Genomic DNA, 51,741 nt, shown 5'->3' on the forward strand with positions numbered 1-51,741 from the left:
TCGGGTACGGCTTGCGCTCGCTCACCCGGTCATCTCAGCACACGCGCACCCGCCGATAGGTGGTAACGCTACAAATCCACTCGATCACACTACGACATCGCGGGCATCAGCTCGCGGAACGCCCTCTGAGGTAAGACTTTCATGTTTGTCCACCCGCGTATGGAGGTGTGAGTGAACTTCTTAGTCAACTTACCCAGGGGCGGTAGGAGAACGCGCCGGACACTTGCTGCGGCGACCGCGTTGTTTGCAGCGACCTCGCTCTTCCTGATTGCCCTACCGACCGAGGCGCAAGTCGATCCGAAAGTCAACAAGTCCGCGCCATCCTTGACGACATTTCCAAAGCCGGATGACCCGGACGCCGCGCTGCGAGAGGCCGTTCAGCAGGCGAGGCGTCAAGGAGCCGCCATCGAGGTGCTCGCCGTCGCATCGCCAACCAGCAGGACATGGGCGCACGCCAACGGTCAGATAACCGTGGACACCTATGCGGCCCCCGCCAGGGCAAAGCAGGATGACGGATCCTGGAAGTGGATCGACCCCTCACTCACTGAACGGGATGGCACACTCACTCCCGTCGTCCCCAGTCCGAAGCTGAAGGTCGAGTTCTCCACAGGCGGCAAGGACAAGCCCTTCGCAGCCGTGGACGTCGCCGGAAAGGGCAAGCTCGCTCTCGACTGGCCCACGGCGTTGCCTCGCCCCGCCGTCAGCGGCAACTCCGCTGTGTACGCCAACGCCGCAGGCCCGGGCGCAGATCTCGTCGTCACCGCGTTCGCGTCCGGCTTCAGGTTCAACGTCAAGCTCCGTCAGCGGCCCAGCGGCCCTCTGGAGATCAGGATGCCGGTCCAGTCGGACGGGCTAGCGCTGGGTACCGATTCCGACGGTGCTCTCGTCCTGAAGGACAGCAAGGGCAAGGAACTGGGTGTCGGCAACAAGCCGCGTATGTGGGACCGCGACACCGCCCGGCGGACTGCGCAAGCCCGCGAGGCCGAGGTCCGTACGGCGGTCGAAGGCAAGGGCGACGACGCCGCGGTCGTTCTCAAGCCCAGCATGTCGTTCCTCAACGACCCCTCGACGCGTTTCCCCGTCACGGTCGACCCGGACGTGACACTCGGCCTGCAGGACGACACGTGGATTGAGAACTCCGCCACCTACGGCCAATCCCAGCACAGTGACATCCAGCTGTGGGCGGGTGGTTATCAGGATCCCTTCGAGGACACCTACCGCATCGACAGAACGTTCTTGAAATTTGACGCCACCGGCCTCGCCGGTCGCACGGTCTACAGCGCCAGCCTTCGGCTTCGGCAGCACTTCCTGACCGGATGCGGCGACGTCCAGTCCGGCTTGAAGGCCCAGCGTGTCACGTCGAGCTGGGATCCACTGATCCTAGAGTGGAACGCCCAGCCTGCCACCACCCAAGAAGGCGAGGCGGTCGCCAGAGACGCAGCGGGCTGCACCGAAGGCCAGGACATGACCTGGTCCATACCCGGTATCGCTCAGGCATGGGCGAACGGCGCGCCCAACTACGGCGTTCTGCTTCGTGGCGTGGACGAGTCCGCCACGCGGCCCGACTACAGCCGTGTCTTCGACTCCGCCGAATGGGGCGGTGCCGGAACGCCCAAGCTGTCGGTGACCTACTGGCTGGCTCCGGAGGCTCCCACCATCTCGCTCGGCAAGGTGGACGTCCTGCGCGGGAATGACGCCGTCGTCCGGGACAGCACGGTCGGGCTGACGTACACCTCCAGCTCCGCGGGCGGCGAGGACCTCGAGTACTCGATGGCGGTCGACGAGTACGTCAACCCAGTCTCCCTACCCGCGCCCCACGTCGGCGGGTCGGGCCAGCAGGTCACCCGCGACGTCGCCCTGGGCAACGCGAACAGCGTCAAGCTCGCTGTCAAGGCCTGCCTGTCCGGCGTCACGCCGCCGGTGTGCAACACCACCCCGGCGTACCGAATCACCTCCGACGCGCCCGACAGCCCGGCGACGGTCGGCACCGACCTCAGCGATCCGGGCAATCCCGTGCTCATGGGACTGATCGCCAGGCCCTCGGGCAAGCAGGTCACCGGCAGGTTCTTCCTCTACGACAGCACCGGCGCCCCCGCAGGGCCGAGCCCGATCGGGGAGGGCACGGTGGCCGACGCCTACCAGATCGCCCTACGCCTGCCTGACGGCGTGGTCCAGGCGGGACAGACGTACACCTGGAAACTCCAGGCATGTGCGAGTGAGACCTGCACCCCGCAGAGCGCGGGACGAAGTTTTACGGTGCCCACCCAGTCGTCGCCCCCGCCCATGGGAACCCACCGGCTCACCATCGACAAGGACGCTCTCACGATCAGAACGGCGAAGAGCGCCGCGGACGCCTGCGCGGGCCAGGCCTGCCCGCTGGAGCCGAGCTCTACCATCGTCGTGGGAGGGGACGCCGCCGACCGGCGGATCACCTGGCTGTCCGCCGACGTGGGCGCGCTCCCCGGCGGAGCCCAGATCACCTCCGCGGTCCTGAACCTGGGCACGCCCGCCTGCGATGCCGCTCCCTGCGTCAACGACAGGAAGATCTCCGCGACCGCCACGGCCGAGGACGTGACCGACGCGACGACAGGCGCGGGCCTGGCCGAGCTCGTCGATGGACAGCCGCCGGTCCAGGCCACCGTCGGGCAGCCCGCGATCGACGTCACGGAAATAGCGAAGGTGTGGGACCAGCAGCCCGGGGCCGGCCAGGGGATAGCGCTGCAGGCCGAGCCGGGAAGCCCGGTCGCGACGTTCGGCGCGTCCGGCGTGTCCGCTCCGGTGCAGTTGGTCATCGACTACCTCCCCGCCGCCGCCCCCGCCGCCGTCGGGGCCGTCAGCGCGAGGGGCGGAGACGGAGGCGTGCACCTGTCGTGGGCGGCCCCCGCCGACGAGGGTTCCTCGGCCGGGATCTCCCAGTACGACATCCAGGTGATCAACAGCAGCAGCGCCGTAGTCCACAGCCTGAGCACGAAGGAGACCCACGCGGTCGTCACCGGCCTGTCCAACGGGACGGCGTACCGAGCCCAGGTCCGGGCGGTGAACGCCACGGCGGCCGGCTCCTGGACGACCTCGGCCGCCTTCACGCCAAGTCCCGTCCCCGGCGGCGGCCAGCAGTACATCGAGGCGGTCCGCCAGTACCAGCAGGCCAGGAACGAGCTGGCGCAGGGCGACAGCACGACGGTGGACCAGGCTCTCACTGGCAAGACGCGGGCGACGCTGATCCGCGCGAGCCTCCACGCGGAGGGCGCCGACCTGATCGACTGGGCCGCGCAGTCCGCCGAACAGCGATTCGACCGGACCAGCGTGGCTCAGACACTGGACGACGTGCTCGTCTCCCACCGCGCCGACACCGGTCAGGTCACCGTTCACGCGGAGGTCAAGGAGACCGTCCGCACCACCATCGAGGCCGGCACCGCGAACGAGGAGATTAGCGAGGACCCCAGCTTGCTGGCGCGGGCCTTCGTGTTCAACGCAGCGACGGACAAGATCGGGCTCGTACGGTCGCAGGCGGCCGGCGCGGACCATCCCGACGGCCGGGCGGGGGAGCTCAACGCCCTGCCCGCGGGCACCCCGGTGCCGCCGCTGCCCGACGACGCGGCGCCCCTGCCCGTCGACCAGAATGGCTACCCGGTCGAAACGGCTCGTACCCGGCAGAGCGTCGCCACGGCGGCCGTGAACCGCCAGGCCATCGCCACGTGGGCGGTCAACAACGCACACACCGAGCCGTACGACTTCGACAACGACTGCGCGAACTTCGCCTCCAAGGCCCTCTACCGCGGAGGCGGGGTGAAGATGGCCGTGCCGCCGAGCGCGCTCGGCGCGCTGAGCCAGCGCAAGGACCCCCGCTGGTGGTACCAGTCGTGGCCCAGGCGGTTCCTGAGCTCCTACTCCTGGTCCGCCGCGCACAACTTCTACCTCCACTTCATCAAGACGCGGGGCCGGGCCAGCTGGGTCCGCTCGTGGGCGGACGTCGGAGTCGGCGACCTCCTCCTGATCGACTGGCACGGCAACAACGTCTTCGGCCACGTGTCCGTTGTCAGCAAGAAGTCGTCGAAATCCTGGAAGGGCGTGTATTACGCACAACATCAACCGACGTACCAGTGGCGATCGCTCGTTGATGGAATGACCGCGGGGAAGAAGAAGTACCCGAACATGAAGGTCTACGCGATTCGCGTCAACTGGTGAGCACGCGCGCGAGGGCACCCACGCCCTCGCGCACCGCTCTCCGCCGACGGGAAAGGACACCCACGTGAGCGGAAATCCGATCCGGCGCAGGATCGGCGTCGTCCTGGGCGCCGTGGTACTCGCGTCCGCGCTCGGGGTCGCCGTGACCGTGGTCTGCGCCTCCTGTCAGGTGTACGCATGCCAGCTGTTGGCCGGGCCGGAGCGGCGGGTCGCCCTGCCCGGCCCGGACGCCGCACCGGAGGCGGTCGTCCGCGCCTACCTGGAGACGCTGGTCGCTCGCGACGTCGACACGATGGAGAAGCTGGCCGTCCCCGCGTTCACCGAACGCGAACGATCCGTGGTCGGGGCACCCTACTGCAATTGGCAGCGCATCGACGGCCTGGTTCTCCAACGAGCCGCTGCCGAAGGCCTGGAACGTCGTGAGTTTCGCGAGGTCGCCGCAGTGTGGGTGAAGTTCCGTCTCACGTCCCGCACGGAGAGTGGCCTGCCCCGAGACCCGGAAGGGAAGGTGGACTGGGGTTATCTGATCGGCAGGAACGCCCCAGGCGAAAGGTGGCGCGTCTTCGATTCCGGAGCCGCCCTTTGAGCCTCAAAAGCTCTCAGCCCTCACCTCCAGCTGAGGCGCGGGCCGGTGCGCCCGGCAGGCCGTCACCGGCTGCTTGGCGCTGAACAGGTAGTTGCGATGCCCGGGTGACACGTGGCGGGCCTTGTGCCAGGAGCCGCGGCGCCACTGTCCGTATCCCTCCCCCTCCGACCGTCTACAAGGCCGGTACCGTCGCGACCTTGACGACGCCTTTCCCCGTCAGTTTTGATCCTGCCGAGCTGCGCGTGCGCCGATGACCTGGACCCCGGTCCTGCCGGCCCCCTCCTGCCGGTAGGCCCGAGGCCCAGGAGCTTTCATCCCTGGTCAGGGGGCGTCTTGGCGGCCAGGGACGTGTAGATGGTGACCTCGTCGGGCTGGATGAGCCCGTCCTGGATGGCGCAGATCAGGAGTTTCTCCTTGGTGGGGGCGGGTCGGCCGGCTGCGGCGTACTTGACGCGGGCCCGGTCGATGTACTGGCGCACGGTCCGCTCCTTGATCCCCATCCGCGCCGCCACCGACGCCTTCGACATCGACTGGAACCAGAACAGCAACGCCGCCCGCTCCTTGTCCGACAGCTGCGGCCGGTGCGGCCGCTCGTCCGTCGCGATCGCCTGCGCCATCGGCGGCGTCACGCTGGGCCGGTCGGCGGCCACCTCCAGGATGGTCTCGACGCAGGTTTCGCGGGTGGCCCGGCCCTTGCCGATGAACGCCGAAGCGCCCGAGTCCAGCACGGCGCGTACCGTCTCCGGCTCCTCATGCTCGGAGAAGACGATGACCCGCTGCCCGCCCTGGCACAGCTCGGCCACCCGGTCGATGACCATGGTGCCGTTGAGGTTGAGGTCGAGCAGCAGCACGTCGGCGTCGGCGCCGAGGACCGACTCGATCGTGGGCCCCTGGGCGACCAGCTCGACCGGGCTCGGCGAGAGGTCCGTGGGCCCGGAGCTCGCGAACCAGGACCGCACCCCGTCCACCACGACCTGGTGATCCTCCACCAGGGCGACCGTCACGGGCCTTGCCAGATGCTGTTGACCCATACCTCCCCTCCCTGCCGCTGATAGGTGACGACGACGCCGCTCGGCTCCTGGACGGGTGCGGCGCTGATGGGCAGGTCGTCGTTGTCGGCCACGACGGCCACGCTCACCATGGTGGACATCGCGGACACAGTGACCCGCGCCCGCGACCTGGCGCCGTCGAGCGCCCGGATGGGCGCCCTGAGGAGATCCTCGCGCACGCCGTCGGGGAGGCCGGGCAGGTAATCGCCGAACGGCGGCGCGGTCACCATGACCTTGCGCCGCTCGGCCGCCTCGATGCGCTCGCGCAGCGCGGACACCAGCTCGTCGGGTACGTCCTCCCGTTCGGTGATGAGCCGGCGCAGCCGCATGGCCCCGGCCGTGCAGTCCTCGCGCACGCGCGGGTCGCCGGGGTCGGCGCCGTCGCCGAGCTGGTGGAGCAGTGACTCGGCCACGTCGCGGATGGCGGCATACCTGCGCAGCCGGTCGGCGTGGATGCGCTGGGCGGACTGGCGCAGGGCGTCGTCGGCGGCGAGCCGGCGGGCCAGCACCACGGCGTCCTCGGCGCGGGCCAGCAGCATGCGGCAGCCCCACGCGTAGCCGAGCTGCATGGTGACGCCGCCGGCGATGACCACCAGGTATTTGGAGATGGACACGCGGTCGAGTGTCCCGGTCAGGATCATGGCCGACAGCATGATGCCGGCGTTGGCGGCTAGGAAGGCGATCAGCTCGGCCCGCCAGCGGGGCCGCCCCCACACCAGCATGACGGCGATCCAGCCGACGGAGCCCCACGCCCAGTCGCTGATGCCGAGCAATTCGCCGGGGCGGAGCGACAGGATCACCGCGACGTCGATGGCCAGCGTGGCGAGGGCGAGCTCGCCGATCCTGGCAGGGCCGCGCGAGGTGCCCGTCAGCGACCGCAGGGCGACCACGAAGATCGCGGAGTAGGCGATCCAGGCGGCCAAGGCCAGCCAGGGCCAGCGGAAGGCGGACCAGCCGGTGATCGTGACGGTGAGGTCGTACCCCAGGTGCCACACGGCCGCGATGACCGCGGCGCCCAGTGCGGTGAAGCGGGCGTATCGCTGCGCTACCTGCTCGATCTCTTCCGTCATGGCCGCCACCACAGGCTCACGCGGGTGCCCTGCGCGCCGGAGGAGATCTCAGCGCCGCCGTTCGGCAGGGAGCGCATCATGTCGAGGATCGATCCGCGCACGCCGAACCGGTCGGGTGGCAGCTGGTCCTGGTCGAATCCGCGGCCCGCGTCGGCGACCTCCACCAGGATCTCGCCGTCGCGCCTGCGGGAGATCAGCTCGGCCTCGCGGACGCCGGCGTGCAGGGCGATGTTCGCCAGGGCCTCGGTGACGGCGCGGGCGAAGCGCTCGGCGACGGTGCCCGGCACCGTCTCCGGCGTGAGATCCCGGCGCACCTCCAGGCCGGTGGCCCGCCCGGCGACCTCGTCCAGCAGCGTGTCCAGGGCGATGAGGGCCGAGTCGGCACGCGGGGTGTCCCGCAGCTTCTCCAGCGCCGCCAGATCGGTCCTGACCTGGGCTTTGAGCGTGGGCGACGGCTCGTCGTAGGTGCCCAGGCCGACCATCGTGAGCGTGTGCAGCGCGGTCTCGTGGATGCTGCCGACCTGCTTCAGCTCGTCCTCGCGGCGCAGCCGCTCCACCATGCGCGAGATGTCGGTGCGTACGCTCCGCTCCAGGAAGGCGTCGGTCGCGGCGGCCGAGCGGCGCAGCAGCGTCATCAGCATCACGATGGCGAGCAACTGCACGAGGTGGATCCCCAGGGTGCCGGCCATGTCCTGGGAGGGAGAGGCGATGCGTACGCCCGCCGCGAAGGCCCCCGCCACGACCAGCCCCACGGGGACGACCACCTTCGGTTTCCAGGTGATCCCGGCGATGACGATGGTCATCGTGACCGTCCCCGCGACCCAGCTCGACCCCGTGACGAGCGCCTCGCCGGCGACGAGATGACGTTGCGCGAAGCACAACGCGACCGTGATGACGACATCACCGGCCACCAGCCAGTGGGGCAGCGGCACATTGCGCCACCACACGCGCACGAACAACGCCGTCCACACCAGGTGGACCGCCAGCATGGGCGCCAGCCACGACAAGGAAACCGGCGCGACGGCGCCGAACGCCGCCGAAATGACCGCCACCACGCCCACCGCACTGCGTGCGCCGGCACCGGTGCGCGCGGTGGCCTTTTCCAATTGCCTGGTCGCCGAGTCGTACCTCGTGGAACCGGGGTGAGCCATGGGCCGTCCGCACACGCTGGGAGCACAAGACGGGTCTCACGATAACGCAGCGCAGGGTGGGTAAAAAGAAACAGGAATGGGTTTCTCCGATGAATCCGAAGGTGCGTGCCGCGGTCGTGACGAGGGATGAGGTCATGGGTCGCATGGCTCTTTTCCTAGGCCCGGCTTTCCTGCGGCGTGCACCGCACCTCACACCCTGGTGCACCGTCCCCCGGGGCGGCACGACGGCTGATCGGCCGTCATGGAGCGCTACGACGGCCGAACGGCCGTCAGTCGTTTCGCCGCGCATGGGCGTCTACTAGGCGCGGGCCGCGACAACCGCGGTGGGAGGGGACCCATGACGCTCTTCGTGATCTCGTTTATGATCGGCTGCCTGTCCGTGATGACCGGCCGCGGCAAGCGCGGGCAGTGGCCGGCCGGCATGCCGGTGACCCGCCCGCGGCTGGTGGCGGTGGGCGGCACGTACGAGGGCACGCACGACCGGGCATCGGACGCGTACGTCGTGCAGGAGCGGCTCGTCGCGGTGGCCGACGGCGCGGCCGGCGCGGAGCCGGGTCACACGGCCGCCGCCGTGGCTCTGGGCGCCGTGGTCGCAGCCCGGCCCCCCGGGAGGCGGGAGGAGGACCTGGACGAGTGCGCGCAGACGGCGCACCGTGCGGTGCGTACGGCGGCCCTGCGCGAACCGGCCGGGCGCGACCTGGTCAGCACCCTGGATGTGATCGTCCTCGATCCCGGCGAGAGCCCGCGCCTGCGCTTCGCCCACGTCGGCAACGGTGCGATCTGGCACTGCGTGAAAGGCGCCGCGCCCGTGCCGCTCACCACGGCGCACTCCTTCGGCGACGGCCCGCTGCTGCGCGGTCTCGGCCTGCCGTCGGCGCTCAATCCCGAGGTGGGCGCGGTGTCCATCCACCCCGGCGACCGGGTGGTCATCGTGACGGACGGCGTCGTCCGGGCCCTCGGGCCCCAGCGCATGGCGGAGCTCTTCACCGCGGGCTCGTCCCCGGCGGCGTGTCTGGACCGGATGTACGACGAGCTCGCCGCCGCCGAGCCGAAGGAGGATGCCACGGTCATCATCGCGGATGTGGCGTTCTGATGACCTAGGATTCTGATCGTGAGCGCACCAAACGGGATCAATCCGAACATCCCCCACTCGGCCCGCGTCTACGACTACTGGCTGGGCGGCAAGGACAACTTCGAGGCTGATCGCCGGGTGGCCGAGGCGACCATGGCCGCGGTGCCGGGGGTCCGCGAGAGCGCCAGGAACAACCGGGCCTTCCTCGGCCGGGCCGTGCGCCACCTCACGCAGCTCGGCGTCCGGCAGTTCCTCGACCTCGGCACGGGCATCCCGACTCAGGGCAATGTGCACGAGATCGCGCAGGCCGAGGCGCCGGACGCGCGCGTGGTCTACGTCGACAACGACCCCATCGTGATGGCCCACGCCCGGGCCCTGCTGAGCGGCACGCCCCAGGGCAGGACCGCGTACATCGAAGCCGATGCCAGGAACCCGCGCGCCGTCCTCGACCACCCCGAGGTACGCCAGACGCTGGACTTCAGCCGGCCGATCGGGCTCGTGATGGTCGCGATCCTCATGCACATCCCGGATCAGGACGACCCGGCCGGCATCGTCAAGGCGTTCACCGACGCCGTGCCCGCCGGCAGCTATCTGGTGCTGAGCCACCTGACGCTCGACCTCGTGTCCCAGCAGACCGCCGACGACTACCTGGCGGCGACCCGGAGCCAGGCGATGCACCGCACGCCGCGCACCGGCGAGCAGATCGCCCGCTACTTCGACGGGTTCGACCTGATCGAGCCGGGCCTCGTCGGGGTCTCCCAATGGCGCGACACCCCGCTCTTCCCCGACACCGCGACCTGGATGTACGGCGGAGTGGGCCGTAAGCGCTGACCACCGCGCCGGGCACTGGATCCGTTTAAGCTTCAAGTCGTGATGCCAATCGGGGACAGGACGGCGGAGTGAGCACGACGGTCGGGACCGAGCAGGCCGCGGCGGAGGAGCCGGCGCCGAAACGCCGGCGACGCAGGCGATGGTTGTCCTGGACGATCGTCGTGCTGCTGGCGCTGTGGGCGGCGATCAGGGCCGGGGGGTTGGAGCAGGGCTCGTTCGTCACGCAACTGATGACCGTGACGCCGTACGGCGCGGTGCTGGCGGCGCTGACCGCGCTCCTGCTGATCAGGCGTAACCGGCCGGCCGCGCTCATGGCCGCGCTCGCCTGCGTGGTCATGGTCGCCTGCGTGGCGCCACGGCTGACCAGCGCGGAGCAGCCCGCGGCCGACGGCGCGCCGCTGCGCGTGCTGACGGTCAACCTGTTCGGCCGCGGCGACGCCCAGACCGTGGTCGACCTGGTGCGGCGGCACGACGTCGACGTCTTCACCGCGCTGGAGCTGACCCCGGACGCGGTGGAGCGGCTGGACACGGCCGGGCTGAAGCAGCTGCTGCCGCACCGGGTGCTGCAGGAGGAGTTCGGTGCGACCGGCAGCGGCATCTACGCCAAGCACCCGGTGAGCGAGCTGACCGGGCTGTTCACCCCGATCGGGCACAACATGCCCGCCGCCACTATGGCGTTGCCCGGCGGGAGCAAGGTCGAGATCGTGGCCATTCACCCCAACCCGCCGCTGGGCCGCATGGAGGAGGAGTGGAACGCCGCGTTGGGCGGCCTGCCTGCCGCCACTCCCTCCGCGATCCGGGTGCTGGCCGGCGACTTCAACGCGAGCCTCGACCACCGCGCCTTCCGCGACCTGCTGAGCCGCGGTTATGTGGACGCGGCCGACCAGGTGGGCAAGGGCCTGGTCCCGACGTGGCCGACCGGCCGGGCGATCCCGCCCATCATCGCCATCGACCACGTCGTGGCCGACCGGCGGGTGAGCGTGCGCCGGGTCGAGGTCGCGGACGTGCCCGGCACCGATCACCGTGGCGTGTTCGCCGAGCTCCGCCTCCCGTAGCCCTGCGCAATGGCGGCGCCCGCTCTCCTGCGCTGAGAGCGGGCGCCCTTTGTGCGGCTGGGAAAAGTGGTCAGGCCACGTTCTCCTCGGCGTCGCGCTCCAGCGTTCTGAGATCGAACGCGCCCGACTTGACCGCCGTGGTGAACGCCTCCCAGTCGTGGCGGGGGACCTCGAACACCACGTCGGGGTTGTCAACGTGGACGAGCTCCACGTGGTCGTTGATCCGCTTGGCCGCGACGCGGCCGGCGTCATGCGTCATGCCGGATTCCTTCCGTGAACACTGCGAAGGTCCCGCCCCAGACAACCAGGGCGGATGCGGGCAGCCTGCCATCCCGGCGGTGCCTCCGGCCACCGGTTCACGAACGCCGGTGGATAGAACTTCCTCCACACGGCGATGGGTTGCTTACCCTTCGGAGCAAGAAACCCACGTCTTGTAAGGGCGTTTTAAGTCAGAAATTAGGGCACACACGTAACTTCACTCCGCGTGAGCTCCACGCCCCACCTGTCCATCTCGCTCTCTCCTCATCTGACCGCCCTCGCCCTGATCGCCGATGCCCTCGCGGGCCGCCGCCGTGGCCTGCCCGAGGTCTGGCGCAGGGCGCTCAGCTCGGGCGTCGGAGGGCTCGGGCACGAGGCCGTGCGCCCACTGGCCGCACCCGGCCGCTCGATCGCGCCCGACAGCCTCGTGCCGCTCTCCCCCGTCAACGGGGACGTCTCCGTCCAGGAGCAGCTCAGCGCCCTGCGCGACCTCCCGCCCGACGGCCTGATCGCGGACCTGGAGCGGACGTTCGGCCGTGGGCTGCCGCCCGTCCGCTGGCGGCCGGCCGCCGAGCGGCCCGCCCGTTGGCTGCACGGCTACGCCGGCGCCGTCGCCGACGTCTGGAAGAGCGCCGAGCCGCTGTGGAGGCGTGCCCGCCCGCTGCTGGACAGGGAGGTCGAGCGGGTCGGGGTGGCCACCGTGCGCGGCGGGCCTGAGCTGCTGCTGGCCTCGCTGACCAGCCGCATCGTGTACGGCGAGCGCGGCTTGCTCATCCACGGCACGGAGCGGGACAGGCACGAGCTCGGCAACCGCAAGATCGTCCTGGTGCCGCTGCTGATCGGCCCGGTCCGCGCGGACCTGCTCTGCGCGCTCGACCAGCCGATGACCATGTCCATGCTGGCGACCGACATGATGATCGCGCCGAGCGGGCTCACGTACCACTGCGACCGGCTACGAGCCGGACGGCTGATCACCCGGGAGCGCCGCGGCCGCGAGGTGTGGATCGCCCGCACGGGACGGGCGGAGGAGTTGCTGGAGTTGTTCCGGCGCTAGCGCCCGGCTCTGACGGCACACGCCGCCGACCTGGGCACGTACGGCGACTATTCGCGGAGCAACGTCTCCTCCATCAGGTGGGGCGACCCCGCCAAGTGGCCGCCGGCCAATTACGAGAAGTTCGAGCGCGTCGGCGACTGCCAGAACATGAAGCCGCTGCCGTCGCTCGACGGCCGCCAGCATTACGTGAAGTGGAACATCCACAGTTCGAGATCTGGAAGGACAACAACCGCGGCAACGGCGACGTGGGCGGGCCGCTGGAGCTGCGGCACAAGCGTGGCAGGCCGAGCTGCGTTACACCTGGACGTACTGAGCGACGAAGCGGTGGGAGGTCGCGCGTAGGGGGCGGCCGTCCTCCATGTCGGTGTGCAGCGCGCGCAGCCGGGCGCCGTACCTGTCCACGTCGAAGCCCGGGACCTGCCAGGAGACGACCCGCAAGAACAGCACAAGCGCGCCGATGTCGTGGAACGTGGTGGTGAAGCACCCCTCCTGGCTCCAAGTGACGTCCAGTCCGGACAGTCCGGCGGTCGCGGTGGCGAGGTCCCAGGCGCGGCTCCGGTGCGGCGGGGCGCCCAGCGCCTCGTTGATCTCTTCGAGGTCGCGGCCGGCGACCTGCTGGGTGACGAACGTGCCGCCGCCGGCCAGGAGGCGGCGGATCTCGCACGGCTCGTACGCCTCGTGGCGGTTGATGATCAGGTCGAACGAGCCGTCAGGCAACGGCCCGATGGTCTCCGTCACCTCGACGCCCAGCGGCTCCAGGCGGCGGCGGGCGACCGGGACGTTCGGCGCATAGCCTTCGGTGGCCACGGTGCGGGGTGGGAGCGGGGCGAAGGAAGCCAGGAGCTCGCCGCCTCCGGTGCCGAGGTCGAGCAGCGCCGACGCCTTGGGGAGCCGGTCGCGGACCAGCTGCTCGTAGTCCCAGGGCAGCGTGCCGTCGTAGGTGACGCGGCCGCGGAACACGGTGAAGTCCCAGCCCTCGAACGATGTCGTCAGCGCCTCGTCGATCAGCTCCTCATAACCCATGGGTGTGATCATGCCGTGCGCGTCCGCCCGCCCGCGCCTATTTTCGGTCGCGGGGCCGTGGGCGGCCGGGCACGGGCGAGTGGGGTCCGCGACCGCGGACGGCATCACGCCGGCAGGCGGGGCGGGGTGCTTTCGCGTAGGACGACGTCGGCCGGGAGGCAGATGTCGGTCCTGTCCTCACCGGACAGCGCGAGCCGCATCGCGGCGAGGCCCGCCTCGCGCAGGGGCACCGCCACCGACGTCAGCGCGGGCACCACGTCCACCGCCGAGCCGATGTCGTCGAACCCCGCCACCCCGATGTCCGCCCCGGGTACCACCCCGGCGTCGCGGAAGGCCGTCATGGCGCCGATGGCCATGACGTCGTTGACCGCGAAGACCGCCTCCACATCCGCCAACCCCCGCTCCACCAGCCGGCGAGCGGCGTCGTAGCCGCCCGCCCTGGTGAAGCCAGTCTGGATCGCGACCGGGTCGGAGGCCCCGGCCTCACGCAGGGCGGCCAGGAAACCGGCGTGGCGGTCGCTGGACGTGCGGATCTCGGCAGGCGCGTGGAAGACGGCGAAGCGCCGGTAGCCGGCGCCGAGCAGGGCCCGCGCGAGGCGTCCCGCACCGCCGTGGTTGTCGATGGAGACGGTGCTGAACGGCAGATCCCGCTGGCTGATCACGACGACCCGCCCGCCGGCCGTCTGGTATTCCTCCAGCTCCTCCACCAGCGCGTCCCTCGTGGCCGTGCCCTCGATGCGGCTGCCCGCGACGATGATGACGCGGGGCCGCTGCCCCCGCAGCGTCTTGACGATCTCCAGCTCCCGCTCGGGCGACCCGTCCGCCACCGCCATGGTGACGATGAGCTGGGCGGACTCCGCCGCCTGGGTGACCCCGGCGGCGATGGAGGAGAAGTAGGGGTCGGCCACGTCCCGGACCACCAGCGCGACGGTCCTGGTGGAGCCTCTGGCGATGGCCTGCGCCGACAGGTGCGGCTCGTAACCGAGCTTGGCCGCCGCCGCGCGGACCCGGGTGGCGTTCTCCGATCTGACGTTGCGCACGCTGCCGTTGAGCGCGCGCGACGCCGTGGCGATGGAGACGCCGGCCTCCCTGGCGACGTCGTGCAGGGTCGGCGGGGAGGAAAGAGTCTTCCACCCGTCATCCATACCGGTCATCTTGTCACCAGCGTCAATGGTTCGCTCCTGGTGACGCCTGCCGCGTTCTCCAGCTCGGCCACGTACGTGTGCGTGCCGACCGGCCGATCTTGGAGCACAGTGGCGGCGCTCTGGGCGGCTGGGGTTGCGGCGTCGAGCCGCTGGGTGTCGATGAGCACGCCGTCCTCGTAGAGGCGGTAGGTGGTGGCGTTCGTGCCCCACCACATGTTCATGCGGATCGTGTAGTCGCCGTCGCCGTCCCAGTTGTCGGAGCTCAGCACGGGCTCGCCGGGGTTGGCGTCGCTCACCTCGACCTTCACGGACGTGGTGGCGGTGCGGCCCGCCTGGTTGAGCAGCTCGCCGGTGTAGAGGTACGTGCCGTTCTTCCTGCCGCTGATCGGGATCGTGGACTGCTGTGCCGACGGGGTCTTCGGGGTCAGGTCGCGCCTGGCGAGCTCCTTGCCGTTCTCGTACAGGATGAAGACGCTGCCGTTGACGCCGTACCAGAGGTTCATGGTCACGTCGTACGTGCCGTCGTGGAGGCCGTGCCGCCTGCCGCTCGTGGTGGAGAGCGCGGCGCGGGCGGGCGGCGCGGTGGCGCCGTCCTGGGGCAGCCCAGGGCCGGTGACCTTGACCTTGTACGTCGTGTCCGCCGTCCCGTCCTCCGAGACCACCTTGATGGCGATCTCGGCGGGAACGGTGATCGCCGGCGACTTCGTCCCGCTGGTGACCGCAAGGTCCTGGACCGTGATGGCCGAGCGGGGGTTGAGCGCGGTGGGGGTGAAGGCGACGCGGTCCCCGGGGATGGCGAGCTCGTACGCATGGACGTCCGGGTCGAAGGCCGGGTCGAGGGTGCCCGCGTCGGGGACGAGGGCGGACAACGTGGTGTCCTGGGCCAGTGACCGCCGCTTGATCCGCAGGGTGTGGGCGCCCTCCGTGCCGTCCTCGGCGGTGACCACGATGCGGACGTCCGCGCCGGTGTCGCCGAGCGTGATCCGCCGCGTGGCCTGGGCGCCCGCGGTGCGCTCGCCGTCGATGGCGACCGACGTGGCGAACGGGCTGCGGGCCACGGCGGTCACCTCGACCTCGCCGACCCGCGCGGGCACGTCGAGCACCAGGTCGCCGTCGGGCGCGCCCTGGCTGGTGTCGACGCTGAGCAGGGCGGTGTCGTCGCGGGCCAGTCCCACGCCTTGGGAGACCCGGATGTCGTCGAGGTCGATGCTGCCGTAGTTGGTGCTGTTGGCGTAGTAGTCGATCTGCGCGACGGAGTCCATCGGGTTTCTGAACGCGGCGCCCTCCAGGACGCGGCGGCCGTCGAGCAGCAGGTCGAAGCGCTGGTTGACGGTGTCGATCACTGCGGCGACGTGATACCAGCGGCCGGGCTCGTACGTGCCGACCGTCCGGGTCGTGGCCCCCGCGTAGGCGACGATCGTGTTCTTGGTGAAGGCCACGCTGACGGCGTTCTGGCCGTTGGTGTTCCTGATGTAGGGAACGGCCCACCAGTGGTTGCCGGAGGTGTAGGCCTGCCGGCTCATGACGTTCGCCTCCACGGTCACGATGCCCTTCAGCGCGAACGTGCGGGACACGCTGGTGCTGCCGCTGTTCGCCGTGCGCGTGAGCAGCACGCCCTTGTCGTCCGTGACCTCGGCGCTCCCGCCGGCGGCGCTCACGGTGAGGCCGTTGCCGCTGGTCAGAGGCCCGGTGGGCAGGTCGTTGAAGTCGTGGACGGCCACGTAGGACGGGATCGGGCGGACCAGGAGGAGGGAGCCCGCGTCGGTCGCCGTGGCGGCCTCCACGCGCAGCCCGGACCGGGTCACTGCGACGTACCCGCCGGCCTCGGCGCGGAGCGTGTAGCCCTCCCCCACCGGCACGTTCTCCACGGTGAAGCCGCCGTCGGCGCCGCTGGTGGCGGTGCCGAGGGTCTGGTCGCCGTCCTTGACGGTGACGCTCGCGCCGGGCAGCGGCTGGGCGGCCTGGTCCAGCACCCGGCCGGTGATCGTGCCGACCACGCTGGTCGAGGCCATGGTGAGGTGGACGGTGGTGGTGTTGCCGAAGCGCACGTTCACCGTCTCGGAGACGCTTTGGTAGCCGTTCCTGGTGGCGGTGACCTCGACGCCGTCGGCGAACGGGATGCTCGCCAGCGTGAATCTTCCGTCGGATCCGGTGGTGGCCGTCACGCCGGCCGCGGTGACGCTCGCGCCGCTGATCGGGGCGCCGGACGGGGTGCGTACGGTGCCGATGACGGCCTCGGCCGTCGCGCCCTCGGCGGTGGCGTACTCGAAGGCGCCGACGTCCGGGCCGCCGTTGTAGAGGGTGGCGCCGGCATAGTCGCGGCCGCCGTTCCCGGTGATCTCGGCGCCCGAGTCGATCGCCGGCGATCCCGAGGTGACGCGCAGGCCGTGCGCGGTCTCCAGCCGGGGCCCGGTCTCCGGCGTGCCGGAGGGGCCGTCGAGCGGGGCGGCGGCGAACTTCGGATCCGCGACCACCGCGTCCTTGTCGCGGGCCGGGACCGCGAGGTCCGCGCCGCCGTAGAGGTTGTGGCTGTAGGTGATGGTCGGGCTGGTCGTCAGGGTCGCCGCGGCTCGCGTCGAGTACAGGACGTTGTTGGTGATGGTGTAGCGGGCGTCGAGGTAGCTGCCGTACCCGTAGATCAGATATGCGGATCTGTCGTTGTAGATCGTGTTGTTGTAGATCTGCGCGGTGGCGGCCCGGTCCGAGTGAAGGTAGATCTGGTAGCGGGAGTTGCCGGCGATCACGTTGTTCCTGACGATCGCGTCCCCGAAGGCGAACTGGCACAGCAGCACGCCGTCGCCGTTGCCGTGCAGGTAGTTGTACTGGACGACCTGCCGCGTGGTGCCCTTGTCCGGGTCGATGCCGTTGGAGTCGGCGCCGCCTGCCTTCTGCTGCGTCTCGTACACCTCGTTGAACTGGAACGTGACGTCGTCGGCGTAGTACGTCTCGATGCCGGAGGTGCCGGTGCGGTAGACGACGTTGCGCTCGATCAGCGCGCCGCGCACGTTGGTGACGTACATGCCGTTGCAGCCGTACGCCGTGTCGGCCTGGGTGACGTAGTTGTTCCTGATGACGATGTTCGTGTGCGGCGTGAATTTCGGATCGTCGGGGCTCTGCCGGGTGCCCCAGCCCGTGGGCGTGGCGATCGTCTGGCCGGCGTCGTTCTTGCCGTCCCCGGTGTACTGCTTGACGACGATGCCGGCGAACGACGTGTTACGCACCGTGGAGTTCTGGATCACCACGTCGTTGAGCACGGTGGCCCGGTCCGGGGGGTTGTGGATGTCGGGCACGGTGGTGTCGAAGACGATGCCGCCGGTCTTCTTCGAGCCGTCCCAGCCGGTCTGGAACCGCACGCCGGGCGCGTTGTTCTCGATGCTGCCGCCGATCCAGTTGACCTGGCCCGTCACGTCGTGCACGTCGACGCCGTCGATGACGAAGCCGTCGAGGGTCTGGCTGTTGTCGCCGGAGACGTGCACGCCGCGCAGGTCGCGCAGGTTGTCACCCGGGGTGCCGGTGGGCGGGACCTCGTTGGTGACCTCCAGGTTGCGGATCGTCCAGTGCTCCTGGTTGAACAGCCGGACGGCGTCGCCGACCTGGCCGGCGCCGTCGACGCGCGGCTTGCCGCCCTCGCCGTACCGGTCGACGGTGATGGGCGCGCCGCTCTCGCCCGAGCCCTTGGGCCACAGCTGGCCGGTCCACCGCTGTCCCGCGCGCAGCAGGATGCGGTCGCCGGGGGCGAACGTGGTGGCGTTCACCTTGTCCAGGCTCTTCCAGGCGTGCGCCTCGTCCTGGCCGCCGGCCGCGTCGTCGCCGCCGGCCGCGTCGACGTAGTACGTCGTGCCCGCCTGTGCGGCGGCGGGCTGGGCGGGAAGGGCGAGCGCGGCGACCATGGCGGCGGCCGTCATCATGCGCAAGAGGGTACGGACCAAGGCAGCGTCACGTGGCATCGCCGCGCTCCTAGCGGGGGGTGTTGTCCGGGATGGGGATGTTCAGTGCACGATCGGGTTGGCGACGTCGTGGGCGCGCAGGTGGCCGCACATGCCCCACCGCTGTTGCGGCGGGCTCTCCATCAGCGCGGAGCGCAGCAGGTGCGAGCCGTCGCCGCCGGCGAGGGCATCGAGGATCTCGCCGGTGCGGCGGGTCTCCTGGGCCACCGTGCGCTCCCAGATGTCCCGCCACCCCGCCACCTTGGGCCGGACGAGGGCGACGGCGCTGTCGTAGAAGCGCCGCAGCTCCTCCGGGCCGCCGTCGACGAGCCGCAGGAACCCCTCGACGGCCAGCTCGCGCCGCCGGGCGACGGCCTCCTCGACGTTGTCGGCAGGCAGGGTGGCGGCCTCGCGGTAGCGGTCCGGGTCGGCCACGATCTCGGGCGGGAACGTCATGACCGCGTCGCCGGCCTCGGGCAGGCCGGCGTTCGACATGACGACCAGCACCTCGAGGCCGCCCCGGTTGATCGCCCGGTGGATGGTGCCCGGCGTGAACCACACGGTCGAGCCGGCGCTGAGCTCGGTCTCCTTGAGGCCGTTCGCGTCGAGCGTCTGCAGCGCGCCGTGCCCGCCGACGACGACGTACGCCTCAGTGGAGGCGATGTGCACGTGCGGCGTGCCGCCCTCGAGGCCGTCGGCGCACGCGCCCGTGTAGACCGTCAGCCGGCTGATCGACGTGCCGCCGGGGAACGTCATGCCAGGGCCGCCCTTCCCTGCTTGGCCAGCAGCGCCGTGCCGTCCTCGCCACGGTCGCCGTCGGCGATCACGACCGCGTACCTGAAGCGCAGCGCCTCGCCGTCGGGAAGCGGCACCTCCTCGCTGAAGAACGGCGCCGGGCACAGGCAGGCGAAGCCCTCGCTGCGGGCGAACCACTGCGGCGGGTGCTGCGGGTTGGCGGTGTCGTCGACCATGACGATCGTCGAGTGTTCGCCGCTCTCGTCGTGCCGGCCGCGGAAGCCGAACCACTCGGCCCGCGTGCCGCGCAGCTCGTCGCCGCCCGCGCCGGCCGGCGACTGAATGATCCCACCGGTGAACGAGCGGGGGCCGCGCCAGAACAGGCCGCCGTACCCGGCGTTCTCCCGGCCCTTCGTGGTCGGCGAGCCGAAGTCGAGCGTGCCGCCCGACACGTTCGTCATCGTCGTGTCGAACACCAGCGCCCACGTCGCCTCGTCCAGCACGGTCGCGGCCAGGGACCGCCGCTCCTCGATGACCGGAGCGCCGGCCTGGGAGGTCCAGCCGAGCGTGTGCCCGATCTCGACCCGGTTTCCCTCGGCGGTCAGCGTGGTCATCTCGCGGTGCGTGGCGCTGCCGTTGTTCTTCAGCTGCACGTAGGACTTCCCGTGCACGTACGTCGGCCCGCCCCAGAAGTTGTGCTCGCCCACGTGCGGCAGCGACCAGGCGATGCCCTTGTGCCAGACGTGGTCGTGCGGCCGGAACAGCGACACCAGCGCGCCGCCGACGGTGCGGATCGGGTGCAGATACGGCTTCGGCGACTCCAGCACCGGCGTGTCCGGGCGGTAGACGTAGCTGAACAGCTCGACGTCGCCGGCCGTGACGGTGACCGACCGCCCGAGCGCGTGGTTGGCCTGCAGAGTCACTTGTTCCTCACCTTTTCCCACGGGGCGCCCGTGCCCTCCATCGTCGTGGCGAACGGGCTGTCAGCAGTGATCTGTCCGCTTCGCACGCGCTCGCCGGTGAAGGCGGAGGCGTACAGTGCGGCGATGAACTCCATCGTGCGCCGGGCGTCCGCGGCGGTCACCGGCGGCGCCTGGCCCTGGTCGAGGGCGTCGAACACGGCGGCCAGCCAGTCGTCGTGGCTGCTCGGCGACGTGCCGGCCCCCTGCGCCCACAGCGCGGAGACGTTGTCGTGCCCGGGCGCTGGGGTGATCGTCCAGTCGTCGTCGGTGTAGCCGTAGAGGTGGTCGACCTCGACCGTGGCGTGCTCGTAATCGAACCTGAGCTGGGAGGTCTGGCGCGGCGAGACCACCGAGTTGACGATGGTGGCCATCGCGCCGCTCTCGAACGTCACCAGCGCCATCGACACGTCCTCGGTGTCCACGTCGCGGGCCTGGCGGCCGGCCATCGCCGTGACCTCCCGCCACGGGCCGAGGATCGAGAACAGCAGGTCGAACTGGTGGATGCCGTGCCCCATCGTCGGGCCGCCGCCCTCGGACTCCCAGGTGCCGCGCCACGGCACCGCGTAGTAGGCCTCGTCCCGGTACCACTGCGTGGCGCAGGTCGCCAGCAGCGGGCGGCCCAGCTCGCCGGCCTCCTGCAGGCGGCGCAGCCGGATGGCGCCCGTGCCGAAGCGGTGCTGCAGGACGGTCGCCACGTGCCCGGCCGAGCGCCGCTCGGCCTCGATCAGCGTGTCGAACTCGGCCAGCGACAGCGTCGGCGGCTTCTCGATCAGCGCCGTCGCCCCGGCCTCCAGGATCTCCAGGGCCTGCGGCGCGTGCAGCTGCGGCGGGGTGCACAGGTGGACGAGGTCCACCTGCTCCTCCCGCAGCAGGTCGGTCAGGCTCGCGTGGGCGCCGGGGACGTTCCACTCCTCCGCGAACGTTTTGGCCCGGCCGAGGTCCACGTCGGCCACGGCGACAAGCGTCGCCCTGCCGCCGGAGGCGGCGATGGCGCGGGCGTGGGCGGTGGCGATCGCACCGGTGCCGACGATCGCGGCCCGGTACTTCCGTTGAGACAAGGTCATAACTCCTGGTTGGGAAAGGGGGTCAGGCGCCGTCGATCTCGGCCTGGAGCTCCTTGATGAACGACTTGGCGGCCTGTTCCGGCGTCTGCCGGTCGAACAACACCTCTTCAGTGTGCCGCTTGATGATCGCCTCGAGGTTACTGGCCCCGTTCGGCGTGACTCTGGGGGCGGTGCCGACCTTGATCGTGTCCAGGAACTCGACCGCCGCCTTGTCCGTCTCCCCGAGCTTGGGTGTGATGGCGGTGCGGATCTTGGTGTTCGCGGGCACGCCGCGGTCGGTCAGCATGATGTCCGCCGCCTCCTGGCTGTTGGCCAGGAAGTCCACGAACAGCGCGGCCTCGGCGGGGTGCTTGCTGCGCGAGGAGATCGACCAGAACATCGAGGGCTTGTAGTACGCGGCCGGGGAGGACGCCTGCGCCTCGCCGGGCAGCTTGAGCAGCTTCAGCTTGGACCCGCTGGCCGCCGACAGCGACGTCAGCTGCGTGTTCCACCAGGTCGCCAGCGCGGAGGCGTTGGTGGCCGTGCCGGACTGGTCGAGCGGGCCGCCGGCCCGCTCGATGGTCACCGACGGCGCCGGGGAGACGCCGGACGTGGCGAGGTCCTTGATGAAGGTCCAGTAGCTCGCCAGCACGTTCTCCGGCACGGCGACCTTGCCGGCCTCGTCGAACAGGGCGGCGCCGTTCTGCCTGGCCCAGATGTTGAGGCTGCCGGCGTCGAACCCGAAGGACTGCACGCCGGTGACCTTGCCGCCGCCCGCCTTCGACACCGCGTCACCGGTCTTCTTGAAGTCCTCCCAGGACCAGATGGCGTCGTCGGGGACCTTGACCTTGAACTGGTCGAGGAGGTCGGTGTTGGCGACGATCGCGTACGTGCTCAGGCCGACTGGCAGGGCGTACTGCTTGCCCTTGACGATGCCGGTGTCCAGGGCGGACTTGTCGAAGTCGGCGGTCTTGACGTATTTGGATGCGGTGCCGAGGTCGAGCAGCGCGCCGCGCTCGGCATACGAGGCGAGGTAGAGCTCGTCCATCTGGATGACGTCGGGCGCGTCGTTCGCGGCCACCGTGGTGGCCAGGCTCTCCCAGTAGCCGTTCCAGTCCTTGAACTCGCCCTTGACGGTGATGTTCGGATACTTCTTCTGGAAGATGTCGATGACCTGCTGGGTGCGCTTGTGCCGCTCGTCCGCACCCCACCAGGTGAAGCGGAGGGTGACCGGGTCCTTCGAGAGCTCCTGGGAGGCGCTGCCGCCGCCGGAGCCGCAGGCGGTGAGCATGAGTGCCGCCGCGGCGGCAAGGGCGATTCGTCTCATGATGATTCCCTGGGGTTACTTGCCGCCGGTCGTCGCGATGCCCCGGATGAGGTATCGCTGGCCGACGAGGAAGGCGAGGAAGACCGGAGCCAGGGACACCACGCTCATGGCGAACATGGATCCCCACGAGGTCTGCACGGTGGCGTCCACGAACGAGCGCAGCGCCACCGGCACGGTGTACATCTCCGGGTCGGTCAGGTAGATGAGCTGGCCGAAGAAGTCGTTCCACGTCCAGATGAAGGTGAAGATCACAGTCGTGGCGAGGGCCGGCATCATCAGGGGCAGGATGATGCGCAGGAAGATCCGGGCGTGGCCGCAGCCGTCGATCCTGGCCGCCTCGTCCAGCTCGCGCGGCAGTCCCCGGATGAACTGGACCATGAGGAAGACGAAGAACGCGTCCGTGGCCAGGAACTTCGGCACCACCAGCGGCAGGAACGTGTTCACCCAGTCGAGCTGGGAGAACATGATGTACTGCGGGACGATGATCACGTGGATCGGCAGCATGATCGTGCCGAGCATGATGGCGAACCACAGACGCTTGCCGGTGAAGTCCAGCCTGGCGAACGCGTAGGCGGCCATCGAGCAGGACACCAAGTTGCCGATGATGCAGGCCAGCACCAGGATCGCCGAGTTGGCCAGGTAGTGGCCGAACGGGGAGGCCAGGGCGGTCCAGCCCTCGCCGTAGTTCTGGGTCTGCAGGCTGTCGAGGATCAGGCCGGGGCGGCGGAAGATCTCGTTGTTGGGCCGCAGGCTGCTGACCACCATCCACAGCACCGGATAAAGCATGACCAGGGCCAGCGCGAGCAGCCCGGCGTGCTTGAGCACCTTACGGAGTTCAGTCATCGTAAACGACCCAGAATTTCGCGGCCCAGAAATTGATGGCGGTGAATGCGGCGATGATGACGAGGAGCAGCCAGGCGAGCGCGGAGGCGTACCCCATGTCGAAATTGCCGAATCCCCGCTGATAGAGGTAGAGCGTGTAGAAGAGGGTGGAGTCCGACGGCCCGCCACTGCCGCCCGAGATCACGAACGCCTGCGTGAACGACTGGAACGCGTGGATCACCTGCAGGACCAGGTTGAAAAAGACGATCGGCGAGAGCAGCGGGATGGTGATTTTCCGGAACTGGGTCCATTTGCCGGCCCCGTCCGTGGCCGCGGCCTCGTAATACATGGCGGGGATCTGGCGCAGGCCGGCCAGGAAGATCACCATAGGGGCGCCGAACGTCCACACGTTCAGGACGATCAGCGTCGACAGGGCGCTGTCCGGGTCGGAGATCCAGCCCTTGCCCTCGATGCCGGCCATGGCCAGCACCTGGTTGAACAGGCCGTCGGCGCCGAAGATCTGCCGCCAGAGCACCGCGATGGCCACGCTGGAGCCCAGCAGGGACGGCAGGTAGAACGCCGAGCGGTAGAACGCCAGGCCGCGCAGCCCTCGGTCCAGCAGCAGGGCCAGGGCCAGGGCGCAGGCCAGCTGCAGCGGGACGGACACCAGGACGTAGACCAGCGTCACGCCGAGCGCCTTGTGCAGGCGCGCGTCGCCGAGCATGCGGATCCAGTTGTCCAGGCCGTTGAACACCGGCGGCTGGATCAGGTTGTAGTCGGTGAAGCCCAGGATGAAGGAGGCGGCGATCGGGCCTGCCGTGATGAGCAGCAGGCCCGCGAACCAGGGCAGCAGGAACACGAACGCGGCCTTGTTGTCGCGTCTGACCAGGCCTTCGCGGCCGCCGCCGAGGGTGCCGCCGCTGCCCTTGCGCATGCGCTGCAGCTCGCCGAGTGCGCTCACGCGGGCCTCCTCGACGGGATCATCCGTAACCTCCTGTCACCGCCGTGTCGCTGGCGGGAAAACGTATTCCGCAGTTTGCATGCCGGTAACGCGACCGTCAAGAGCGGGTTTCCTGGAGCTATGGCGGGACTGATCACGGCGGTCGTCACAGGGTGTGAGTGAACGCACAGCTGGCCGTTATGCGGCCGTGACCTGCTGCGATACGTCGCCAGCCAGATGCCGGCGGGGTCCGGGCCGCGCCATCGGCCAGTCCGCGGGGCACTCCGCCCCGCTCGGCGCGGTCACCCCCGCCTCCGGGTGGCAGTCGTGCCTCGGCCGGACGCGAGACCGGCGTTCGTCACGGACGGTGATATTCCAGCGGTGCGACCGGCGGCGAAATCCAGCGTCGGCGGAAGGTCGTCATCGGCGCGGCGGACTGCGCCAGGCGAGACGCGAGTCGCGAGGCGCCGACGGCGCTACTACGCCTGACGCGGGCGGGTACTGTCGCGGACGATCAAGTGGCCCTCGACGATCAGCCGCCGCGGCTCGCCCCCCGCCTCGGCGAGTGCGAACCGAATGGCCTCCGCTCCGGCGTGCGCCAGCGGAAGCGCGACCGTGGTCAATCGCGGTGTCACGTCACCGGCAAGCGGAATATCGTCGATCCCGGTCACCGAAACGTCCTCGGGAACGTTTATCCCGGCCGCCCGGAAACCCGACATAGCGCCGATGGCGACAATGTCGTTGACCGCGAGAACGGCCTGCCGGCCGTCCATTCCCTCCACCGCCAGCCGCTGCGCCGCGTCGAATCCGCCTGACCGGCTGACTGCGCAGGTAACGATCCGGATATCCCGCTCGTCAACGCCTCCGGCCCGCAGTCCGTCGACGAATCCGGCCGTCCGGTCGGACACCGTGCGCAGTTCCCTGACGCCCGCGAATATCGCCACCCGCCGGTGTCCCGTTTCCGCGAGAAAAGCGCCCGCCGACCGCCCGGCGCCGTAGTCGTCGAAACCGATCGCGTCGAAGGCCATGTCCGTCTCGCCGACGATCACGACCCGGCCGCCCTCTTTCTCGTACGCGGCCAGCTCTTTGAACAGCCGCCCGCCGAGCGCGTTCGCCACGAACCGGCTGGAGGTCAGCACGAGCGCGCGGGGCCGCAGTGAGCGCAGCAGGCGGACGGTCTCCAGTTGCCGTTCGTGCGCTCCCATGGTGGCGGACACGGTGACGAAGGCGCCGCCGGCGCGGGCCTCGCGCTCCATCGCGGCCACGACCATGCCCATGGACGGCGTCGTGAGGTCGTCGGCGACGAGCGCGATCGAGTCGCTCGCCCGCCGCATCGCCCTGGCCGAGGCGTCCACCGTGTAGCGCAGGGCCGCAGCGGCGGCCAGCACGCGGGCCTCGTATTCAGGCGCCACCTTCCTGGTGCTGCCGCCCAGGACCCGGGACGCGGTGGCGACCGAGACACCGGCCGCCGCGGCCACGTCGTGCAGCGTGACCGTGGGCCGCGCCGCGTGGGGCATGGGCGGTGTCCTTTCTGAGGCGTACGGAGTCGGTTATGAAGAGTACCCCGGGGTGCGCCAGCCCTCGCGAAGTGCCAGCTCGCGGGCGGTGCCCACGACCGTGAACACATCGCCCCGGCGTTCCCCTCGTTGCAGGAGAGCTCGGGCAAAAAGCTTGACGACAACCGGTTCCGCACCTTCGACCAGGAAGAGCTGGCCCCCGGAAGGTGACGTACCAACGAGCAGGCCCCCGACTCGAAAGCCGGGGGCCTCTCCCGGCCGGACACTAGGCCGCTACCTCAGGGGCCTCGAAGAGTTAGGGGCACACGGGTAGCCATCGAGCACGTGCCATCCGATAAGAGCCCGGTCACCGGCGATTCTCCCGTGGCGTGATCACGAAAGTCAGGCCGTCGAGCAGGCGTTCGAGGCCGAAGGCGAACAGCGACTCCAGGTCGAGCTCCGTGCCCGGCTCCGTGACCTGGGCGATCAGCGGCCCGTCGATAGGGAGCCGGGCCTTGAGCCACTGCGTGCTGGTCATCCCCGTGTCCAGCTCAGCACTGGCCTCGCTCTCGATGTTCACCGCCGTCCCGCGCACATAGTTGACCATCGTGGCGTAGACGTGCAGCCGGGTGTTCGGGTCCAGGCCGAGACCGTCGAGCGCGCGCAGGGTCCACAGCCCGTACGCCAGCTGCCCCGGCAGCGTGACCGGCCGGGTGATGGACACGAGCCGCGGCAACCAGGGATGGCGCTGGTAGACCGCCCACTGCAGCTGAGCGGCCACCCGAAGGTGGGAACGCCAGCCCGGCGGCGGCTCCGGATAATCGATCTCGGCGAACGCGGCGTCGGCGATCAGCTGGGTGAGCTCCGCCTTGGCCTCGAGGTGCCGGTAGAGGGTCATGGTGGCAACCCCGAGCTTGGCCGCCACCGCCCGCATGGACAGCGCGGCCAAGCCGTCGGCGTCGGCGATCTCCATGGCCACGCGGACGACGCGGTCGCGTTCGATACCCCCCGCCGAACGCGAGGGCAGTCTCCGGGGAGCGACCACGGCGCCGACCCGAGACGTGGACTCGATGGCGCCGGCCTGCTTGAGCGCGGCCAGCGCCTTGGTGGCCGTCGCCATCGCGACGCCCCATTCGCGCATGATCGCCCTGGTGGTGGGGATGGGATCGCCGGGCCGCAGCTCTCCGTCGGCGATGCGCCGCTCGATGTCGGCGACGATCCGGAGGTACGGCGGTTGCCGATCGTTCACGACGGCCATGCTGCCATGCCTCAGCGGTCAGGCAGCCAGTTGCCGTGCAGGCCGAGCGGCACCCTGACAGGGAGGTGGACGCGCGCGACGGGCTCGCCGGTGAAGTCCTGGACGGAGAGGATCACCAGATCGCTGGCGTTTCGGAGAGGATTATGCACGTACGTGAGCAGGTACCCCTCGTCCTCCCCTTGCCCCGCGGCGGCGAACACGGCCTCCCCGACCGCCTCCTCCTTGCCGAACCCGTGCACCTCGGCGGTCCCCCGTTCCAGGTCATGCTTGACCAGGGCGTTGGTGAAGGCGTCGTCCGGCGGCATGCCCTCGGGCGCGAACGGGATCCCGTACAGGGCGGTCGCGGCCGAGTAGCCATATCGGTACGGGCGGGTGGCACGCGCTTCGTTCACGCGCGGGAAGTCCTGCGGCCGGTCGTCGATGCGCCGCTGGTGGATCTTGTCCGGCGCGATCGTCCAGCGGTCCAGCGTGGGCCGGATCGCCCCGGGGTCGGCGGGATCGAACGGCCCCTCGGCCGTGACCAGGTCGACCACGACCGAGTCGCCGTCGTCGTAGGCGTTGAGCGTGTGGCTGACATGGATCGGGTCGATGTCCTGCCAGCGCACGTCACCACCGGTCCGCGGCATGACCCCCACTCGCGTCGGGTGCCCCGGCAGCCACCGGCACTCGAACCCGTCGAAGCCCAGCGGCGTGTCCCACAACACCACATGGTTCTCGGTGAGCGCGAAGTCGTGCATGAACGGCGTCCGCGTCATGGGGATGGCGGTGGTCTGGGCGACGCTTCCCCCGGCGTCGGTCACGATGTACTGGACGAAGTCGCGGCCCAGCATGTAGGACAGCGAATGCAACTCGCCGGTGAGCGGGTCGTGCTTGGAGTGTGACCCCGCCGTGAACCCCTCCGCGGTCCCGCCCAGCTCGCACACGCCCACGGTGTTGAGCTCCTCGTCCAGCTCGGCGGGCGGCAGGCCGCCCTCCGCCATGGCGAAGGTGCGCTGGGCGTGCTCGATCACGTGCACCATGGGCGCGAAGCCAGGTGTGCGCACGAAGCGGTTGCGGTACCACTCGGCATGGCCGTCACGCAGCCGCACCCCGTGCACCATGCCTTGGCCGGCGCCCCAGATGTGCACGACGGGGTCTTCGACGCCCAGCGGGTTGGGCCCGTTGCGCAGGTAGCGGCCGTTGAGCTCGGCCGGGATCCGCCCGGTGACCGGGAGGTCATAGGCGGTGACCTCTTCAGTGACGGGCGCGAAAGGCCCTTCCAGATACCTCATGTGGACACCGTACGCAGGGGAACCCCTGAGTCTGCGGCCGCGACGGGAACCGCTATGTCGTGCACTAGTGCAACAGCACGACCCCGCCCGAAGAGGGCTCTCACGGCATCGCGGTCGGCCGCCCAGCAGGCGTGATCATCAAGGGCACGGTGCTCCTGGTCAGAATCGTTCACCAGGCCCCACTCCACGCGAGACGTCGAGCGGCAATCCGACCACAACCCCCGCACCCGCCGGCCAAGGACGCCCGGCTAGTTCGCCGACATCATGCGCGACCTCGAAGCACGCCTGGGCATGTGATCGTGCATGGATTCGGCATGACCCTTGTCATGGTCAGCTGATGACATCGCGGACTAACGCCGCACAGCCCAGTGGATCACGATAATTCCCATGATTTCTCGCCGATTCATACTGAGCGGCAGGCGGATGGCCGTCGCGACCGCGATGGGCGCGCTGCTCGCGGCAGGAACCGTCACGACTCCCGCCGCCGCGACTCCCGAAGGGCTCGACCGGCAGGCGCTGCAGACGTCCCTGGACGCCGTGCACAAGGCCGGCATGTACGGCATGTACGCGAACGTCCGCGACGGGGGCCGGACGTGGCGGGGCGCGGCCGGCGTGGCCGACGTCGACACACGCCGCCCGGTGCGGCCGGACATGGTGCACCGGGTCGGCAGCATCACCAAGACCTTCACGGCGGTGGCCATCCTCCAGCAGGTGGAGCGCGGCGCCATCGAGCTGGACGCCCCGGTGGGCCGCTACCTGCCGGACCTGGTGCCCGGCGAGCGCGGCCAGAAGGTCACCGTGCGCATGCTGCTCAACCACACCAGCCACATCGCCGACTACATCGCCCCGGCGTTCCCCTCGCTGCTGGAGGGCTCGGCCAAGAGCCTGGACGACCACCGCTTCCGCACCATCGCCCCGGAAGAGCTGGTCGAGCTGGGGCTGAACGGAGTCCCCACGGGCGAGCCCGGCGTGGCGCCCGGTTCGTACTCCAACACCAACTACATCCTCGCGGGCCTGCTGCTGGAGAAGGTAACGGGCACGGACGCCGAGGACCACATCACCCGCAACGTGATCCGCAAGGCGGGTCTGCGGCACACGTCGTTCCCGCGCACGCCGCACATCCCGGGACCGCACTCCAAGGCGTACGAGTCGATGTACGGGTTCATCGACCCGCCGCGCGACTACAGCGTGTACAACATGTCGTGGGCCGGCACGGCGGGGGCCGTCACGTCCACAATGGACGACCTCAACCGCTTCTACCGGGCGCTGCTGCGGGGCGAGCTGATGGGCGCGGCGCAGCTCGCCGAGATGCAGAAGACGGTGGTCGTGCTGGCGGGCGGGGGCTCGATCGACTATGGACTCGGCCTCTACTCGCTCGACCTGCCCTGCGGCCGGTTCTGGGGGCACGACGGCGGCGTCTTCGGCATGGCCACGCAGTCGTTGTCCAGCCCGGACGGGAGCCGCCAGCTGTCGTTCGGAGTCAACCGCACGAAATACCAGACCATCGACGAGAGCGGCCACATCGTGCTGCACCCGATCGACTACGCGACCGTCGATCATCTCCTGCTGGCGCTGTGCGGGCCGGGCACGGCGACCGCGAAGGCCGCCACGGCGCCGTTCGTGCCGTTCCCGGCGGACCGGCTGTCCGTCAAGCGCTGACCGGGCTCAGCGGCGGTTCCGCGCGGTCTTGTTGGTAGAGGCCGGGGCGCTTTGGTACCCGAGCTGGGCGGACATCTCGCTGGTGGTCGTGAGCAGCTCCGCCGTCACGGCTCGCAGGACGTCGTCCGTCGCGAGCCGCGCGGGCAGGACGATCGCGACCGCCAGCGGCAACGCCTCACCGGTGGTGAACACCGGGGCGGCCACGGAGGTGACTCCGGGAATCACGCCCCCGGAGGTGACGGCATAACCGGTGTGGCGTACGTCGGCCTTGATGCGCTCGATCTCCTCGTCGGTGAACCGCTCATCGGCGGTGGCCTCCTGGGCCGCGATGACCGGGTCGGTCAACGTCCGGGGCAGGTGGGTCAGGTAGAGGCGGCCGATCGAGGAGGTCAGCATCGGCAGCGTGGCGCCCACGCGCACGGTGATGGGCAGCACGTGGGAGCCATAGTCCCAGCGGACGATCACCGGGCCGTGGTCACCCCAGACGGCCAGGTTGATCGCGTGCTTGGTGCGGTCACGCAGGCCCGGCAGGTATTCGGAGGCCAGGGCGACCTCGTCCATCCTGCGCAGCGCCTCCGCGCCGAGCCGCCGCATCGCCGGGCCCAGGTCGTACAAGCCTGAGCTCGGCGACTGGGAGACCAGCCCGGCCCGGCCCAGGCTCACCAGGTAGCGGTGTGCCTTGCTGGGTTGCATGCCGCTGAGCGCCGCGATCTGCGTCAGGCTCGCCGGTCCGGCGCTCTGCTCCAGGGCCAGCAGCACGGTCATCGCGATCTCGACCGACTGGATGCCCTGACGGGAGGCGGACCGCTCCTCACCGGCATGCTCTAGATCACTCACGTTCCCTGGCCCCCGCACACACCTGGTTGACGTAACGCCGAAACTATACGGAGTCGGCGACGTCCAGGACGAAGTCGAAGTCCATCGTGAAGAAGGCGGTGTCGAGCACCCGGCCGTCGGGGGCGAGACCGGAGTCGTGCCGGACGAAGTCGCGCACCAGCGAGTCCTTCTCCCCGAAGACGGCGTCGGAGCCGAGATAGGGGTCCCCTGCCGCGAACACATGGGTGGTGAGCGTGGCGAATCCCGGAGCGCTGATCTGGAAGTGCACGTGGGCGGGACGCATGGAGTCGCGCTTGGCGGCGGCCAGCAGGTCCCCGACCGGCCCGTCGTGCGGGATCGGGTACGGCACCGGCAGCACGGAGGAGAACCAGTAGCGGCCGTCGGCGTCGGAGCGCAGGCGGCCCCGGCCCTGGGCGCCGTCGAGCTGGGCGTACTGCACGTCGTAGTTGCCCTCGTCGTCGGAGTGCCAGACCTCGATCCGCGCCCCGGGGATCGGCGCGCCCGTCGCCGAGAGCACCCGCCCCGAGTAGAAGCACGGCTCTCCCCCGGCGCCGCCGGAGATGTCGTCGCCGTTGGCGAACTCGGGTGCGTCCTCGACGAAGAAGGGGCCGACCACGGTGGAGGCGGTCGCGGTCTCGGTCGCCGGATGGTTGATGCCGATCACCAGCATCGACAGCCCCAGCACGTCGGAGAGCAGGATCAGCTCCTGCCGCCGGTCGTCGCTGATCTGGCCCGCCCGGGTGAGGAAGGAGACCGCGGCGGCCCACTCCTCCTCGGTCAGCCGCACGTCGGAGGCGAAGGCGTGCAGGTGCGTGACCAGGCTGCGCATGACCTCGCGGACCCGGGCGGAGGGGGCCGCGTCAAAGCTGGCCAGCACGCGATCGGTGAGCGCCCGGTCGGCCGTGGGCATCGGCTGAGTGGTCATAGTGATTCTCCTCGCAGGGCGGCGGTCAGGATCCCGCGTACCTCGGGCTCGCCCACGGGCCGCGGGTTGTCGCCGAAGTCCTTCTCCAGCACGAGCCGCACTGCTGTGTCCACATCGTCCTCCGCGAGCCCGATCTGGGCCAGCGACACCGGGGCGCCGATCCGGGCAGCGAGCCCGGTCAGACCATGGGCGACGTCGTCGGCGCCGAGGGCCGGAGCGACCCGCGTCCGCAGGGCGGGCACCGCCGGCGCGTTGAAGGTCGCCACGTACGGCAGCAGCACCGTGTGGGTCTCGGCGTGCGGCAGGCCGAACGCGCCGCCCAGGACGTGGCAGATCTTGTGGTGCAGCCCGGACCCCGCGACGCCGAAGGCGGACCCGGCCAGGTAGGCCCCGTACAGCAGCCCGGCGCGCCCGGCCGCGTCTGCCGGGCGGGACATGACGGCCGGCAGCGCGTCGGCGATCACCCGGACGCCTTCGGCGGCGACGAGATCGGTGACCGGGTTCGCGCCGGGCGCGTAGAACGCCTCGACGCAGTGGGCCATCGCGTTCATCGCGCTGGCGGCCGTCATCGCCGCCGGCAGGGTCGTGGTCAGGTCCGGGTCGTACAGCACGACCTTGGGCATGACCAGCGGTGATCGGCCGGTGGTCTTGCGCGCGCCTTCGGTCGTGCCCCAGACGGGGGTCACCTCGGAGCCGGCGTACGTGGTCGGCACGGCCACGATGGGCAGCGACGTGCGCAGCGCGATCGCCTTGGCCGTGCCCGTCGTGGAGCCCCCGCCGACGCTCAGCACCGCGTCCGCGCCGGTCCGCGTGGCCAGCTCGACGGCCTGGTCGACCGTCTCCACCGGCACGTGCGGTCGTACGCCGTCGAAGACTCCGGCCACGGACAGCGGCCCGGCCAGCGTCGTGGCGAGCGGGGCGGTGCGTGGTGTGGTCACGATCAGGGGGTGGCGCGCGCCGAGGCGCCCGACCTCCGCGGCCAGCGCGCCCTCGGCGCGTCCGAAGACCACGCGGGCCGCGAACGTCTCGTACGTGAACGGTCTCATCCGGCACCTTCCGGCACCGCGTGCCGGGCGCGGACCACCGGGACGAGGGCGGCGGCCGTCGCGCCGATCAGGCCGGGGATGGCGAACAGGTAGAAGTTCCACTCCACGCCCAGCTGGGAGGACAGGATCCAGCCGCCCATCGACGGCCCGAGGATGGCGCCGAGCCGTCCGACCGACAACGCCCAGCCGATCCCGGCTCCGCGGAGGTCCTCGGGATAGCGGTTGACGATGAAGGCGTTGGTCATCACCTGCGAGCCGATGAACCCCAGCCCGCTGACGAACATCAGCAGGAACAGCAGCACGATCGCGGGACGCGTGCTCATCGCGATGAGGCTGACCGAGCCGACGAGGAAGGCCGTGGACACGACCGGCTTGATCCCGATCCCGTCGGCGATGCGCCCGCCGGCGATCATGCCGAGTCCCGCGCCCACCCACATGGCGGCCGTCTGCAGCAGCGCCGACCCGAGCGAGTAGCCGCTGGTCCTCATGATGGTGGGCAGCCAGGTGCTGATGCCGAAGACCAGCAGCAGGCCGCAGAACGACGCGATCCAGAACAGCACGGTCACCGTGCGCGTGCCGGGGGCGAGCAGGGGCTTCAGGCCGAACAGGTCGCTTCGGGCGGCGGGCCGGGCGGAGCGGTCGGCGTGGACGGGGCTCTCCGGGAGGATCCGCGCGGCGATCGGCAGCAGCACCAGCGCGGGCGCGGCGCCGATGACGTAGATCCAGTGCCACGACGCGTGCGGCAGCAGCCCCGCGCCGAGCAGCGGGGCGAGCAGGGCGCCGAGGGCGTACCCGGACATCATGAGCCCGACGTTGCGGCTGCGCCGCCCCGGGTCGGACAGGTCGGCCACGTACGCGGTCAGGGTCGGCAGCACCACGCCGAGCCCGACGCCCACGAGCAGGCGGGCCGCGCCGAACACGGCGAAGCCGGGTGCCACGGCGCAGGCGAGCATGCCGGCGGAGAACGTTCCGGCGCCGGTCAGCAGCAGCCGGCGCGGGCCGAGGCGGCTGATCGCCGCGCCGGCGAGGCCGGCGCCGATCATCATGCCGACGGCCACGAGGGATCCGACCGTGCCCGCCGTCGCCGCGTCGCCGCCCATGTTGCGGTCGGCGAGCATCGAGGGCACGGTGACGCCGTAGCAGGCGAGGTCGTAACCCTCCAGGGCCGCGAAGATCGCGACCACGATGAGCATGGTCTTCTCGGAAAGCGTTCGTCGGGCGGTGGTGGGGGTGGTGTGCATGGCTGCTCCAGCCGTGTTGCAGGGGGTGTTCGGAGTTCAGAGGCTGTGGGAGGCGCCGGCGGGTACGGTCGCGCCGGTGCCGAGGCCGGCGAGGAGTTCGCCGGCGAGAATGCGGGTCGCCGCGGCGTCGCAGGCGGTGCCGAAGACATAGAAATCGGGGCGGACGGCGACGGCGGAGCAGCCGTGCCCGGTGAACCACCCATGGTAGGTGCCGTCCACGTCGAACAGGACATCGCCGCTGGTGGGAGCCTCCCAGGCCAGGGTGGCGACACGGACGCCGGCGGCCTCCAGCGCGGTGACGAGGCCGTCGCGGTCGAGCTCCCGGCGCACCGGTTCGGTCACCAGCAGGTGGAAGCCGTGGCCGATGATCTGGTCGAGGCGGGCGCGGCGGGCGCCGTCGTCCACTACGCCCTGGACCGACAGCTCTCCCCGCCCGGGCGCCGACTCCTTCGCCAGGAAGCCCGTCGCCAGACCGGGGAAGCGGATCTTCTCCTGTTTCCGTCCCTTGGCCCGCCGGGCGAGCAGTTCCCTGTTGCGGGCGGCGGCGGCTTCGGGGTCGCGGATGGTCTGCAGCCGGCCGAGCTCGATGCCCTTCTCGACGACCGCGCGCACGTGCGGCTCCCGCTCGGGCTGGTAACTGTCGAGGAGGTCCTCCTCCGCCCGCCCGGTCAGGATCAGGTCCAGTTTGAAGGCGAGGTTCTGGGCGTCGCGGATGCCCGAGCACATGCCCTGCCCGAGGAAGGGCGGCATCTGGTGCGCGGCGTCCCCGGCGAGCATGATCCGCCCGATCCGCCAGTGGTGCGCGATCAGCGAGCGGAAGGTGTACGTGGCAACCCTGATGAGGTCGGCGTCCTGCGGCCCGAGGTAGGCCGCGACCCTGGCCCAGACCAGCTCGGGAGCGCTCTGGACGGCGAAGTCCTCCTCCGAGTCGAGCATGAAGCTGAACCGGTGGTGCGACGGCCCGAGCGAGATGATCGACGTCGGCCGGCGGGGATCGCCGACCTGGCGTGCCGGCGGCACGTCGACCGGCCGGCGCAGGCGGAAGTCGCAGACCATCCACGGCTCGGAGAATCCGTAGTCGTCCTGGTCGATGCCGAGCGACCGGCGGACGAAGCTGTTGCCGCCGTCGCACGCCACGACGTAACGCGCGGTCACGGCGCCGGGGCCGTCGGGGCCTTCGACGGTGACCACGACGCCGGACGCGGTCTGCTCCAGCGCTGTCACCCGGTCCCCGTGCCTGATCGTCACCTGCGGGAAACTCCGGCAGACCCGATCGAGGGCGTCTTCGAGATCCGGCTGGTACATCATGTACCACTCGGCCCAGCCGCTGCGGCCCACCTCGGCGTAGTCGACGTCGATGAGCACCTCGCCGTCAGCGTCGCACCACTCGTAGGTGCGCTGCACGTGCACCTTCGGCAGCAGCTCCTGGGCCACGCCGAGCTTGTCCAGCGTGCGCATCGTCTCGTCGTCGAAGATCGCGGCGCGGGGCAGGTTGTAGAGGCCGGCGTACCGCTCCAGGACGATCACGCGATGCCCGGCCTGGGCCAGCAGGGCGGCCGTCGCCATCCCGACCGGCCCATACCCCACTACGGCGACATCGCACTCTCCCATCACCGTGTGGTGACCGTGTTGTGAGCTTGACATGCGGTCACCGTACTTTCCACTATTAATGAAGTCAATGCATATTGGTGAAACAGACAGAGGGGTACGGACATGCGCAAGATCGGCTTGGAGGAGCACTTCGTCACGGAGGAGCTCGTCGGCTACGGCGCCGGGACGGCCACGGTCGCCCGCCCCGACGCGTGGCGCGAGGCCTCGCGCCGGCTGCTCGACCTCGCGGAGGAGCGCCTGCCGGCGATGGACGCGGCCGGCGTCGACGTCCAGGTGCTCTCGCTCAACTCCCCCGGCATCCAGGCCGAGACCGACCCGGCGGTCGCCGTGGCGCGGGCGACGGCGGTGAACGACTTCCTCGCCGGCGTCATCGCCGAGCACCCGACCCGCTTCGCCGGCTTCGCCGCGCTGCCCCTGCAGGACCCGCAGGCGGCCGCCAAGGAGCTGGAGCGCGCCGTCACCCAGCTCGGTCTGCGGGGCGCGCTGGTCAACGCGCACACTCAGGGCCGCTATCTGGATCACCCCTCGCTGCGGGTGGTGTGGGAGTACGCGGAAGGGCTCGACGTGCCGCTCTACCTGCACCCGGCCAACGGCTACGACGCTCCGCACGTGTTGTCGGACCACCCCGAGCTCATCGGGCCCATGTGGAGCTGGGGCACCGACACCGCCGCGCACGCGCTGCGCCTGGTCTTCGGCGGTGTCTTCGACGACTTCCCCAACGCGAAGCTGCTGCTGGGACACATGGGCGAAGGGCTGCCGTACGCGTTGTGGCGCCTCGACTCGCGCTGGGGCTTCCACAACCACCACGGCATCGAGCTGAAGCTGGGCAACCCGTCGGCGTACCTGCGCCGCAACCTCTACATCACCACGAGCGGCGTCTGCTCGGCCCCGCCGCTCCTGTGCGCCATGCTGGCACTCGGCGCCGACCACATCCTGTTCGGCTCCGACTATCCCTTCGAGGACATCGGCGAGGCCGCCGCCTTCCTCGACAACGCCCCCATCAGCGAGTCCGACCGGGCGAAGATCAGCCACCAGAACGCCGAGGCGCTGCTCAAGCTCTGAAAACGGCCCCGCCGGCCCCGCGACGGGGCCGGCAGGGCCGCCGTCAGGCCTTGAGCAGGGCGGCGGCGAGCTCGGCCGGGCGGGTGAACTGGGCTTCATGGCTGCCCGGGTGCTCGATGACAGGCGTGTCGGGCCCGAGGCGCTGCGGGAAGCGGGGCGTCCAGCCGTACTCGCCGAGCGGCAGGGCGAAGTCGTCGGTTCCGATCACATAACTGGCCGGCACGCCGAGCGCCGCCGGGTCCACCGGGGTGACGGTCTCGGTGAAGTACCGCATCGGCTGCGGCACCAGCAGGTTGTGGATCAGGCGCTGCGTGCTCTCGTCGGCGTCCTGCATGAACGCGCCGCAGAACACCTCGTAGGGGAAGACGATGCTGTTGTTGCCGGAGGCCGCCGCGAGCTGGGTGAACATCTCGGCGTAGTGCGGCGGCACCTCCCCCATCAGGGGTGTGTCCTGCGCCGGGACGAACGCGCCCCAGTAGACGAGCTTGCGCAGCCGGGGCGCGAGCCGGTGGGCGGCGCCGGTCATCGGGTAGCCGCCCCAGCTGTGCCCGACCATGGTGACGTCCGTCAGGTCATGACGCTCGACGAGGTCGACGATGAAGTCGCCGACCTCCGCCAGGCTGTAGCGCCCGGGGTCGTCGCCGTCGGCCAGGCCTGGCAGGGTAGGGGCCAGGACGCGGTGCCCGGCGGCACGCAGGTGCTGGGCGACCAGCCGCCAGGTCCAGCCCTCGTGACAGGCACCGGTGATGAGGACGAAAGTCTCTGCCATGGCGTCTCCTCGTGACGTGGCGGCCCCGCCACCGAGCGTGGTGGTGAGTTCTTTGAAATATGGGCTATCCATGAGACGATCGTCAAGCAATTGAAACATGTCATCGGGAGGCGCGAGTGAAGCCACGGTCGCTGGTCTTCGATGTGTTCGGCGACTACCTGCGCTATCGCGGAGGAGAGGTCCGGCTGCGCGGCCTGGTGGCACTCATGGGGTGCTTCGACGTGCCCGAGGCGACGGTGCGCGTGATGGTCGCGCGGATGCGCAAGGAGGGCTGGCTGGAGGGCCGCCGCGAGGGCAGGGAGACCAGCTATGTCCTCACCGACGCCGCCTGGCGGCTGCTCGACGACGGCAGGGCGCGGATCTTCGCCCGCGAGCCCGGACCGTGGGACGGCCAGTGGCACATGGTCATCTACTCGGTGCCTGAGTCGGAGCGGACCCTGCGCGAGCAGCTGCGCAAGCGGCTGGCCTGGCTCGGGTTCGGCATGTTGTCCGCCTCGGTGTGGATCAGTCCCCACGACCGGATCGCGCAGGTCAGGGCCGACTTCGCCGACCATCCCGCGATCCGGCTCGATGTGCTGCGCGCCCGCTCGGAAGGGGCCGCGGCCGACCGGGAGATGGCGGCCAGGTCCTGGGACCTGGCCGGGCTGGACAAGGACTACCGCGGGCTGCTCGACCACTACCGCCCCCGGCTGGCCCGCTACCGCGCCGGCGAGCTGCGCGGCAGGCAGGCGCTGGTCGAGCGGATGCAGCTGATCCACGACTACCGCATGTTCCCGTTCCGGGATCCCGACCTGCCGCCCGAGCTCCTGCCCGAGGGCTGGTGCGGCCGGGCCGCCCATGAGATGTTCCTCGAGGCCCACGGCCTGCTGCGGAGCGAGGCCGAGGCGTACGTCGACCGCCTGGTCGCCAATCCCACGGCGACCTGATTCGTGTCATTTTCTGGACGACGGTGAATCAGATGTCATATGTTGGCGGTTGTGAGAGTGAAGGAAGCACGATGAGGGTCGCGTGCGTGGGCGGCGGCCCGGGCGGACTGTTCCTCGCCACGCTGATCAAGCGGGACCGGCCGGAGTCGGAGGTCGTGGTCTTCGAGCGCAACCGCCCCGACGACACGTTCGGGTTCGGGGTGGTCTTCTCCGACGCCACCCTTGGCGCGATCGACGCCGCCGACCCGGTGCTCAGCGAGGCACTGGAGAAGCACGGCCGGCACTGGGACGAGATCGAGGTACGGGTGCACGGCGCGCGGGAGCGCGTCGGCGGCATGGGCATGGCCGCGGTGGTCCGCAAGACCCTGCTCACCCTGCTCCAGGAGCGGGCCCGCGCCGAGGGCGTGACCATGCGTTTCGAGCACGAGATCAACGATCCGGCCGAGCTGGACGGCTTCGACCTGGTGGTCGCCTGCGACGGCGCCAACAGCCGGTTCCGGCGGATGTTCGCCGGCGACTTCGGCCCCACCGCGGAGGTCGCGGCCGCCAAGTTCATCTGGTTCGGCACGACGTACATGTTCGACGGGCTGACGTTCGTCCACGAGGACGGCCCGCACGGGGTGTTCGCCGCGCACGCCTATCCCATCAGCGACTCGCTCAGCACCTTCATCGTGGAGACCGACGCCGACTCGTGGGCCGCGGCCGGGCTGGACGCGTTCGACCCGGCGACACCGCCCGGGGTGAGCGACGAGAAGAGCAAGGCCTACCTGGAGCGGCTCTTCCACGACCAGATCGACGGTCACTCCCTCGTCGGCAACAACTCCCGGTGGGCGAACTTCGCCACCCGCAAGGCGCGCTCGTGGCGGCGCGGCACCTGGGTGCTGCTCGGCGACGCCGCTCACACGGCGCACTTCTCGGTAGGTTCGGGCACCAAGATGGCGATGGAGGACGCCGTCGCCCTCGCCCAGGCCCTGGCCGAGACGCCGCACGACATCCCCGCCGCCCTGGAGCTCTACGAGCTGCGGCGCCGCCCGCAGGTCGAGAAGATCCAGAACTCGGCACGGCCCAGCCTGTCCTGGTGGGAGCACTTCGGCCGCTACGTGCGCGCCTTCGACGATCCGCTGCAGTTCGCCTTCCACTTCCTGAGCCGCTCCATCCCACGCGCCAAGCTCGCCGTGCGCGACCGGCAGTTCGCCGAGCGGGTCGACCGATGGTGGCACGAGCGGCACGGAGCTCCCCCGCTGGACACTTCTTTCCTCAGCCTGCCCGGCCGCAGGGTGACCGCGACCGACGCCGCTCTCGTGGGGGACGACGGCACCGAGATCCCGATGGCCCCCTTCACCGGCCGTCCGTCCACCTCGGGCGTGTGGATCGATGCTCCCGGCAGCGAAGCCGATCTGCCGCAGGCCCTCGCTCACGTCCGCGCCAGCGTGGGCGCTCCGCTCGTCGGCGTGCGCGGCGGGACTCCCCTGACCCGGGTGCTGGTCGCCGAGGAAGCGCGGCTCGCTCACGGCCTGCCTGCCGCGATCGTCGGGCGCTACGACGACGACGCCGCGGCCACACTGCTCCTGTCCGGCCGGGCCGACCTCGTGGGAGTCGCCGAGTGAACCTCGATCCGCTGTTCGCACCCCGATCCATCGCGATCCTCGGCGCCTCGGACGTCCCCGGCAAGCTCGGCACGGCCATGACCGCTTCCCTGGACCGCTTTCCCGGCCCGGTCATGAAGATCAACCCGGGCCGGTTCTTCCCGACCGTGGCCGCGGCGGTCGCGGCCGAAGGCGTCGCCCCTGACCTGGTGATCTCCTGCATTCCCGCCGCCCTGACCGCCGACGCGCTGCGTGAAGCAGCCGCCGCGGGGGCACGGGCGGCGCTGGTGTGCGCCGGCGGCTTCGCCGAGTCCGGCGCCGAAGGCACGGCCCACCAGGAGGCGCTGAGCGCGGTGGCGCGGGACACCGGCATCCGTCTCCTCGGTCCCAACACCTCCGGCTTCATCGCCCCGCACGCCTCGCTGACCGCCAGCTTCGTCCCGGACGCCAGGCACCTCGAGGCGGGCCCTGTGGCCGTGGTCGCCGCGAGCGGCGGTGTCAACCACGCTCTCGCCTTCGCCCTCGCCGACGCCGGGGTGGGCCTCCGCCTCGGCGTCGGCCTGGGCAACAGCGTGGACGTCACGCAGGCGGACGTCCTCGACCACCTGTCCGGCGACGACGGGCTCGGCGCGGTCGCCCTGCACGTCGAGACCGCGGCGGACGGCCGCCGCCTGACCGCCGCCGTGCGGCGTCTGGTGGACCGGGTCCCGGTCGTGGCCCTGGTCGTCGGCCGCAGCGACGTCGGCGACTTCGCCCGCTCCCACACCGGCGCGCTGGCCACCTCCTGGCGGGTCACCCGCGCGGCCCTGCGCCAGGCGGGCGCGGTCCTTGTCGATGACGAGCGGGAGCTCGTCGACGCCGTCTCCGCGCTCGCCCGCGTGCGCCTGCCCGCCCGGCCCGGCTCCGGCGTCGGGCTGGTCACCGCGCAGGCCGGCCCCGGACTGCTGCTCACCGACGCGCTGCGCACGGCCGGCGTCCGGGTCCCGCAGCTGGCGGAGCGTACGGTCAAGGAGATCGGCGAGCTGCTGCCCGACCTGACCTACCAGCGCAATCCCGTCGACACCGGCCGCCCCTCCCGCACGTTCACCCAGGTGATCGAGCACGTGTCGGCGGACCCGGACGTCGACGTCACGGCCGTGTACGCGTTGCTGGAACCCGCCGCCCTCGACCTGCCCGCCGCGTTGACGGCCGCTCGCCCGGCCACGCCGCTGGTCGCCGTGGTCGGCGGCCCGCCGGAGCAGGCCCGCCGAACCCGCGCGGTGCTCGGTGCGGCGGGAATCCCGTGCGCCACCACGCCGGCCGCCGGCGCGACCATGGTGCGGGCCCTGGCGGAGGACGCGGCCAACCGCAGCCGCCTCGGCGAGGACGTCGTTCCCACGGCCTGGCCCGCGTTGGCGCTGTCCGATCCGGTCGACGAGCACACGGCCAAGAACGTCCTGGCCGGCTTCGGCGTCCGGACCCCCGAACGCCGCGTGTGCGCCGGCCCGCAAGCCGCGCATGCCGCGCTCGACGAGCTCGGCGGCCCGGTCGTGGTGAAGATCCTCGACCCGGAGGTGCTGCACAAGACCGAGGTGGGCGGCGTCCAGGTCGGCGTCCGGACGCACGAGGACCTCGACGCCGCACTCGACCGCCTGCCCGCCAGCCCGGCGCTGCTGGTCGAGCGGATGGCTCCCGCGGGCCCGGAACTGATCGCCGGCGTACGCCGTGACCCGGTCTTCGGGCCGGTCGTCGCCCTAGGCGCGGGCGGGACGGCCGCCGAGGCGCTCGGCGACGTCTCCCTGCGCCTGGCGCCTCTGACGGCGAACGAGGCCGGCACCATGCTCGACGACCTCGCCACCCGCGCCCTGTTCCAGGGCGCCCGGGGCGCGGCGCCGGTGGATCCGGCCAGGCTCGCCCACGTCCTGCTCGCCCTCTCCTCCCTGGGCGCCGACCCTGCCGTGGCGGAGTGCGAGATCAATCCCCTGCGGGTCCTGCCCGACGGCGATATCGTCGCGCTCGACGCCGTACTGCTGCTCCGTGACGATCAAGGAGGGTCCGACGATGCGTGAGGGATTCGTCCCCTGGCCCGAGGAGACGGCCGACCGCTACCGCGCGGCCGGGTACTGGCGTGGCCGGCCGCTCGGGAGTTACCTGCACGAATGGGCCGACACGTACGGGGACGATGTCGCCGTCGTCGACGGCGACATCCGGCTGACCTACCGCGAGCTGGCCGCACGCGCGGACGGGCTGGCCGTCCGGCTCCTGGCGGCGGGGCTGGAGCCGGGCGACACGATGCTCGTCCAGCTGCCGAACGGCTGGGAGTTCGTCACGCTCACCCTGGCCTGCCTGCGCGCGGGCATCGCGCCCGTCATGGCGCTGCCCGCTCACCGCGGCCACGAGCTGCGTTATCTGGCCGCGCACGCCGACGTGACCGCCATCGCCGTCCCCGACTGCATCGGCGACTTCGACCACCAGGCGCTCGCCCAGGAGATCGGCGCAAGCACCCCGAGCGTACGGACGCTCCTGGTCGCGGGTGCCGACGTGGACGAGAAGGCTGTCGACCTGCGCGCCCTGGCCCGGCCCGCGGACGACCCGGCCGCCGCCCGCGCCGCGCTCGACGAGCTCGCGCCCGGCAGCGGCGAGGTGGCCGTCTTCCTCCTGTCCGGCGGCACGACGGGACTGCCGAAGCTCATCACCCGCACCCACGACGACTACGAGTACAACGCCCGCCGCAGCGCCGAGGTCAGCGGCTTCGGCCGGGACACCGTCTATCTGGTGGCGTTGCCCGCCGGGCACAACTTCCCGCTCGCCTGCCCCGGCATCCTCGGCACCTTCATGAACGGCGGGCGGGTCGTCCTCGTGCGCACCCCGGAGCCCGGCAAGGCGCTGCCGCTGATGGCGGCCGAGGGCGTGACGGCCGCGGCCGCCGTGCCGGCCGTCGCGCAACGCTGGATCGACGCCGTCGACTCGGGCCGCCACCCGGCGCCGGAGTCGCTGCGGCTGCTGCAGGTCGGCGGCGCCCGCCTCGCCCCGGAGGTGGCCCGCCGCGTCGAACCGCTGCTCGGTTGCACGCTCCAGCAGGTGTTCGGCATGGCGGAAGGGCTGCTCAACTACACGCGCCTGGACGACTCCGACGACGTCAAGATCTACACGCAGGGCCGTCCGATGTGCCCCGACGACGAGATCCTCATCGTCGACACGGCGGACGAGCCCGTGGCCCCGGGCGAGATGGGCGCCCTGCTGACCCGCGGCCCGTACACCCCGCGCGGCTACTACCGGGCCGACGACCACAACGCCCGCTCCTTCACGCCCGACGGCTGGTACCGCACCGGCGACGTCGTACGGATGCACCCCTCGGGCAACCTCGTCGTCGAGGGCCGGAGCAAGGACCTCATCAACCGCGGCGGCGAGAAGATCTCCGCGGAGGAGGTCGAGAACCTCCTCTACCGCGTCCCGGGGGTCTCCCGGGTGGCCGCCGTCGCCAAACCCGACCCGGACCTCGGCGAGCGGGTGTGCGCGGTCGTAGTCCCCGAAGCCGGGCACCAGCTCACGCTGGAAGAGATCCGGCAGGCTCTGACCGGCATGGAGGTCGCCCGCTACAAACTCCCCGAATACCTCGTCCTCGTGGAGGAACTCCCCCTGACCAAGATCGGAAAGATCGACAAGAAGGCGCTGCGCGACATCGTCCAGTAAAGGGGTTGTGTCGCGCATCACCCTTGGCGTGTGGATTTCTCCACAGATGATCCATTCCGCTCTCCGTAATGTCCGTGCTGCCGGACGAAACCGGCAGCACCGATCAGGGGGAGGAACCCACATGCGTAAGACCCTTGCGATAGCGACCCTCGCCGGCTCGATGGCCGTCACCGGCCTCGCGCTCGCCCCGGCCGCCCAGGCCGCCACCCAGACGGCGACCCAGTCGGCCACCACCGTCGTCAAGTGGGGCAAGTTCTTCTCGAGCGATGGCAAGGCCTACACCTACGGCCACACCTTCAAGAAGGGCCACACGGTCTACACGAAGTGGTACGGGGTCGACAAGAAGGGCGGCAAGAAGGGCTGGGTCTGGTTCGAGTACTACCAGAACGGCGGCTGGCACAAGTTCAACCGCGCCTGGGACGGCACGGTCGTCGGCAGCTGGAACGGCAAGGGGATCAAGAAGATCTACACCTTCACCTGCTGGGCCGGCAAGTTCGACAACTGCGGCAAGAAGTACCGGATCTACTAAACCTCCACACTTGAGGCCCGGCGCACCCACACCCCGCCGGGCCTCAGGCATGCTGCCCCGGCTTTCCGAGGTGCGTGCGCCAACCCCACCATCGCGGCACGGCGACCCGGACATAGATCTTGTCACGTGGTCAATGCGGTGTTACCTCTTGCGAGTGCGCGTGATCCGCGCACACCCGGACACGCAGGAGGGAACCGACCGTGTCGTCGAAGTCCTGGTTACGCAGCAGCGCCCTCATCGTCGTCGCGTTAGCCGCATCGGCTCTGGCCCCCACCGGGGCCGCCCAAGGCGAACGCGCCAAACCGAACATCGTCCACGACTTCCAGGCCGAGGAGCACGGCAAGCCGGACGTGGACAACCGGCAGGGCCGGGTGGCGCCGCCCGCCAACGCCCGCAGGGCGGGCCCCGCCGCCGAGATCCGCTGGAACGCTCTCGGCACCCCGGCCGCCGTCGTCAGTTCCGAACCCCTGGCCGAGGGCCTCGGCTCCGACCCCGAGCAAGCCGCACGCGCCTACCTCAAGAACAACGAGAGCATCTTCGGCCTGCCGGCCGAGGCCGTCGACGCGCTGGAGCGGGTCGCGGTCAACCCCATCGGCGCAGGCCACGCGGTGCTGCTGCGGCAGCGGTTCGGGGACCTGCCCGCCGGGGTGGACGGGCTCGTCGCGATCGGCGTCGTCGACGGCGCGGTCAGGCACGTCACCTCCACGCTGTCGCGTGCCACCCAGGCGCCGCCGGCGGCCGCGATCAGCGCGCAGCAGGCGATGGAGATCGCGGCCAGGGACGGTGGCATCGACCTGGCCACGGCGGCCACCAAGCAGGCGACCCCGGTGGCGGTGCCCGCGCCCGACGGGGTGCACAACGCGTACCAGGTCGTGCTGATCGGCGGCGGGGACGGCGAGGCGGCGGCGTACACGACGCATGTGGACGCGGTCAGCGGCGCCATCCTGGTACGGGAGAACCTGGTCGATCACCACCAAGACCCGGACAACCCGCACTGGGAGGTGTTCCCGGCGAACCCCCGCGACGACTACTCCTCCACGGACACCCGCCAGACCTGGTGCTACCAGCCGGGCACCGGCTGTGACTACGTGAGCGGCGGCGACCCGGCGACCGGCAAGGCCTGGGACGTCGACCACGTCACCGGCGAGCCGACGAACACCAGCCTCGGCAACGCGGCCAGGACGTTCGAGAACCGGGCCAGCGGCGACCCGTTCACCGTCGGCACCCGCCCGAACGTGATCACGCCGAGCAGGAACTACGCCTTCCCGTGGCGCAACACCTGGTACGAGGCCAAGTGCAACCCCGCGGTGCTGGACCAGGAAGGTGAGAACGACCTCGAGGCCGCGATCGCCAACCTGAACGGCATGCACAACCGCATGCACGACTGGTCGTACCGGCTCGGCTTCACCGAGACCGCCTGGAACATGCAGGCCGACAACGGCGACAGGGGCGCGCTCGGCGGCGACCCCGAGCAGGGCAACGCCCAGGCAGGCGCGCGGGTGCTGTCGGTACGCGACAACGCCAACCAGATCACCGGCCCTGACGGCGTCGCGCCGATCACCAACATGTACCTGTGGCAGCCGATCGCCGGCGCCTTCTACGCGCCGTGCGTGGACGGCGACTACGACATGTCGGTCATCGCCCACGAATACACCCACGCGATCTCCGGCCGCATGATCGGCGGCCCGGCCGCCGGGTGGAGCGGCGCGCAGGCCGGCGCCATGAACGAGAGCACCTCTGACCTGTTCGCGATGGAGTACCTCTTCGAGTACGGCTTCCGGCCCTCAGGCGCGACGCCGTACGTTACCGGCGGCTACGTGACAGGCGACAAGGTTCGCGGCATCAGGAACTACGACATGTCGAAGTCGCCGCTCAACTACAGCGACGTCGCCTACGACATCGTCGGCCAGCAGGTCCACGCCGACGGCGAGATCTGGTCGGCCACGCAGTTCGACGTGCGCGCGGCCTTCGTCAAGCGCTACGGCGACGGCACGTCGAAGCAGCAGCGCTCGTGCGCGGACGGCAAGACGCCGGTCGACACGTGCCCGGGCAACCGGCGCTGGGCGCAGCTGTCGTTCGACGCCCTGCTGCTGATGGCCTCGGGCGCGGTCAGCTACGTCGACCACCGCGACGCGCTGCTCGCGGCCGACGCGATGCGCTTCGGCGGCAAGAACCACGACATCATGTGGCGCGCGTTCGCCGAGCACGGCCTGGGCAAGGGCGCGACGAGTGCGGGAGCGAACGACGCCGACCCGACGCCGAGCTTCGTCAACCCGGTGGGCAAGAACGGCTCGCTGCAGCTCAAGCCCCTGGGCGAGGCCAAGGACGCGGCGCTGCGGCTGTACGTCGGCGACTACGAGGGCCGTGTGGTCCCTGTCGCCGACACCGACCCGGCCACCCCGCTCGCCGACACGGTCGAGATGACGCCCGGCGTCTACGACTTCGTGGTCGCGGGCAACGGCTTCGGCCACCGCCGGCTGAAGTTCGCGGTGCTCCCCGGAGTGAAGCTGCCGCTGCCACTGGCGCTGCCCCGCAACCATGCCTCGGCGGCGAGCGGCGCCGCGGCCTCGGGCGACGGCGTCAACCAGCCCAAGCTGATCGACGAGACGGAGGCCACGAACTGGGCCTCGCTCACCGGGGCGCCGGCCGGCAAGTCGGTGGTCGTGGACTTGGCGGGCGAGGCGCCCGTCCCGATCCGCCGGGTCCAGGTGAGCGCGATGCTCCGCCCCAACATCGGTGACGCCGCCGACCCCGGCGGCCAGAACCGTTTCTCCTCCCTGCGGGCCTTCGAGGTGCTGGCCTGCAGCTCGGGCTGCGCCGATCCGGCGAACTACACGAAGATCTACACCAGCCCGGCGGACGCCTTCCGCACGACGCTGCCGCGGCCCAGGGGCGCGGACATGATCTTCAAGTCGTTCGACGTCCGGCCTGCGGCCGCCACGCATCTGATGCTGCGCGTGGTCAGCACGCAGTGCACGGGCAACCCGCTGTACGCGGGCGAGCAGGACGACGATCCGAACTCCGCGACGGACTGCGCCACGGCCAGTGCGCAGCGGGACCAGGTCAGGGCGGCAGAGTTCCAGGCGTTCTCGCACTGATCCGTTCGTGAGAAGGGTACGGGCGCAGGCCCGTACCCTTCTTCACCGCCACCCGCGGTGCGGCCATGACCGAGCTCGAACGGACGTAGCGCCCTGCTACTGCTTGACGTCCAGCCACACCAGGCGGTGGTCGGAGCTGGGGAAGGGGAAAACGCCGGTCAGGCGCGACAGCGGGTCACTGGACACCGGCCAGAAGACGCCGCCGCCCGCCACCTGCAGCCGCTTGGACGGCAGCACGTAGTCGGCGCGCAGGTTGCCGGGCGCGGTGTCGGCGAAGTCGGCGGTGTCGTACTTGGGGTCGCCCTTGTGGGTGGCGTTCGCGCCGCCCTGCAGCGCGGCGGCCTCCGTCGCGCCCGCGCTCGACGGCGCGAACCCGCTGTCGATCTTCGGGTGGTCGAGGAGCTGGTGGATGGCGCCCTGGTAGCTGTCGCCGTCGCTGGGGTCGGCGTTCTGGTCGCCGGCGATCACGAACGGCTCGCCGGCGGGCAGTCCGCCGCGCCGGCCGCGGTCGTCGTAGATGTAGCCGCCGCGGCCCGGGTTCGTGTAGTCGGCCCAGAGCCTGATCTCGTCGTGGTTGCGGCGGCCGTTGCGGTCCTCCGCGCCGTCGAACGTGGGCGGCGTCGGGTGGCTGGCCAGGAAGTGCACCGTACGATGCCCGACGCGGACCGGCACGTCCCAGTGGCTCTTGGAGGACAGGCGGAACACCTTGAGCTCGTCCGGCGAGTACCAGTCGGCGGGCTCCGGCGTGGCCGGGTCGTCGGGCAGGACGGCGCCGGGCATGTCCTTCCACAGGAACTTCTGGAAGGTGCGGATCCCGCGCACGTCGATCGGGTACTTCGAGTAGACCGCCATGCCGTACTGACCGGGGAAGACCCCGAAGCCGAACGCGTCGTCGCCGTAGCCGGGCGCGCCGGGCGTGGTGACGACGGACCCGTTGTTGTTCAGGTCGAACCCGGAGGCGATGCCGGTGTTGCTGGGGGCCGTGTAGCGGTACCGATAGGTGATCGGTTGCGCGCCGCCCTGACCCACCGACAGGTAGTTGTCGTGGAAGAGGCGCAGGGCCGTGCCGTTGGCGTCGTAGTCGAACTCGTTGATGAGCAGGACGTCGGGGCGGGCCCGCTGAATGATCTCGGCGATGACCTTCGCCTGCGTGTTGTTGGGCGTGGACAGGTCGCTGACGAGCTGGCCTTCGACGTTGCGATTGAGCGAGGCGTTGAAGGTGGCGAACCGGGTGGCGCGGCTCGCGGCCTCGGCCGCGCCCGGCGCCAAGGGCAGGAGCGCTGCCGCGGCGGCGGCGACGGACAGGACTCGACGGAATATCACGATCTTTCACCTCGCTGGAGGACTTGCCCGGGTGGTCCGGATCATGGCAGCTCCCAGGGTGGTGCGCCAGTAGGCGAAGATAAGCTTTGACAGTCAGCCAGGAGTAAGACATGCCGACGTTCCCTCAGGGAAAACCGCGGCCGCGCCTCACGGGGTCACAGGGGGGTGAGCCGAAATATCAGGCCATCTACCGTGATCTGCTCGCCCAGATCGACGATGGCGCGTTCGCGCCCGGCGAGCCGCTGCCCGCGCAGCGGGAGCTGAGCGACTACTACGGCGTCAGTTTGATGACCGTGCGGCAGGCGTTGCAGCGGCTCAGCGCGGAGGGGCGCATCGAGCAGCGGCAGGGGCTCGGCACGTTCGTGGCCGGGCACGTGATCCCCTACCAGATGAACAACCTGGGCAGCCTGGCCGAAGACCTCGCCGGGCAGGGGATCGAGCTGCGGACGGTGCTGCTCGGCCTGCGCCGCGAGAGGCCGTCGACGGCCGTGCGGGCCGAGCTGGGGCTGGGCCCGGACGCCGAGGTCACCGTCATCGAACGGCTGCGGGTCGTGGACGCCTCCCCCGTGATCCACCAGGTGTCCTACACGCCGCTCGACCTGGGCGCGGAGCCCGCGGGCGTCGAACTGGAGCGCACACCGCTCTATCGGCTGATCGAGGAGCGGTGCGGGGTGTCGCCGGCGTGGGCGACCGAGGCGATCAGGCCGGTGGTGTTGTCGGAGGAGCAGGCTGCCGTGTTGCGGCGGCCGGTGGGGGACGCGGCGCTCATGAGCATGCGGGTCACGTATGACGCGCAGGACCGGGCGGTGCTGGCGGACCGGGCGGTCATGTGCGCCGCCCACATCGTGTTCACCACCCGGCGCCAGGTCCCGGAACCGGCCGTCTCGCTCCGCCTGGACGCTTGAGGCGGCCATCCCGACGGGCGCTGATCTCACATCGCCCCGACGCCGACTGCCCTTCGCACACCGGCGGCGAGTTCCCGAGCCACGCCCTCGACCGCGGCCACCCCTGAGGCCGGGTCCGGGGCGTCCATGAGCGCGCGGACGAACGCCGAGCCGACGATCACGCCGTCGGCGAAGCCGGCGACCTCGGCGGCCTGCGCGCCGGTGCCCACGCCGAGCCCGACGCACACGGGCAGGTCGGTGACCTCCTTGACCCGCGCGACCAGGTCCTTCGCCGTCGTGCTCACCAGGTCCCGCTCGCCGGTCACCCCCATGAGCGACGCCGCGTACAGGAAACCGCGCGAGGACCGAGCGGCCAGGGCCAGCCGCTCCCGCGTGGAGGTCGGGGCCACCAGGTGCACGCGATCGAGCCCGTACAGGTCGGCCGCCGCGTGCCAGCCGGCCGCCTCGTCGGGGATCAGGTCCGGTGTGATCATCCCAGCGCCGCCCGCGGCGGCCAGATCCGCCGCGAACCGCGCGACTCCGTAGCGGTCGACGAGCGTCCAGTACGTCATGACCAGCGCCGGCGCGTCGACCTCCCGGACGGCGGTGAACGCGTCCGCCGGGGTGACGCCGCCGGCGAGCGCCGCCTCGGTGGCCCGCTGGATGAGCGGGCCGTCCATGAGCGGGTCCGAGTACGGCAGGCCCACCTCCAGGACGTCCACGCCGCCGGCCACCATGGCCCGCATCGCCGCCACCGACGTGGCGACGTCGGGAAAGCCAACCGGCAGATATCCGATGAGCGCGGCCCGCCCCTCCCGCCGGGCCTTTTCGATGGTCGTGCGCGCGCTCATTCGCCGCTCCCCTCCCCGTCGCGCGACTCCGCGCCGTTCTCCTTCAGCAAGCCGAAGTAGCGGGCTGCCGTGTCCACATCCTTGTCGCCGCGGCCGGACAGGTTGACGAGCACGATCCCGTCCGGCCCGAGCCGCCTGCCCTCCCGGATGGCGCCGGCCAGCGCGTGCGCGCTCTCGATGGCCGGGATGATCCCCTCGGTACGGCACAGCAGCGCGAACGCCTCCATGGCCTCCGTGTCCGGCACCGACGCGTAGCGGACCCGGCCGATGTCGTGCAGCCACGCGTGCTGCGGCCCCACCCCCGGATAGTCGAGCCCCGCGGAGATCGAGTGGCTCTCCATGGTCTGCCCGTGCGCGTCCTGCAGCACGAACGTCCGGGTGCCGTGCAGGATGCCGAGCGCGCCGCCGGAGACGGACGCCGCGTGCCTGCCGGTCTCGACCCCGTCGCCCCCGGCCTCGAGCCCCACCAGCTCCACCTCCGGGTCGTCAAGGAACGCGTGGTAGATCCCGATGGCGTTCGACCCGCCGCCGACGCAGGCGCACACGACGTCGGGCAGCCGCCCGGCCAGCGCCAGCGCCTGTCGCCGCGCCTCCACCCCGATGACCTGCTGGAACTCACGCACCATGGTCGGGAACGGATGCGGCCCGGCGGCGGAGCCGATCAGGTAGTGGGTGTTCTCGACGTTGGTCACCCAGTCGCGCATGGCCTCGTTCATGGCGTCCTTGAGCGTGCGCGAGCCCGAGGTCACGGGGATCACCTCGGCGCCGAGCAGCCGCATCCTGACCACGTTGAGCGCCTGGCGCCGCATGTCGACCTCGCCCATGTAGACCACGGCGTCGAGGCCGAGCAGCGCGGCCGCGGTGGCGGTGGCCACGCCGTGCTGGCCCGCGCCCGTCTCGGCGATGACGCGGGTCTTACCCATGCGCAGCGTGAGCAGCGCCTGACCCACGGCGTTGTTGATCTTATGGGAGCCGGTGTGGTTGAGGTCCTCGCGCTTGAGCAGGACCCGCGCCCCGCCGGCGTGCCGCGCAAACCTCGGCGCCTCGGTGATCAGGCTCGGCCGGCCCACATAGGTGCGGTGCAGCTCATCGATCCGCCTCATGAACTCCGGATCCGCCAGCGCGTCCCGGTAAGCGACATCCAGCTCGTCCAGGGCGGCCACCAGCGCCTCCGGGATGAACCGGCCGCCGAACCTGCCGAAATACGGCCCGGTCCGCCCGGTGAGCGGTGTCCGCACGGCTTGTTCGCCCATGCTCAACCCTCCCTTTCAGTTCTAGTCTTCTAGAACAGTTACTTGAGGCTAGCGGCGCGCGCATGGACGCGTCAACAGCGGTGGGCGCCCCCCCGCGGCCCCCCCCCGTGCCCTCGTTGCCCGCCTCCGCCAGGATCATGGCGAAAGTGGTCCCCCACGAGCCCGTGCCGAACACGGCCACCTTTGTCATGCCATCACCGCCCAGCCGGA

Annotated in this window: 40 protein-coding genes; 15 read left to right on the top strand and 25 right to left on the bottom strand. The window is 70.7% G+C overall.

Annotated elements, in window-relative coordinates; genetic code table 11:
• The first annotated feature begins 411 nt into the window (after positions 1–411).
• Together Q9G87_RS57880 and Q9G87_RS57885 are read left to right on the top strand one after the other, a co-directional pair.
• Positions 412–4,185, top strand: coding sequence for a DNRLRE domain-containing protein (locus Q9G87_RS57880; RefSeq protein ID WP_305925227.1), 3,774 nt, complete (start codon positions 412–414; stop codon positions 4,183–4,185).
• 64 nt (positions 4,186–4,249) lie between these two features.
• Entirely contained in the window at positions 4,250–4,771 is a 522-nt protein-coding gene (locus Q9G87_RS57885; protein ID WP_305925228.1) for a hypothetical protein, read from the top strand.
• Between the two features lie 311 nt (positions 4,772–5,082).
• Here Q9G87_RS57885 and Q9G87_RS57890 read toward each other — a convergent pair whose 3' ends face one another.
• Genes Q9G87_RS57890 through Q9G87_RS57900 form a run of 3 tightly spaced genes read right to left on the bottom strand, consistent with a single transcriptional unit; the run spans position 5,083 to position 8,041 of the window.
• Complete coding sequence (locus Q9G87_RS57890) at positions 5,083–5,802, bottom strand: DNA-binding response regulator (RefSeq protein WP_305925229.1); 720 nt, start codon at positions 5,800–5,802, stop codon at positions 5,083–5,085.
• Complete coding sequence (locus Q9G87_RS57895) at positions 5,772–6,890, bottom strand: hypothetical protein (protein WP_305925230.1); 1,119 nt, start codon at positions 6,888–6,890, stop codon at positions 5,772–5,774. The genes Q9G87_RS57890 and Q9G87_RS57895 overlap by 31 nt, the downstream gene beginning before the upstream one ends.
• Complete coding sequence (locus Q9G87_RS57900; RefSeq protein WP_305925231.1) at positions 6,887–8,041, bottom strand: sensor histidine kinase; 1,155 nt, start codon at positions 8,039–8,041, stop codon at positions 6,887–6,889. Before Q9G87_RS57900 ends, Q9G87_RS57895 begins: the two co-directional genes overlap by 4 nt.
• Positions 8,042–8,378: 337 nt before the next feature.
• Here Q9G87_RS57900 and Q9G87_RS57905 point away from each other — a divergent pair, with 337 nt between their 5' ends.
• The 3 genes from Q9G87_RS57905 to Q9G87_RS57915 all read left to right on the top strand — a co-directional run bounded on the left by Q9G87_RS57905 (position 8,379) and on the right by Q9G87_RS57915 (position 10,999).
• Positions 8,379–9,134: a PP2C family protein-serine/threonine phosphatase gene (locus Q9G87_RS57905; RefSeq protein ID WP_305925232.1), complete on the top strand. Its 756-nt coding sequence runs from the start codon at positions 8,379–8,381 to the stop codon at positions 9,132–9,134.
• An 18-nt stretch (positions 9,135–9,152) separates the two neighbouring features.
• Positions 9,153–9,944, top strand: a complete 792-nt coding sequence (locus Q9G87_RS57910; protein WP_305925233.1) for an SAM-dependent methyltransferase — start codon at positions 9,153–9,155, stop codon at positions 9,942–9,944.
• Positions 9,945–10,012: 68 nt separating this feature from the next.
• Positions 10,013–10,999, top strand: a complete 987-nt coding sequence (locus Q9G87_RS57915; RefSeq protein WP_305925234.1) for an endonuclease/exonuclease/phosphatase family protein — start codon at positions 10,013–10,015, stop codon at positions 10,997–10,999.
• 70 nt (positions 11,000–11,069) lie between these two features.
• On the opposite strand, the gene Q9G87_RS57920 is transcribed toward Q9G87_RS57915, so the two are convergent.
• On the bottom strand, positions 11,070–11,258 hold the full coding sequence (locus Q9G87_RS57920) for a hypothetical protein (protein WP_305925235.1): 189 nt from the start codon (positions 11,256–11,258) through the stop codon (positions 11,070–11,072).
• A 225-nt stretch (positions 11,259–11,483) separates the two neighbouring features.
• On the opposite strand from Q9G87_RS57920, the gene Q9G87_RS57925 reads away from it, so the two are divergent.
• Positions 11,484–12,311, top strand: a complete 828-nt coding sequence (locus Q9G87_RS57925) for an ArsR/SmtB family transcription factor (RefSeq protein WP_305925236.1) — start codon at positions 11,484–11,486, stop codon at positions 12,309–12,311.
• 294 nt (positions 12,312–12,605) lie between these two features.
• Here Q9G87_RS57925 and Q9G87_RS57930 read toward each other — a convergent pair whose 3' ends face one another.
• The 12 genes from Q9G87_RS57930 to Q9G87_RS57985 all read right to left on the bottom strand — a co-directional run bounded on the left by Q9G87_RS57930 (position 12,606) and on the right by Q9G87_RS57985 (position 28,259).
• Positions 12,606–13,334, bottom strand: coding sequence for a class I SAM-dependent methyltransferase (locus Q9G87_RS57930; RefSeq protein WP_305925237.1), 729 nt, complete (start codon positions 13,332–13,334; stop codon positions 12,606–12,608).
• Between the two features lie 104 nt (positions 13,335–13,438).
• Positions 13,439–14,479, bottom strand: a complete 1,041-nt coding sequence (locus Q9G87_RS57935; RefSeq protein WP_305925238.1) for a LacI family DNA-binding transcriptional regulator — start codon at positions 14,477–14,479, stop codon at positions 13,439–13,441.
• Between the two features lie 5 nt (positions 14,480–14,484).
• The gene (locus Q9G87_RS57940) at positions 14,485–18,387 is read right to left on the bottom strand and encodes a carboxypeptidase regulatory-like domain-containing protein (protein WP_305925239.1); all 3,903 of its coding nucleotides are present in this window, start codon (positions 18,385–18,387) and stop codon (positions 14,485–14,487) included.
• Between the two features lie 81 nt (positions 18,388–18,468).
• On the bottom strand, positions 18,469–19,161 hold the full coding sequence (locus Q9G87_RS57945) for a cupin domain-containing protein (RefSeq protein WP_305925240.1): 693 nt from the start codon (positions 19,159–19,161) through the stop codon (positions 18,469–18,471).
• Positions 19,158–20,063: a DUF6807 domain-containing protein gene (locus tag Q9G87_RS57950; RefSeq protein WP_305925241.1), complete on the bottom strand. Its 906-nt coding sequence runs from the start codon at positions 20,061–20,063 to the stop codon at positions 19,158–19,160. Before Q9G87_RS57950 ends, Q9G87_RS57945 begins: the two co-directional genes overlap by 4 nt.
• Positions 20,060–21,166 (bottom strand): Gfo/Idh/MocA family protein, encoded by a 1,107-nt coding sequence (locus Q9G87_RS57955; RefSeq protein WP_371826006.1) that lies wholly within the window; start codon positions 21,164–21,166, stop codon positions 20,060–20,062. The genes Q9G87_RS57950 and Q9G87_RS57955 overlap by 4 nt, the downstream gene beginning before the upstream one ends.
• A 22-nt stretch (positions 21,167–21,188) precedes the next feature.
• Positions 21,189–22,472, bottom strand: coding sequence for an ABC transporter substrate-binding protein (locus Q9G87_RS57960; RefSeq protein WP_305925243.1), 1,284 nt, complete (start codon positions 22,470–22,472; stop codon positions 21,189–21,191).
• A gap of 15 nt (positions 22,473–22,487) precedes the next feature.
• Complete coding sequence (locus Q9G87_RS57965; protein WP_305925244.1) at positions 22,488–23,315, bottom strand: carbohydrate ABC transporter permease; 828 nt, start codon at positions 23,313–23,315, stop codon at positions 22,488–22,490.
• Positions 23,308–24,228 carry a carbohydrate ABC transporter permease gene (locus Q9G87_RS57970; protein WP_305925265.1) on the bottom strand — a complete coding sequence of 307 codons (921 nt, stop codon included), beginning with the start codon at positions 24,226–24,228 and terminating at the stop codon, positions 23,308–23,310. Before Q9G87_RS57970 ends, Q9G87_RS57965 begins: the two co-directional genes overlap by 8 nt.
• Before the next feature lie 485 nt (positions 24,229–24,713).
• Positions 24,714–25,751 (bottom strand): LacI family DNA-binding transcriptional regulator, encoded by a 1,038-nt coding sequence (locus Q9G87_RS57975; protein ID WP_305925245.1) that lies wholly within the window; start codon positions 25,749–25,751, stop codon positions 24,714–24,716.
• A 346-nt stretch (positions 25,752–26,097) separates the two neighbouring features.
• A complete protein-coding gene (locus tag Q9G87_RS57980; RefSeq protein ID WP_371826007.1) occupies positions 26,098–26,988 on the bottom strand; it encodes a GntR family transcriptional regulator in 891 nt (296 codons plus the stop codon).
• Positions 26,989–26,999: 11 nt separating this feature from the next.
• Positions 27,000–28,259 carry a carotenoid oxygenase family protein gene (locus Q9G87_RS57985; RefSeq protein ID WP_305925247.1) on the bottom strand — a complete coding sequence of 420 codons (1,260 nt, stop codon included), beginning with the start codon at positions 28,257–28,259 and terminating at the stop codon, positions 27,000–27,002.
• A gap of 387 nt (positions 28,260–28,646) precedes the next feature.
• Here Q9G87_RS57985 and Q9G87_RS57990 point away from each other — a divergent pair, with 387 nt between their 5' ends.
• Entirely contained in the window at positions 28,647–29,918 is a 1,272-nt protein-coding gene (locus Q9G87_RS57990; RefSeq protein WP_305925248.1) for a serine hydrolase domain-containing protein, read from the top strand.
• Positions 29,919–29,924: 6 nt separating this feature from the next.
• Here the strand turns inward: Q9G87_RS57990 and Q9G87_RS57995 are convergent, their stop codons facing one another.
• From Q9G87_RS57995 to mhpA, 5 genes are read right to left on the bottom strand one after another with little or no spacing between them, the layout of a single operon-like run.
• Positions 29,925–30,755 carry an IclR family transcriptional regulator gene (locus Q9G87_RS57995; RefSeq protein ID WP_305925249.1) on the bottom strand — a complete coding sequence of 277 codons (831 nt, stop codon included), beginning with the start codon at positions 30,753–30,755 and terminating at the stop codon, positions 29,925–29,927.
• Positions 30,756–30,798: 43 nt separating this feature from the next.
• A complete protein-coding gene (locus Q9G87_RS58000; RefSeq protein ID WP_305925250.1) occupies positions 30,799–31,680 on the bottom strand; it encodes an intradiol ring-cleavage dioxygenase in 882 nt (293 codons plus the stop codon).
• Positions 31,677–32,726 carry a maleylacetate reductase gene (locus Q9G87_RS58005; RefSeq protein ID WP_305925251.1) on the bottom strand — a complete coding sequence of 350 codons (1,050 nt, stop codon included), beginning with the start codon at positions 32,724–32,726 and terminating at the stop codon, positions 31,677–31,679. Before Q9G87_RS58005 ends, Q9G87_RS58000 begins: the two co-directional genes overlap by 4 nt.
• Positions 32,723–33,967: an MFS transporter gene (locus Q9G87_RS58010; RefSeq protein WP_305925252.1), complete on the bottom strand. Its 1,245-nt coding sequence runs from the start codon at positions 33,965–33,967 to the stop codon at positions 32,723–32,725. Before Q9G87_RS58010 ends, Q9G87_RS58005 begins: the two co-directional genes overlap by 4 nt.
• Before the next feature lie 36 nt (positions 33,968–34,003).
• Entirely contained in the window at positions 34,004–35,611 is a 1,608-nt protein-coding gene (mhpA, locus tag Q9G87_RS58015) for a bifunctional 3-(3-hydroxy-phenyl)propionate/3-hydroxycinnamic acid hydroxylase MhpA (RefSeq protein WP_305925253.1), read from the bottom strand.
• A 69-nt stretch (positions 35,612–35,680) separates the two neighbouring features.
• On the opposite strand from mhpA, the gene Q9G87_RS58020 reads away from it, so the two are divergent.
• The gene (locus tag Q9G87_RS58020) at positions 35,681–36,640 is read left to right on the top strand and encodes an amidohydrolase family protein (protein WP_305925254.1); all 960 of its coding nucleotides are present in this window, start codon (positions 35,681–35,683) and stop codon (positions 36,638–36,640) included.
• 43 nt (positions 36,641–36,683) lie between these two features.
• Here Q9G87_RS58020 and Q9G87_RS58025 read toward each other — a convergent pair whose 3' ends face one another.
• Positions 36,684–37,409: an alpha/beta fold hydrolase gene (locus Q9G87_RS58025; protein WP_305925255.1), complete on the bottom strand. Its 726-nt coding sequence runs from the start codon at positions 37,407–37,409 to the stop codon at positions 36,684–36,686.
• 116 nt (positions 37,410–37,525) lie between these two features.
• Here Q9G87_RS58025 and Q9G87_RS58030 point away from each other — a divergent pair, with 116 nt between their 5' ends.
• The 6 genes from Q9G87_RS58030 to Q9G87_RS58055 all read left to right on the top strand — a co-directional run bounded on the left by Q9G87_RS58030 (position 37,526) and on the right by Q9G87_RS58055 (position 47,220).
• The gene (locus tag Q9G87_RS58030) at positions 37,526–38,335 is read left to right on the top strand and encodes a PaaX family transcriptional regulator (protein ID WP_305925256.1); all 810 of its coding nucleotides are present in this window, start codon (positions 37,526–37,528) and stop codon (positions 38,333–38,335) included.
• A gap of 71 nt (positions 38,336–38,406) precedes the next feature.
• Positions 38,407–39,942, top strand: coding sequence for an FAD-dependent monooxygenase (locus tag Q9G87_RS58035; RefSeq protein WP_305925257.1), 1,536 nt, complete (start codon positions 38,407–38,409; stop codon positions 39,940–39,942).
• Positions 39,939–41,969 (top strand): acetate--CoA ligase family protein, encoded by a 2,031-nt coding sequence (locus Q9G87_RS58040; protein ID WP_305925258.1) that lies wholly within the window; start codon positions 39,939–39,941, stop codon positions 41,967–41,969. The genes Q9G87_RS58035 and Q9G87_RS58040 overlap by 4 nt, the downstream gene beginning before the upstream one ends.
• The gene (locus tag Q9G87_RS58045) at positions 41,962–43,593 is read left to right on the top strand and encodes a (2,3-dihydroxybenzoyl)adenylate synthase (protein ID WP_305925259.1); all 1,632 of its coding nucleotides are present in this window, start codon (positions 41,962–41,964) and stop codon (positions 43,591–43,593) included. The genes Q9G87_RS58040 and Q9G87_RS58045 overlap by 8 nt, the downstream gene beginning before the upstream one ends.
• A 121-nt stretch (positions 43,594–43,714) precedes the next feature.
• Complete coding sequence (locus Q9G87_RS58050; RefSeq protein WP_305925260.1) at positions 43,715–44,122, top strand: hypothetical protein; 408 nt, start codon at positions 43,715–43,717, stop codon at positions 44,120–44,122.
• Positions 44,123–44,322: 200 nt separating this feature from the next.
• A complete protein-coding gene (locus Q9G87_RS58055; RefSeq protein ID WP_305925261.1) occupies positions 44,323–47,220 on the top strand; it encodes a M36 family metallopeptidase in 2,898 nt (965 codons plus the stop codon).
• A 96-nt stretch (positions 47,221–47,316) separates the two neighbouring features.
• Here the strand turns inward: Q9G87_RS58055 and Q9G87_RS58060 are convergent, their stop codons facing one another.
• On the bottom strand, positions 47,317–48,543 hold the full coding sequence (locus Q9G87_RS58060; RefSeq protein ID WP_371826008.1) for an endonuclease/exonuclease/phosphatase family protein: 1,227 nt from the start codon (positions 48,541–48,543) through the stop codon (positions 47,317–47,319).
• 110 nt (positions 48,544–48,653) lie between these two features.
• Here Q9G87_RS58060 and Q9G87_RS58065 point away from each other — a divergent pair, with 110 nt between their 5' ends.
• Positions 48,654–49,448, top strand: a complete 795-nt coding sequence (locus tag Q9G87_RS58065; protein ID WP_305925262.1) for a GntR family transcriptional regulator — start codon at positions 48,654–48,656, stop codon at positions 49,446–49,448.
• A gap of 26 nt (positions 49,449–49,474) precedes the next feature.
• Here the strand turns inward: Q9G87_RS58065 and trpA are convergent, their stop codons facing one another.
• Together trpA and trpB are read right to left on the bottom strand one after the other, a co-directional pair.
• Entirely contained in the window at positions 49,475–50,278 is an 804-nt protein-coding gene (gene trpA / locus Q9G87_RS58070) for a tryptophan synthase subunit alpha (RefSeq protein WP_305925263.1), read from the bottom strand.
• On the bottom strand, positions 50,275–51,531 hold the full coding sequence (trpB, locus tag Q9G87_RS58075) for a tryptophan synthase subunit beta (RefSeq protein ID WP_305925264.1): 1,257 nt from the start codon (positions 51,529–51,531) through the stop codon (positions 50,275–50,277). The genes trpA and trpB overlap by 4 nt, the downstream gene beginning before the upstream one ends.
• Positions 51,532–51,741 lie beyond the last annotated feature (210 nt).

Source organism: Nonomuraea turcica (genome assembly GCF_030718205.1).
Taxonomy (GTDB): domain Bacteria; phylum Actinomycetota; class Actinomycetes; order Streptosporangiales; family Streptosporangiaceae; genus Nonomuraea.

What these genes read in the sequence shown, in the direction of transcription:
- Q9G87_RS57890 (WP_305925229.1), bottom strand. Translation starts at nt 5,802, where the DNA reads ATGGGTCAACAGCATCTGGCAAGGCCCGTGACGGTCGCCCTGGTGGAG.
- Q9G87_RS57895 (WP_305925230.1), bottom strand. Translation starts at nt 6,890, where the DNA reads ATGACGGAAGAGATCGAGCAGGTAGCGCAGCGATACGCCCGCTTCACC.
- Q9G87_RS57900 (WP_305925231.1), bottom strand. Translation starts at nt 8,041, where the DNA reads ATGGCTCACCCCGGTTCCACGAGGTACGACTCGGCGACCAGGCAATTG.
- Q9G87_RS57905 (WP_305925232.1), top strand. Translation starts at nt 8,379, where the DNA reads ATGACGCTCTTCGTGATCTCGTTTATGATCGGCTGCCTGTCCGTGATG.
- Q9G87_RS57920 (WP_305925235.1), bottom strand. Translation starts at nt 11,258, where the DNA reads ATGACGCATGACGCCGGCCGCGTCGCGGCCAAGCGGATCAACGACCAC.
- Q9G87_RS57930 (WP_305925237.1), bottom strand. Translation starts at nt 13,334, where the DNA reads ATGGGTTATGAGGAGCTGATCGACGAGGCGCTGACGACATCGTTCGAG.
- Q9G87_RS57935 (WP_305925238.1), bottom strand. Translation starts at nt 14,479, where the DNA reads ATGGATGACGGGTGGAAGACTCTTTCCTCCCCGCCGACCCTGCACGAC.
- Q9G87_RS57940 (WP_305925239.1), bottom strand. Translation starts at nt 18,387, where the DNA reads ATGATGACGGCCGCCGCCATGGTCGCCGCGCTCGCCCTTCCCGCCCAG.
- Q9G87_RS57945 (WP_305925240.1), bottom strand. Translation starts at nt 19,161, where the DNA reads ATGACGTTCCCCGGCGGCACGTCGATCAGCCGGCTGACGGTCTACACG.
- Q9G87_RS57955 (WP_371826006.1), bottom strand. Translation starts at nt 21,166, where the DNA reads ATGACCTTGTCTCAACGGAAGTACCGGGCCGCGATCGTCGGCACCGGT.
- Q9G87_RS57960 (WP_305925243.1), bottom strand. Translation starts at nt 22,472, where the DNA reads ATGAGACGAATCGCCCTTGCCGCCGCGGCGGCACTCATGCTCACCGCC.
- Q9G87_RS57965 (WP_305925244.1), bottom strand. Translation starts at nt 23,315, where the DNA reads ATGACTGAACTCCGTAAGGTGCTCAAGCACGCCGGGCTGCTCGCGCTG.
- Q9G87_RS57970 (WP_305925265.1), bottom strand. Translation starts at nt 24,228, where the DNA reads ATGCGCAAGGGCAGCGGCGGCACCCTCGGCGGCGGCCGCGAAGGCCTG.
- Q9G87_RS57975 (WP_305925245.1), bottom strand. Translation starts at nt 25,751, where the DNA reads ATGCCCCACGCGGCGCGGCCCACGGTCACGCTGCACGACGTGGCCGCG.
- Q9G87_RS57980 (WP_371826007.1), bottom strand. Translation starts at nt 26,988, where the DNA reads ATGGCCGTCGTGAACGATCGGCAACCGCCGTACCTCCGGATCGTCGCC.
- Q9G87_RS57985 (WP_305925247.1), bottom strand. Translation starts at nt 28,259, where the DNA reads ATGAGGTATCTGGAAGGGCCTTTCGCGCCCGTCACTGAAGAGGTCACC.
- Q9G87_RS57990 (WP_305925248.1), top strand. Translation starts at nt 28,647, where the DNA reads ATGATTTCTCGCCGATTCATACTGAGCGGCAGGCGGATGGCCGTCGCG.
- Q9G87_RS58000 (WP_305925250.1), bottom strand. Translation starts at nt 31,680, where the DNA reads ATGACCACTCAGCCGATGCCCACGGCCGACCGGGCGCTCACCGATCGC.
- Q9G87_RS58005 (WP_305925251.1), bottom strand. Translation starts at nt 32,726, where the DNA reads ATGAGACCGTTCACGTACGAGACGTTCGCGGCCCGCGTGGTCTTCGGA.
- Q9G87_RS58010 (WP_305925252.1), bottom strand. Translation starts at nt 33,967, where the DNA reads ATGCACACCACCCCCACCACCGCCCGACGAACGCTTTCCGAGAAGACC.
- mhpA (WP_305925253.1), bottom strand. Translation starts at nt 35,611, where the DNA reads ATGTCAAGCTCACAACACGGTCACCACACGGTGATGGGAGAGTGCGAT.
- Q9G87_RS58020 (WP_305925254.1), top strand. Translation starts at nt 35,681, where the DNA reads ATGCGCAAGATCGGCTTGGAGGAGCACTTCGTCACGGAGGAGCTCGTC.
- Q9G87_RS58025 (WP_305925255.1), bottom strand. Translation starts at nt 37,409, where the DNA reads ATGGCAGAGACTTTCGTCCTCATCACCGGTGCCTGTCACGAGGGCTGG.
- Q9G87_RS58035 (WP_305925257.1), top strand. Translation starts at nt 38,407, where the DNA reads ATGAGGGTCGCGTGCGTGGGCGGCGGCCCGGGCGGACTGTTCCTCGCC.
- Q9G87_RS58045 (WP_305925259.1), top strand. Translation starts at nt 41,962, where the DNA reads ATGCGTGAGGGATTCGTCCCCTGGCCCGAGGAGACGGCCGACCGCTAC.
- Q9G87_RS58050 (WP_305925260.1), top strand. Translation starts at nt 43,715, where the DNA reads ATGCGTAAGACCCTTGCGATAGCGACCCTCGCCGGCTCGATGGCCGTC.
- Q9G87_RS58065 (WP_305925262.1), top strand. Translation starts at nt 48,654, where the DNA reads ATGCCGACGTTCCCTCAGGGAAAACCGCGGCCGCGCCTCACGGGGTCA.
- trpA (WP_305925263.1), bottom strand. Translation starts at nt 50,278, where the DNA reads ATGAGCGCGCGCACGACCATCGAAAAGGCCCGGCGGGAGGGGCGGGCC.
- trpB (WP_305925264.1), bottom strand. Translation starts at nt 51,531, where the DNA reads ATGGGCGAACAAGCCGTGCGGACACCGCTCACCGGGCGGACCGGGCCG.